The organism is Anabaena sp. CCY 9910, assembly GCF_963920875.1.
GTDB classification, from domain to species: Bacteria; Cyanobacteriota; Cyanobacteriia; order Cyanobacteriales; family Nostocaceae; genus Trichormus; species Trichormus variabilis.
The window spans coordinates 1-53,354 of sequence record NZ_CAWUDJ010000037.1 but is presented as its reverse complement, the minus strand read 5'-3'; the positions used below and the strand labels follow the sequence as shown (position 1 = coordinate 53,354).

Below are 53,354 nucleotides of genomic sequence, written 5' to 3'. Positions count from 1 at the left end.
GGAAATTAGTTTTACTTATGCAGAATTAGAGGAAATTCAGCCCAAAATTACACCTGTATTATCAGTAAATGGGTTGGCGATCGCTCATCAAATGATTTTTATAGAAACCAGATACTGCTTAGTTTCTACGCTACGGCATGAAAGCGGCGAACAGATAGATTCTGTATTTCCATTACCCAATGATTTTAATGATGCCAAGGAGCTTGGTGTACAGATTAGTTACGGTAGAAGATATAATACTTTGTGCCTTTTAGATATTACCGTAGTTGATAGTCAGAATTGGGAAGAAACTAAGCGCAAAATTGGCAAGGAAATTAGAGAAGAAGTTGGGCTTATTAAGAAGCCTAAAGAAAGGGCTGGCTCAATTCTGCATGATATGGCTGGTGTATCTTCGGCTAATACAATTAGTGAAGCTCAAGCCAAGAGATTGTGGGCGATCGCGCGCTCAGAATTGAAGCTTTCAGATAGTGTGTGCGATCAGTTTTGACTGGGTTCGGCTTGGAGAAAACCACCGAAGTTCCAGTAAGTAAATATGATGCGGTGATTCAGTCGATGCGGGATTATGCAAAACCTAATCAGCCAATACCGCCAGCGCCACAATCGCAGACTGATCGTGAATTACTAATGCGAGAGATTGATTCTCTGTGCAAGCGTAAAAATATTACCCCAGAAGTAGGTGCTGGTATTTTGAATGATTTGTATGGAGTAAAGGCGCGATCGCAACTGTCGGACGAGCAATTAGTAGGGTTTAGAGATTATTTGGCAATGCGTCCGTCTGAGGTTATCAAAAATGCCTAAAAAGAAAATCACATTTCAAAGCTTGATTGACCAAGTTCAACAGGATTTCAGTGAGTCTGAGCCAAGTCAAGCCTACTACGACCGTGAAGAACAGTATAGAGAAATTGAAGGTAGCAGCCCAATCTGGAAATTAGTTGAGGCGGCTATAGAATACGCGGTTACTCAAACAGTTGATTGGTTAGATGAACACGAGGTGGAATACTAGATGAATAAGCGTCGCCCCATTTTTAACCCCAAGCGCGCAAGAGCTAAGACGCAACCAGATATTGTAGTTGTAGAAAAGCAATTGCAAATAATGCCGCCAGCCCCGCATTTGTGCCAAGTGTGTGCGGTAGCGCATGAGCCAGATGAGGCGCACAATCCCCAGTCATTTTATTATCAATACACATTTGCAATGCAATATAAGCGATCTGTTACTTGGGCGGATGCGATCGCTCATTGTTCGGAGCAGAAGCAAGAATTATGGATTCAATTTTTAACAAAACTGGGGATTGACATTCATTCTCCCGACATTATGGGCGGAATTGAATCAAAAGAAGAAATGAATAGACGACTATACGGCTCAAATTCAATGGGTTAGAACCTGAAAAATTTTCCATGAACTACAAACTACTGATATTAGACCTAGATGGCACAGTCCGCCGTCCCAAGTCGGGAGCAAAATTCATCAACACGCCCCTCGACCAAGAAATTATTCCAGAAGCAGCAAAAGCGATCGCTTTCTATAAATCCGAAGGCTACATCAAGGAAATTAGCGCGTAGGTAGTTTTTCTTGAGTAAACCTCTCAAATATCTCTAGATGATCGCCTTGTGTAATATGGCGCTGATACTCTCGAAGGTGGACAATTACCGAATGCCCCATCCACTGTGCAGCCACAGCAGTAGGAATTTTATATTTAGTTGCGGCGCGAATCGCCCAAGCGTGTCTTAAATCATAAGTAGGAAAAACCACTCCATAGCGCTTGAGAGCTTTATAAACCCTATTGCCTAAATCTTTATGAGTTACACCTTCCAAATTCACCTTGGAAGGTATTTTTGTTTCCCATAGCTTCCACTTAATCACCCATTCTTGGGGTAGCGGGTAAGCTATCCTGCTGCCAGTTTTACCATCAACAATGGTGCAGGTGTGGGGATAGTCGGCATTCACCTGAGAAAATAGAGCTTCGTGCGGCCTTGTACCAAAGCAGGCAATCACACCAAATACCCACTGCCATTCAGGATGTGTAATAGCATCTCTCGCCGCCACAATTTCATCTTCTGAGGGTAGTTGCCTAATTATCTGCTTACTGCTGGAATACTCACCCTGATATTTTTTGAGGTCAACTTTCACCCCACTAAACTTCGCTAGTTGCTCAAGCTTCTGGCACATCGTCCGCCGCGTCCATGTATTGGCGGGTGTGCTGATGGCTGTGGCAATCAAAATCTCAGGTGTTAAATTTTCTTCAGGTGGAAGCTTATTAAAACAAGCTTCGTAATGTCGCTTCCATGTCTGCTGCTTGGTGGGGTCATCCCCATTGGCGGCAAAGTATTCCTGCTTAAACTTCTCCACCCAATAGCCGCAGGTGAGGACTGGTTCCTTGGTTTCTAGGTATCTGTTCCAGTCAAACTCATCCCGTGCCAATAGTCCCCCGACTATTTTCGCCTCAGCTTCGGCTCGTTGCAGTCCAGCCGGGTTTGCATAGATGCCCAAGGATAAATATTGTTGATGCCAAATTAGCTTTTTGCTCCCTGGTTTGGGTGGGAATGTTGCCCGGAGTGACAAGCGATCGCCCCTCACCTCAACTTTGACACCCACTTTACCCGCTTTTAACCTTTCATTTACAGCTTCAATAGTCCATTTCACTGTGCTAATTCTGAGCTAAATACATTCTGTATTTGAGCATAATTTAGGGTAATTTAGCACAATATTATTATTCTGAATCCCAAGCACTAAAAAGCCGGAACTCAGTCCGGCTCTTGAAAGTATTGTGTTTTTGTTAAAGCCAGCAATCAGATTTGAACTGACGACCTTCCGATTACAAGTCGGAGCAATTTGAAGGCAGACAGTATGTGGCAGAAGGTATAGGGAGATTAAGAAAAATCATGGCGCTAATTTTGAGCTAATTTGAGAAGCTGAAAAATTTTTCATGTTCTCAAAAAAAAAGAAGCGCCCTAAAGCGCCGTGATGGAAGTTGAATTATTATACGCGGATTGATAGCTCTGCTCTACTTTGCGCTTTCTTCGGTGTCAGCGACTTTGCGCTTCATCCTCATTTGTTCGTTGACCAATCGCTTATTTGATTTTTCTGAGTACACAGATAGTCCATCAAGGATGAGCAGGCGATAAAGCTCTGCTACTGTCCATCCATCCGCTTCAGCTATTTGCTCGATTTCTTCTTTGAGTGGGGCTGGTATGTATACATCTACCCGGACTTTTGACTGTGCTTTCGTCTTGGGCATTTTTTCTGCCGGTTCCATAACTTTAATCTTTTATATTGTGGGGTCTAAAGGGCTAATTCGCTACACCTCTTAGACTATATTACCATTTTTAACTGGATTAGTATCCCATAAGTAACTGTGCTGTGCTAGAATTTTTCAAGAAAAGGAGGATATGTGAGCAACGAAGAACTGAAGAAAAAGTTAAGTAGTTTATGTTTTCTGGAATTTGAGTTAGGTAGGAGGTTTGAGGCGGGGATGCCTATGTATTCCTGGGACGCATTTAAGCAAGACAATGAGCAAGAGTTCACCAAAAAGCAAACCTTGATAAATGAAATTTTGGGGATGTGCGATGCGAACAGTGAGGATTGAAATTTCCATGAATGGCGAGATAGTGCAAAGCGAGGAACGTTCCACCCTCGGTACATCTCTTGCCTACCCTGCAAATCGAAACGAAATTCTTTCTGGTAAGGAAGTTGTAATCAGTTGCAAAGAGGGTTCTGCAACTGTCACTCATAAAATTAGTCCTAGTGGTGAATAGGTATGCGTAAAATCAAACTGCTAGACCTGTGCGAGGGATTCACTGTATCCGTCGGGGTGTCCGGCGTTTTGTTGATTTTTCTTGGTGGTGGTAGTTGCTTTTTGGGGTTAAGTGGCAAGGCTATTGATAAGTTAGCTCAGTCCTTGAAGCCACATCAGGCGATCGCCCAGCAGATGGTGAACTACGGTGCGGGAGGCGCATTTCTTGGATTGGCGCTAACCGGGAGTGCGGTGTTTATTGCTAAGACTGCTGGCGAGAAGTTGGCAGATCAAGAATTGCAAAAGCAACTGGATCTAATAGATCAAGAAGGGGAGCAAAGAGTGCGACTGCGGATTGACCAACTGCATAGCACACCCAACCCTTGCAGTGGATGTATCTACTACTCAAGTAACGGATATCTACAATGCGCCGTGAATCCTGATTTGCCTAAGGATTGCCAAGATTTTACTGCTCAATAGTGTTGCGGTATCTGTCGGTGGTGCGTTGTTGTACTATTTCCCTGCACACCATGCAAAGCACCTGCACCATTCATTGTTTCGTTGCCGCTTCTGACTAAATGAGAAAGCACGCGTGTATTTGACAGCGCACAGCAATAAAAATTGCGCTAACTGTTGAAAGCAAAAGCCGAAAATCTACACGTCGCTTACGACATAAACAATTGCATTAAATGTTGGACGCAACTGCATTTTTTAGGACTTGGAGGAGGGTATGCCATTAAAAAAGGAGAGAGCAAGAATAGTTTATGAAACCTGTCTGGGAGTCCCGGTTCGCGCTTGTCAGTGGCAGGCGTTAAAAAAACAGTTACAAGATGCACAGATGCCACTGACTTTTAAAAATTTGCAGTTTGTAGCCAAATGCAAGAAGGTGGCTCCCAGGAAGGCGATCGCCTCTCATGTATTAACCCTTGTGGTGGAATCTGCGACTGATTTGAGTGGCGAGGTGAAGGGGGCAGTTATCAAAGATTACGTCTATAAAAAACAGCCTTCAATTTCCAAACATAAGTTTTATCGAGTTTTCAGAAGTGCAGGGATGAGTTACCGCAATGACGGGACTTACTCTATTTCCGAACTCGGAGAAGTTTTGTACAAATTATTTGCATAAATTATGAAAGAAGCCAAAGTAATTCAATCCCGACTTTCGCGCAAGGGTGTAACCTTGTCCCTCGCCCAAATCAGAGAGCATATTGCAGAAAAATACGATCAAGCCGAGATGGCGGAAGATGTGATCTCAAAAATTGTTGAGGATTTGGCGGGTTCGTCAGAGATGGTTCCGATAGAGAAAAGTGAGCTTAGTCACACCCAAAAGCAAACCCTAATTCAGCAGGTTGCATCTACGTTGGATATCAATTTATCGCTAGAGCAAATCACAGGAATCAGCAAGAAGATGAACTGGGCTTTGAGCGATCGCGCTTCCCTTAAGGAGCGTGTCCGCGATGCGATCATTGCTTGGGTTGATTACCAGATAGAGCAAGACAAGCGACAGACCGATGAAATGATGCGAGAAGTGGAAGGGCATTTAGTTACACGTTTACAAGAAAGTAATCAGCATTTTAATAACAGAGCGCGTGATTTTTCTGAGCGCGTGAGTGATGCTGTAGAAAAATTTCGCACCACAGAAACAGAAATTCTCGACCTCTTCAAAGTTCCTAATTGAGCAAGTAGCGGACTACCGACAGCAACACAAATTCAATTTAATGCTGTTGTTATTCATGCTTCCAATTGTGTTGTTTCTATCTCAAGGAATTTTTTATGAAGCACATCAAAACCCGTATCAATACCAAAACCAGAGCCGCTAAAGCAGCGCAAAGAGTAGCCGGTGTAACCGTAGCAGAATTACAGCAAGCATTGACGGGCGATCAAGTGGCGCTGAAAAAACTTGGCTCAATGTATCGTGAGGGTAAAATGGCGGCGGCGCTGATGCCAGCCATTATTGAAACGATAAAAACCAAAGTCACCAACGAACAGGAATGGAATAAATTTTTGGGTGAATTTGTATCTAGTGGCAGTAAGGCTGAAGTTGAAATTCAAAAAGCGAAGCGCGAGTCCAGCTTTGCCAATGTCAGATATCTAGATGATATGTTCGAGTTGAAAGAGCAGTTCAAAGCCTCACTTGAGATGGAGAGGGGGAGACATAATTGGACGGTTGATTACAACCGCGCCAAGTTGTTCGCTGACATGGTTATTCAGGATGTCGAAGGACAGGTGCGATTACTTGAACAGGGTTCGCGCATTAAATTGAAGCAGATGAATGAAGATCAAGCTTATGAGCTTAAGACTGCTCAACACCTTCTGGAGTATGGAGATAGTGCTGATTTGTCACTCATTCACAAACGCGATTACGCTGAAAAAGTTTCTAGCCCATCTGGAGTAATCCGCCGACTACGCAATGCTTTAGGTATTTAGTTTGCACAATAAAAACCACTGCCTGTCTTGACTTGAAGCAGTGGTTAGAGTTTTTTATGAGAATACAATGTTACCCGATATCGACGAAATTACACACCTAGACCAGCAAAGTGAGCAGTCTATTTCTCAGTTGCCACGAGAATATCAAGACTACCTAAATCGACTAGAGCAAGATTATTTATCAGCTTGTGCATCATTTACGGTAATCCGTAATTTCCTGCTTACACTAACTGCAAATTCTGCCAATATCTCTCTATGCTTCCTAACCATTGACTTTGGATTAGGGGCAATGAGTGCTGGGCTTTTAGGATTTGCCTTAGGCTCAATTCCCGCCATGATTGATATTGGTGAGGCTGGTATTGATTTATCTAGTGAGTACAAAATAAGAGATATTTCAAGAGTGGTATTTGGGTCTACCAAGCTGCTCACTGCTGCTGGTATTTCATGGAATGCAACCAAGGAATATAGGCAACTTATGCAATACGCAAAAGAATCAGTTCAAGCGTTTGAATATGAGGTGAAAACCTATGAGATTAAAGTTCAACCTACTGATGGTTTGACTATTAATTTGCAACTGCAATTTCTACTTTCATTTTCGCTGGGACTAGCTTTGTTACCAGTGCTTCTTAGGATGTTTAGGAGATAGCGATGGATTGGTTAGGCTTGTTTAAGCAGCAAAATCAATCTGCATTAGGATTGGCGATCGCTTTGTCCGTAACCGGCTTGGGACTGTCAGTGTATTCCTTGTCTGGGACAAAATACAACGTGATTGAATTTTGTTTTAGACCAAGAATCATCAACAATCCTGAAGCCAAATACTGCACTCAAGATAAGCGGTATATAGTCCCTGAAGGTTACTGGCGGCAGGAGGACTATGTGCCTATTAATCCTCGATTTCAACCAGAGGAAACATTCATTCTTTCTGATAAAGCTTATAGATTGAGAACGATTTTTGCCACCAATCCCGATGCTAAAAATTGGTCGCTCGGCAGCCTATGTTTGTTGGGTGCTGGCACATTTTTAACATCAAAGCGATTGCAACGCTACAAAAGAGAATTTGTAGCGTATTTTGAACAACTAAAAACCGACTTAAATCAGGAAATTCAAGTCAATGAACAGCAGCGTGAAATCACCAGTTTTAAAGTTTCTACTGAAACTGAATATATAAAAGATAGAATCACTCGTGCTGACCAAATTACACGCACTTTAGACAAATCTCCGAGTGAATTGGAGTTTGAGCGTGAGCAAGCCGAGAAAAATAATGAACTAGCTGAACTGCAACGGCAGATGCAATTGGCTAAATTCAAGGCGGAAATAGCCAAGCTAGAGGCAGAAGCAGCCAAGTACAGGAGTGAGGCTAATAGGCATCTATTAACTGTTGATGATCCAGTGGAATTGGCTGACGAAATCGATTATGAGGCGTTGTGTCCTGGTAAAGTAGGCGAACTGGAATTTTACGACTGGCGGGATTTAGCTGATGATGCTGTGGGGATTATCATTGCTGGTAATTCTGGCAGTGGTAAAACTTCGGTGGCTACCTGGGTGGCCGGGTGGTTAACTAAGGAGGAGCCGGCGCAAGTTTTGGCGCTTGACCCCCACGCCAATGTAAATGTGTTGTGGCGGGAGTTGGGGATTCATGCGATCGCTGACTTTAAATTGATAGAAAAGCAACTGCTCATCTTACTTGAATTACTAGATGAGAGGCGAAGTCTTTCCAAAGAGCAGTTAGATTTAGAGCCATCGGTAATTGTGTTTGCTGATGAAATTAACGCTTGTCTTGAGAATTTTGAAGACAAGGAAAATATGGAACTGGCTATCAAGAGACTAGGTAGTGAGGCCAGAAAATACAAGATTGCGCTCATCGCCCTCAATCAATCATCCAATGCTGATGATTTGGGAATTTCCGCCCAGATGCGGAATAATTACCTGCTGATTGCGTTATGTGCCACAGCTCGCCAGATAGCAGAGAAGTGGAAGAAAGACGATCCACGCCGTAAGTATATTGAAGAAACCGCCTACAGCTGCTTGGTGCGTGGTTCTGTACCTGAGCAGATTGCTGTTCACCCCACACATCACAGCTACAAGCAATTTAAGAAAAAAGGCAATAAACCCAAGGGGCTGCTACCAATCAACCAGCTTCCCCTCACCATCCCCTTGGCTTCCCCACAGGATATCCAAACTGATTGGTATGAAGATTTAATCAAATGGGCAGACGAACTAGGGCGAGTACCAAATCCCGCAGAAATCGCTCGTCAGTGGGAAGAAATGACAGGACACGAGCCAAGCAGCAAACAGGTGGAAACGCTGCACGAACATCTACTAAACCGCAGCTAGATTACTCGGTACGCTATGGCAATAATTACAGTCGGGAGTGTGCGATCGCTCGATTGAAACTGAAAAAACACGATTCAATTTGCTGCTGCTGCTTGAAGCGAAAGTTTGATGAATTTCACCACACTAGTTACGGCGGTAATCACCTGGGTAAGAACTGGTTCCCGGTGTGTGAGCGTTGTCATACCGAAATTTGTCACGCTCCTAAAAACTGGATTATTGACAAGAAAAACCCTGTTTGGCGCAATCGAAATACTGAGGATTTTTTCAAAAGAATGCGACTAGGGTACAGGTTTTTGTACGAATCGTAGAACATGAAAAATTTTTCATGTTCTTGGCATTAGATCGCAAGCCTTCAAATTATGATTAACCCCTAGTTCACCCTTGATTTTCTCCTCCAATAGCCCCAGCCAATTCATGCGATCGCATTGCGACTGCCAGGATGAATCAGGTGTTTTGCTGGAGTGAATTATTTTAAGACACCGCAACGCCACTCCAAGGGTGGCCCTTTGTGCTGGTAATTCGTAACTAGAGAATCCTTGCAAATCACAATCCCAAATACCAACGGGATTGCTAGTGCCATTGCGATAAACGCGCCAAACCGAGAAGCGATGTGTGAGATGAAGAATGCGCGGATTGGGGATGTAACTGAGCTTGAAAGTGGTTCCGCCGAATTGCCCAACCAGTTCCGTTTGTAGTTCTCTGAGGTTATCAAGTAGTAGTAAATAGTCGCAATCGCCGCGCTCTGATGCGATTCTGTAGGTTGCGCGTTCTGCGGGTGTATTGCGCTCCACCTGGAGTACAGCGCAATGTTTGCCATCCCAACGCTTGATAATCCTGGGTGTGCGCCGATGCTTTGTCTTTCCCCTGAATAGCCGCTTAATCCAGCGCCTGAGCCTTGAAATCCATTCCACATTTTAAGGCTCCTTAGATAAGAATTTACCAATAGCTAAAGCGATCGCATCTGTAGGTAATCCCAGGATTGTGGCAATAAGTCCTACTCCGGCCGTGAAGAGTTGGGCATTAAGTTCACGGCTTTCTATTGAAATATTGAATTCTCGTTTGGAATTAGTTTGGAATTTTATCCCTATCGACTGGCTGACAAGGATGGCAGTGAGGGCGATCGCAAATAGATACGAATACCCTTTGCCGATTCGTGAATCTTTTGGTGGTGGGGTGGCGGTCATGGCGGGTAATTTTGGGCTATCAACTGCGAGTCAATAGCCCATTCCTTTTATGAGTATCTGGTAATTGTTGGGCTTCCTTGTCCTTGAATAGTGAAGGAGCAAGTGGCAATCTGAGCAGATTGGAGTGACTTCTGAAAGTTGGTAATTACAGCCGCACCCTTGATTCCGTCTCCTGTTGTCGCGCCGGCTGGTGGTGGATCTTCTTGCCAGATGTAAACTTCTCTACCTGAAACCGCCTCTGATGCGGCGTAGAATACCCTGCGGAAAGCATCGTCATTAGAGAGCAAGTTTGCCGTCCAAGGCATCGACCAAGACTGTGAAGTGATAACGCCATCCTGGTAGCCCAAGGGATCTTCAAATACCAGTGATTCGGTTCTCTCTGCTGATAAATCCACACTCAACTGAGTACCGCCATTCAGTCTTAATTTGGCTGTATAAGTCGCAGTTGCGCTACCCGCCAAAGCCCCACTAGCCGCTTCAATTGGTATAGAGGTTGCGCCTGCTAGTACGTCTGAGGCGACATACACAGTACGAGAGCCATTGCCATTGGTGAATGTGAGGGGCGTGCCTCCAGCGATGGGGCCGGACAATGCGCTGACAGTGACAGAAGTTGCGTTACTTGTAATTCCTGAACCGGCTGTGATATTAACATTTACTGGCTCGGTACGAGAACCCAGGGGAAGTAAGGCGACAAACACTTTTACCTTATTGCCCGAAGCTACCTGAAAATTAGGCATATAAATACACAGAAAGTATTCTGTGTTAGGGTTCCCTTGACTTAATTGATTGCCCCACAACTAACACAATCAACCATCATAAAAGCAATCTTGCCAAGGCACTGCCAGCATATATTTAGCTTGGCTGCTTCAGTTTTGCGATCGCCTATTTTAAGCAAGCTAAGCTTTTTATCTAGCTCCAGCTTTGCCTGGCGTTCTGCCCTAATTTGCATTCTGATTTTTAAAGCAGGTTCCCAAGATTTAGTAGCTGGTTCACGACCAAATAAAACAATTTGTTCCAGGAAATCTATCTTGGCTTCCCACTCCCTACAAAGTTGCCAGCCCCAATCACTATCATATTTTCTTCGCCTTCTGCCATAGCCACCATAGGAATCATCGGGATGTGGACACCAATGAATAAACTGAATCAAGTAATTGTCGAATAATACTTGCCTGTGTAACCTATCTTTTGCATATAGGCTAGGTAAACACTTGCAATCTCTTTTGATTTGATAGGGATAAGCAAATTTGTAAGGACGAGAATTTAGGTATTCACATAGATTACGCCAGCTATAAAGATGGGAGTAAAGCATATCAATTACTCGTAACCGTCCACTCTTTTATAAAAATCTTACACTGTTCAACAGTTAATAATTGATTGTTGGGCGGTATTTTACTTACTCTCTCGATTAAATAAGATGCTGGCAGTTCATTGGTGAGAAGGAAAATTGCTCCTTCTAGTGTTGATCGCGTGTCCCACTGTTTAAGGTGGATTTCCCAAGTATAAGAATGGGTGCGATCGCCTCCCAAGTTGCTCTTTGTTTCTGGATATGGCGATTTAATTACTACTTCCAAACCACTGACTTTTGTACCCTGCGGGGGATAATTCCAGCCACTGTCTGGGTCAGGGAGGGAGGCGATCGCTTTATCGGTTGAGCCACCATCAAAAGTGTAAGTACCTAATAAATCTTCTAATATTGCAAATACATCATTGCGTAAAATAAGAGCATCAATCATGGCTTTTGTTTCAATATTTAAAATAAGTTATGCAGATACAAATTAAGGCAGATAGTCGCCACTCTCAGTTATCTACATTTATTAAATTAGGCGGAAATAGTTTTTATCGTATTTTAACTAGAAAAAATTACAGAATCCCCAAAAATTACCTTCAATGGCATGAATTAGCGTCTTTAGTGGCTCTAATGGCAGAAGAGCATGAAAATCATAAGTTAGATTTAGCGCAAAGGTTTGCGGGACATCGCCACGCCCTGTGGATGGTGCAAGATGCGCCAATTTATTGCTTGGATAAGGATTTACAGCAATTATTTTCTCAAACTGATGTTGGGGATGAAAGTGCGATTTTTAAAGATTTGATTACTCATCTTCCCATTCATTCATTAATGCTATTGCTGCCAAATGGTGGGGTGCGATCGCCTGATGGGAGTTGCGTCGATTATTTAAATATTCATTGTTCGGATGTCAACCATCAAGAGTGGTCAACAGGCGAAAAGTATGGTCTAAAAGTTAAATATCTTGCTCATGAACATGACACCAATATTCACTTTGGAGCTATTGATACTCAAGGGACTGTCTGGTTTTCTGGCTGGGGAATTAATGCTGATGGCAAGCTTGAACAACGAGATGGGAATTTAGGACGAACTAAGATGGTTGATTTAGACAAAAAGTTTTTGCGTGACTTGCGGAATATTGTTATGCAATCACTGATGTTTTTGTCTTTTGAACAGACAGGGATTGAAACTGTGACCTACAAGGAAACCATTGGTCATGGATTTGCGACTCAAGAACCCAAGGAAAGGTGTTTTTACCCAAGATGGTTGAGGCTGCAAGAAAAATCTCAAGTCAGCATTGATAAAGGTGGCTCTCATGCTTCCCCTTCCCCTCACTGGCGGCGTGGTCACTGGCGACGTAGTGCGGTTGGTGAGGGTAGAGTTGATAGAAAATGGAACTGGATTCAACCTGTATTTGTTGGCAATTGAGAACATGAAAAATTTTTCATGTTCTTTCACGAATTAAGTTCTTGATAATCAAAGCCCATCTTTTCCCACATTTCGTGGTATGCGTCTTCGACCTCTTCCACTGATTTAAAGTCTGAGACTGTAACGACAAATAATTTACTATCTTTGGTAAATCTAGCTTCGCACTCAAATAAAGCCTTGTCTTCTATGATGTATTCGTAGGCATTGAGAAAATATTTTGTGCCAATGACATCGTAAATTCGCTTCTGCAAAAGACATTCAGCAGTGCGAAACCCAGTATCTTGAAATTGCCTGTAACCTGCTGTTAAAAAGTCTTGTTTCATAACAATTTATTCAACTGTTTTTGCATAACTTCTGTTGCATCGCAATTCTCGACCCCAACTTTTGTCCAAGCCCTAGCAGGTAATTCAGTTCCGTTTTTAGTAGTCGCGCCATCATGAACAATGGTTGAGTGTGGGGCTTCCCAAGTTAGTTCAGCACCATTGGCGTTTCTACTAATTACAAGGGAATCAATCAATTCTTCTTGGTCAACCGCGTTACGGGGAGAATCTACGACTTCCCCATTTCTTCTCACGGTTTCGCGTGGCCATTCCCAGATATCATCCGCAAGGGCATCTTGGCATGAATCAGTTAGTGCTTCTACTGCTACGTCGAAGGATTTGGCGATCGCATTATTCAGCTTTTTGGTGTCAATTTTGATGTTAGGCATTAATCGTCCAGTATTTTGTAGGCCAATATGAAGACTGCCAAAAATTTCAAAATCGTGAGAATGATTGCTATTGGTTCCACTTGGTTTTAATTCCTCCGAAATATCCCCCGAATTGGCGTGATAATGTCAATCCCCGTTGCAACAACATAGGGGGATTGCACTATTGGCAGTAACTTAAATCTCCCCGTCTCTGGCTTATCAATTGCTGTGGTGATTTCAGCCTCAGCCTCAGCTAAAAATTCCACACCTTGGGGGTAGGTTGTGGGGTTAACCAGATAGCCTTCTAATAAAACTGCATGACCATCTGCACCCGCAAACTGTTGAATTTCTTGAGCGTAGGTGTTGACGCTGCTGTATGAGGCTGGTTTGAGAACGGCTTTGATTATTGCATCAACGGTGTTGGGTTTGCGGTTCCCTGCGGCGTTGATAGTATATGTGCCGTCAGAAACTTTGAAGATGAGGGTAGAGTTTTCAAAGCCAGAGAAAGGGGATGTCATTCGTCGTTATAGGTGATATTAAAGTGACTAACTACCGCTTGAGTTGCTGCAATCCAAGCTTCCTTGATTTTTTCTGGTAAAGCTTCAAACTCAGGCATAGGAAGCCCTTGATAATTTTTAAAATCGGTCGTTTTGCCGTAAGCATGGTATGCGATTTGGGCTAATTTAAGTTCTTGTGATTCCATGTTTTTAACCTCGCTCAACAGTACAATTTTCTTCAAACTTTCTCAAAAATTCCCAAGCTCGTTTGTTCCAGTGTGCGTCAGCCAAAGCGTTATGCTTTCCCTTGCCTTGCTCTGGCAGTCTTGGATCTCCCAATTGCTTGCACCACTGCTTAATATCATTGGTGTACATTGGAAAACCTTTGGGTAGGTCTATCATTGCGCCAAAAAGCCAGCAGAATACCACCCAATCGTAAGCACCATAATATGTCCAAATCTCGACATCAATACCCGTTTCGGGTTCAATCTGTTTAACTGCCTTGTAGTCAAGCTTGGTTAAATCGTTTTTGAAGAAGGGTTGCTTGATAAAGCAAACGATGTCTTTAGCGATCGCTCGTCTTGTCTCCCACAATATATCTTCTTCTGTTACTTGATTAGGTTCAGGTTTGGGTGGAAGCTGCTTTAATACATTCTCCTTCACCCAATCATTCGCTTTTGAAAAATCGCAGTCAACATTGATTGCATAGTATTCTCTAAGGTCGGATGAAACGATGCCAATAGATATAAGGTCAATCGTAGAACCGTCTTCTATAAATTCCGTGTCCAAGAAATATCTAACTGTCATACATGAAAAATTTTTCAGCTTCTCAACAACATCCCGCCGCCACCCATTGAATCTGGGCTTGGTGGTAGTTTCAATTGATAACGCAGTTTTTCTATTAAGTCATCCCTGCTAGCTATCATCCCACTAGTGCGCGATCGCGTGTCCCACTCCAGCACGTCAGCTTTGATTAGTGCCGAGTTCACAGAAGAGCGCTCATCTAGAATTGCAGTTTCAACTGTTTGTAAATTGCTCAATATCTGACTAAATTGAGTTACCAAGTACTCAGATTCAAGCTCAATCGCATCAAGCCTTTGCCAGATATCATCTTTTTGAAATAGTAGTGGTGTTGGCCTATTTTTCTGGTATTCAGTGGGTGTTAACGTGGCATCAAAGCGATAGAATTCTCCTGAATAATCGGAGTATTGCGATCGCGTTTGGTCGGTTCTAAGTAGCGCCTCATTAAGATAGGTTAATGTTTGGTAGCGTTGAGCTTCTGTGAAGGGCATACAGCCTCTCTAATGTTTTGGATGGCGTGTGACAACAAAACAATGTTTCCCCCTCTTGACTGGTTACACACCAGTGGCAAATATGCCCTTCATTGAACTTAAGTTGGTAGCCCATTTGTTTACAAACTGCTGCCAATTGTGCCACTTCTTGAAGTATTTCTGTTGCTGTTTTCATGCCCGTGTAGAGTTTTTTGATTATCATCAGGCATGATTTGAGCGATCGCTCTTGAGCTTTAAATTGTTTTAAAGTTTGCGAAACACTAACCGACACCGACACCGCCCCCCGCATTGACAGTCAACCCCAGGCGGGGTAATTAGCTGAATTAATGTCCAGTTTGGGCGCTGATGAGCAATGCAAGCATCACAATGTTTGGCTTGTGGGTCGAGTAGACGCTTGGCATAAAACCCGACTTTCCCCCGGCTGGTAAATTCTGCCTCATGGAATGAAGTCCGCGCACTAGCTGCATACATACCCGCACGGCGAATTGCCTGTTTTGACGTGAGCTTCCCGTCTGCCAAATCTTTACCGAATTGGTAAAGATATTTGTACTGTTTTTTGAGTTCTGCGCCGACTTTGCCATAATGCGTGGGTGTCAAACTCTTAACACCACCCGCACCTACAGCCGCGTTTCGTAGGTGCGCCTCCTTCAAAGTTTGCGCCATCCGGGCTTGAAATTCAGGGATATTGATTTTTCCTTGAGCGAGTAACCGTGCGTGTCCCTTCAATCGCACTTCGGCTCGGTTAACTTCACGGTCAATTAATTGGGAAATGTCGCCAGCCTTAACGAATCGCCCAGTTTCACTATCTCTATATCTATGGCTATTGGGGTCGAATATCAGCATTGATGAAGGGTTTGGTGGTACGGTGACTTCGCTTTACCATCTCAGCCACATCTGATTTGCGGATGGTTGATAGTTCAATTAATTGAGTTAGAGCTAGGGGTTCGCCCTTGGGGTGAAAGGGTGTATCGTTCATGGTGCAAGTACCTCATCCCCGACAGTCGCTTGTCCTGTCGCCGCTACTTCCTCATCGATATTGAATTGCCTGGGGAGTACTTTCCCTCGTTGCAGTAGCAGCAGTAAGGTACGCTGGCTAATTAATCCGCCCGTAGCAAGGCTTTCAAATTTATCTACCTGTTCTGGGGTGAGGGGCATTGATAGCAGCGATTCATCCATCGCAATACTTCCACCCTCCACTTCCCCGGTGTACTGCACCCAGTAATCAAAAACTTGCTGCATTGCCGATTCCTTGCGTCGGGCGATTCCCTTGAGGTTGGCGCTGGTTTTGGTACTGTCCAGTAAAACTTCGGTGGCAGTTTTTTGATGATCGCCACTGGTCAAAAAATCCAAAGTCATGCGGTCAATAGCGGCTTCAATATCTTTGATATCTTCACGGGATGCCGCGATCGCCACCCCACTCGGTTCAGCAAAAAAGAAGTCCCCCTCTGTGGGAATGTCCAGCACGCTATTGGGGCCAATCACCAAGGGGGGGACTTTTTTGAGGTCATCTACCGTTCTGATTAGACCTTTGCGGACGGGAACTGGTAAGTTGCACTTGCGTAGAACTTCGTTTAACTGACTGCGCTTTTGATAGTGTTCAATATTGAGTTTGGCTAAATTTAGGAATGGTGCTTTCCCCGCAAATAACTGGGATTCCGTGACTGAGTAGTAAACCAGGGGTATAACATCAAGACTCGTTACCCCTTGCTCTACTAGTAGTACTTGCGTTTCACCTTGGCTCTCGATTTCCTGAAACACAAAGTATTCGCCAGGACGCAACACCCGGTAGTATTTAACTAACTTCTCTCCATACTCCCCATCTGGTTCAGTACGAATTTCCTGAATCGTGACTTGCACTAGTATGGACTTACCATTGATCTTAACTGTGCGCCAATTAAGAATATCTCGCCTATCTATCAATACGAGGTAGGGGCGGCGATCTGGTGCTGCAAGTAAATCAGCTTGAGAATTTATATTTGGGTCAAGTGGCGGGTATTCGATCAGCACCCCACACCACCCATCCCTTAAGGCGTACTGGTCAACCTCGTGGAAGAATGTCCAAATGTCGTTTCCTTCCTGGTCGATGTTGTCTTCGTTTTCAGCAATTGATTGAGCAACGTCGTCATTGAGACTAAAAACGCTCAAGAGTCCCGCGTAGTCTTTGATTGCAGGTTCAAAACGGTTGTCAAATGTGGTGCGTTTAACGCGATCGCTCCACGCCTGCGGGGGTTCCTTGGATTCTTTGGGCAGATAAGCTTTTTCTCTATCCTTGAGGGAATTCCAGCAATCCAGAAGTAGCTGCAATTCTTCGTGGTAATTTGCAGCTGCAAGCGATCGCTCTGAGGGGAGGTTCTTGGGGTCTGTCGGTGGCATAGCATCAGAAATGCGTCACCGTACAGTTCCCAAGGGTGTGGGTTCGCTATTCTTCCAGCCAGACTCTTGGCTACTCTTGCTCTAGTTGGCTTTGCTCGTGAGAACCGGCGAATTACCTCTGGCTTGACCCACTACATGAAAAATTTTTCATGTTCTCAATGGTAAAGGTAGGGATTGAACCTACACGCAATCTCAGTCAATTGCACGTCCCTGCTGTAGCGTCCTACAGGTCAACGGGTACTGCGTCTACTTCCGCCACTTTACCAAATGCGGCTAGTGCCTACCGTCCACTAACGTCATCGGCTACACAATCGCGTGAGCCTCGGTCTTAGGATTTCGGCAACACGGAAGAACCCGACGTTCGCCGCAAACCCGTTAACTCGCTATTCTCGGCTTCGGTATGCTAACGGTAAGAACATCAACCGCCTGCCAAGGCATATAAGTTGCCAGCTAAAACGGCATCCCCTGCCAGCCATAAGAGTACACTCCGTACTGGTCGAAGTTCCACCGTCTATTTATACTAATCTTCGGCGGCTGTTGATGCCAAATTTTCCAAGTAATTTTTAGCTCCCTCAACCAACTTGGTTTCTGCTTCCTGAAGGTTGGCTTTGGTGAATTTCTTGTAAGCTGCTAACAATTTCTTGCGGAGATTGATCCCAAATTCGCTTGTCCCCTCAATGAAGGCGCTCACTGCATCAACTTTGGCGGTGTCTTCTAGGCGCACTTTATTGAAGAAATTCTCTAAAGTTTCCGCAATTCCCTTTTGGGTCATGTTGGGGGAGCCGGATGTTTTCCCAGTTTTGATTTTGATGATGTCGGATTCTGTTAATTCAGAAATAAGAACTTTTGGCGCTGCTTTGCGTGGCTTGGTCGGCGCTTCACTGGCTGATTGATCTGCCTTGGGTTGATCGCTGCTTAATTTCAATCCTTTCGCCCAATTCAAAAGCACTTCATCAAAAATAGGTTCTGAAATCGCCTCTGTCCCGTCTACCTGCGGGTAAATGGGAGCATTCGCTTGAGCTAGTAGTAATTTCACATCTTGGATGCTTGTATTGGTCGCCCGCACCAAAGTTTCTATATTAAGTAGTCTATTTTCTGTGGGCGTGTTTGCTTGCGTGGTTCTCTCAGCAACTGCAATCATATTCGATTCCTCTATCGCATTTACGCTTAATTCTAGCTGAACCTCATAACTAAGTAGTGATTCTAGGCGACTGGCGATAAACCCTTGGTAATAGAGTAGAACGGACGCGATCGCCATATTCGGACAGCGCAGAATCAAGCAAGAACGCCCTTTGTAAACATAGATATAGGCTACGGTTTGCAAAATTGAACTTGCAGCCTGTGGACAATCACGCAGGAGAAAGGATAATAAAAGACTATTGTTGATTTTCATAGAAACAGGAGTGTAAGGGTGCAAATACACCCCTGCATCCCTATACCCCTATACCCCTAAAAATATGAACAAAGGTGAATTAATTGAAGCGATCGCCGACAAGGCAAACACCACCAAAAAGCAAGCTGAAGAGGTTTTGAATGCAGCAGTTGAGACGATTATGGAATCTGTCTCATCTGGTGAAAAAGTTACACTGGTAGGCTTTGGGAGTTTTGAGCCACGTCAGCGCAAAGCTCGTGAAGGTCGTAACCCCAAAACCAACGAAAAGATTGAAATTCCCGCCACCACAGTTCCTGCTTTTGCGGCTGGCAAGACGTTTAAAGAAAAAGTGCAGAATCTATAATGAACTGGCAAGCATCAAAACTCAATCCGCCTATTTGGTGGCAAGCTCACCTAGCTGGCGGATTGCTGGAAATCTCTATCCAGTACTACAAGCATGAATACCATGCCTCAATCGGGCGGGGGTTGTCGATGCGGCAAGCAACATTCCCCACTTTAAGTGAAGCCCAACAGTGGGGAACGAGTGAGGCTCGAAAGGTGGTGAAGCAGATATATCTGGAATTGCGCCCTACCAGATACTACTTAATTGAAGTCTGTCTAGCCTTGGCGATTTTGCTGCTTTTGATTTGGCTGTATGCTTTCTAGATCGATTTTGGCAGCGCGAACTAGAAGCGTACTGACTGTTTTATCCATCCCCTCAATAGCTTGCAAAGATACAGTTGATACATTGATTATGCTCTTTGCTTCCTGAATCTTCCGTATATCTTGGAGCAATCTAATCAGGTAAGCAACCTCGCAATCTAAATAAGGGAAGCGATCGCTTAATTCCTTTAGGCGATCATCAGAGATTGGAATCATTTGTATAACTTATTTTCGATGGTTAAGTATTTTGCCCAAGTAGTTTACCGCCAATTCATGGATAAAAAAGAATTTATTTATTCATTTGACAAATGATTGGGCAATCTCTTTATATTCTTCAGGGTAGAAATGTGATTCCTGTGAGTGACAAAACTTTTTGGGTGACTTGGATGCTACAAAATCCAGTCAGCCCTAATCGGGTTTTGTCGTTCACCAAGATTGCTGATGAAATGAAAGTAGTAACAACTTTTGTCGGCTTCAACCTGCAAACAGAGCAAGGACAGCCACCACTATTATTTGAAACCAAGATCGAGGGTGGATGGTTCGACCAATATTTAAAAAGAAGCTCAACTTATGAACAAGCTGAGGCGGAACATGACAGGATTGTGACAAGACTTAGGGGTTATTTTCGGTTGGTGTTGCCAGGTTCATAGTCTTTGCATCCCTCGCATAGTCCGCAGGGGTTGACTGTACAAAGCAGATGGGGTGAATTTGCGTGATATTTGCAATCGGTCTTTTCTTCTGATTTTGGACGCGATGGTTTAAACATACTCCTGAGTGCTTCCCCTGCTTCCTCTGGGGAGAGCGCGGTGCGTCCAAGCAATATACCGTCAACCAAACGAGTTTCTTGTATTAACCTGAAATACTCTGCCTCTATTCGCTCCCGTCTCCGATTCTGCCAATCAAAATAAGCTAACGCCCCCCACACGCTGCACCAAATAATTCCGCACACAACGCCAAAGACTCCCGCCTGAGTGAACATGGCGGCGGCATTGAGGATAATACCAAGCCATCCAATGACGTACCAAAAATCGAACTTGGGCATGAGTGCGACATCTCCGACAAAACCTTGAAAGCACTAGAATACGGGTATTTTATTTTAACCGTATCCTCAATCAAGATCGTATTGTGTCGCAGCAGAAAGATAAGCTCAAAGAAATTGCCAAAGCCAAGTTTATAACCGGCGAATCCATCCAAGCGATCGCCGACAGCATCAAAGTGAATCGCCGCACAATTGAAAGATGGGCAGGTGAAAATGATGGTGAGTGGCGAAAGCTGCGTGACAAGAACGCGACAACCAATGTTATCCAATTGCAGCCAAAGCCAAAGCAAAAGCTTGGCGGGACACAATTGAGAGAAAATTTTAGGGAGAGCAAACCTGTAGGTTCACCAATTGATGATATCGTAGCCATTGAAAGCGCTATTTCCGAATTGCACGATAGTTTGCCAATTGCAGAAGATAGGGCAAAGGGTGGAATAGCAGGGGCGATCGCTAGATTAATTGAACTCAAAAGGAAACTAAAGCCTGAGACTGTGGCTGATTTGGTAGAACGGGCAATTGAATTAGAGATTGGGCCAGACGAATTCTTAGCTGAGTTAAAAAATGCGTGGCAAAGAAGAGCGTAGGTGTCAGGCAGCAGTGGCAACTAGCTGTTCTTGTGGCGACAAAGCAGGAAGTCAAGGTAACTATCTCTTTATCTGATTTTGTTCGTGAAAGTTGGCAGGTAATAGAACCCAGCACTGAACTGCTTTGGAATTGGCATATTGACGCAATGTGCTGGCATATTCAAGAAACCTTGGTTGATTGGTATAAACACAAACTTGACCCCAACCATGCCCAAAGGATTCAGAACTTAGTCATCAACGTCCCCCCAGGCAGTTTAAAAAGTCGGGTGTTTTCCGTTTGTTCGCCTGCCTGGATGTGGACAATAGAACCTTCTTGGCGCTCAATTTTCCTCTCCGCTAACCCGCGTGTAGCTTTGCGGGATAGTGTTTACTGTCGGGATGTAATCGAAAGTGAGTGGTATCAGGAAAAATTTAATCCAGGCTGGGAGTTAAGAGATGACAATAATTCCAAGTCCAGCTTTTGGAATACCAGAGGGGGGATTAGATCGGCTTTTGGTTTTAACAGTCGAATTACAGGCGATCGCGCCGATTGCATAGGTTGGGATGATCCGCACGATGCCAAGGAAGTTGAATCAGAAGCAATTAGGCAAGGTGTTATTGACCGTTGGGACAGTGCGATCAGAAACCGCGTCAATGATCTTAAGTCTTCAGTTCGCATCGGTATTATGCAGAGATTACATACCGATGATTTGGCGGGACACGTATTGAAGCAGTCGGGATGGTCACATTTGTGCATCCCACAAGAATTTGAGAAAGCATCACCACCTACCCCACTAGGTTGGGTTGACCCCAGAACCGAGCCTGGGGAGTTGATGTTTCCTGAGCGATTCCCCCCTGAAGTGTTAGCGCAGGAGAAAGAAGCGCTTGGTTCCTATGGCTACGCGGGTCAACACCAACAACGTCCTTCTCCACTCGACGGCGGAATGTTTAACCGTTCATGGTGGAAGTATTACAAGGTTGCACCAGATGAATTTGACCTTGTTATTCAGTCGTGGGATTGCACATTCAAAGACACCAAAAATTCCGACTATGTTGTCGGTCAGGTGTGGGGGAAAAAGGGAGGGCAATTTTATTTACTTGACCAAGTGCGAGACAGGATGGATATTACTGCTACTCTTGCCGCAATTCGCGCCATGTCCGCCAAATACCCCAACTCAACCGCCAAATTAATTGAAGATAAAGCCAATGGCCCCGCCGTGATTAGTTTGCTAGAGCGAGAAATACCTGGGATTATTGCTATTGAGCCGGAGGGTGGTAAAGTTGCTCGTGCGGTTGCTGTTGCTCCTTTTGTTGAAGCTGGCAATGTTTACTTACCTGACCCTAGTATTGCGTCTTGGGTGGGTGACTATGTTCAGGAATTTAGTTTGTTTCCCAATGGTAGTCATGATGACCAGTGTGACAGCACATCGCAAAGTTTAAACTGGCTGGCCAGCAAGGTAAATTATTGGGCAATATCCCATGATAACGTTTGGGGTTCATGAAAAATTTTTCAGGTAGTAGGCGATCGCTTCTCTCGCTTTGTCAAAACACCCTGAATTTATGAGGCAATACGCCGAATCCCTCCCTAGACAAGTCCTAGCACAAGCTGTTTAACGCAACATTTTAGACAATAGGGCGGGGTCAAACCCGCTTTTTTGTTGTAGTGGCAATTCATAGAACATGAAAAATTTTTCATGTTCTCAAATGAGTTTTAATTCCATACTCCAAACCGTCGCTGAAGCTGTCTATGCTTTTTCCAAGCCGTACTCATATTTAAATTTATTCTTACTGCTGTCTGCGTGGGATTCAGTCCGGCTATCAAGCAAAAATATACCTTGATATCTGCGGACATAGACTGTGATTTATTCATTTTTTTCATAAAGAAAATCTTAATTCTCCGTACTCATCCCCATGCGATCGCCTCCTCTTCCTCATTACGGTAATGAGAGGCGAATAGGGTACTAATAATGCTATTGACTAAAATACACCGCCGCAATAATTTGGCGACAGAGAATGAGAAATTAGTTCATAAAGTAGTCCACCGTATGAGCGCTACTTGCAGGGAGCCTTACGAGGATTTATACCAAATTGGTTATCTGGGATTGTTGAAGGCTGCTGCTAGATTTGATCATGAATCTGGTAATGCTTTTAGTAGTTTTGCTATCCCCTACATTCAAGGTGAAATTCAACACTTTCTGCGTGACCAATGGCAAAGTATTAAAATCCCTAGAACTGCATTGGAATTAAAAGCAAAAGTTAGGCGAGTGCAGCGTTCTCTTTCTAACTTAGGTAGAGAAGTGAGTGCGGTTGATGTTGCTGCTGGACTAGGAATTGATGCGGCTCAATGGCAACAAATTGAAGCAATGGATAGTAATATCGCTGTTAGCTTAGATGAATTATTGTTTGAGCCAATGCAAGAAGAAAATGAAGATATCGCGGCTGACGTGGTATTGCGATCGCTTTCACACCTCCAAGATAAGCAGCGTGTATTAGTAGTTGAAAAATTTTTCAACAACTTATCGGAGAAAGATATTGCTAAAAAACAAAATACTTCTCCTCAAGCAGTAAAAGCGACTATTAGAATTGCTTTATCAAAATTACGAATATCCCTCATAGAGGCTGCATGAATTTAATAGAAACTGCTAGCAATATTAATGATTTAATCCAGAAATCTCACCAACTTTATCGAGAAGGTATATCAGCAATTGAAGGCGCGATCGCTACTGATAAAGAAGCAGGATTATTATTAATTAAAGTTAAGGAATCTTTGCCTCATGGTGAATTTACGAAATGGGTGGAAACTAATTGTAAATTTACTGTTCGCCATGCCCAATTCTTAATGAAGATAGCTAAAGAATGGGATAGAATTATTGCGGCTTGGGAGAAGATGAAAAACGAAACGCGTTTCGTTTTTGATAGTCCGTTACCTAGTCTAAGAATGGCTCTAGCACTCGCAGCCACCGAGCCAAAACAAGAAGCGCCACCACCGCCACCAATCACCACATATAAAATTGCTAACCCCCAGCATCCCCAATACGGCGAACAGGTTGAGGAGGTTAAGCAGATAAATAACGGTGACATCATTGTGTGTAAAACACCTACAGGAGAATTCCCTTTTCTTAAGCATGAATTAGCTGCGGCAGTAGAACCACTAAAGGTGGTAGAAACAGAAGTAATTGACGTGGAGATTGAAGATAATAGCGAGAAATTGCGGGAGGCGATCGCGCTTATTATTGAATATCTCCCAGAGACACAATTACAAAATTTACTCGCTCAGGCTGTAACCATTGGCAGAGAGTTCTTACCTGATGAAGCCAAGCAATTAATAGGTCAAGAAATGCTGATTCTAGAGGGTGCGTCAAGTTAAATAATAGTTTTCTGCACAATCCACCCAGCTTCTCTACCTACTTTCTTACTGCGAATGAATATAAAATCGCCACGCTCGTAATTACTCCCCTTTGGTGTAATCCCGGTAATTGAGCGCACAACAGATGTAGGTAGTATCCATCCATTGGTAGCAGCTTTTTCTAATTCCTCGAATTGGTGAAGGGGTGGCAATGAAGGTTGATGCAGCACTATCTTTTCAATCAACATCAACAGCATCTCAACTGTTGGTGTTTGAATTGGTTCTTCCCATTTGTCCAACTTGTCAACTGGCAATACTTCAGGCGATCTAGCAAAGTTTTCAATCGTGCCTCCTGAATTTATATGCTTGTCCAGTTCGTCAAGTACCAGTAAATCGTCTTCGGTTATCTTACCTCGCCTCACGGGTTTGATACTTAAGTCCTTAAGCCTGTCATACACGGCTTGCCGGGATTTCAGTCCATAGCGTTCCAAAAGAGTATGGATTTCAATTAGGTTGTCCATTTTGTCAATTTGAGTGCTAGACAAATTCTCTCATAGTGCGAGAATTGATAGTAGTGCCTGATTGAAATTATGAAACTGCGGCGCAAAAGTAATCGAGATGATAGTATTTGGCGCTTAAGATATGGGAGTCCAACAAAGTACAAGAATCTATGCAAAACCGCACATGAAAAGACTTATAATCTTTGCTGTTGCTGTGTAAAGAGAAAAAGCGTTCACATCCATCATGCTTACTACGGTAACGATGTAATTGGAGAATCCATTTTTCCTGTGTGCATGGATTGCCATTACTTCGCTTGTCATCATAAAGACAATTGGATTAGGAGTTTAGAAAATCCGATTTGGGAGAACAGAAATACAGAGGAATTTACCGAATGTTTACGATTGGGCTACAAAGCGCTAGTCAATAAAACAGCTCCTATCTTTGAGCTATGGAAGCAGGATGAACTTCTTCTTCAGCAGAAAAAACTCCTTTGCGAAAGAGCAGTCAACCTCTTAGGAGAGATAGCGAAATCTACCAAGGCTGTCTATGACATAAAGGCGATCGTATCTAAGCAAGTTATTAACCTAGAGGAGGCATCCACAATTTCTGGGCTATCAAAAAACTTTTTATCTATCAACCTGAAATCAGGTAAATTGCACGGCGAAAAAATAAACAAAGACTGGAAAATTCGCCCAGATGATTTACAAACCTTTGTAGACAAATGCTTTAATTGAGACTGATAGATGCTTCATGCACCATGATAAAAGCAGGCGACTCCGCCTGCTTTTTTATTTTGTGGGTAATTGACTATTGACTATTGGCCACAAAAAGCAAATGCTAAAACTTCCATTTAAAACCCTTCCCCAAGAATTTGAGAAAGTTACTGTTGGTAACGCTCGGATTGGTGAATTATCCATTCCTAAGTACGGCGACCTTAGCCCAAACGAGCGTATCTACATCAAAAACTCTGGACTCGTTGACCTCCGTAAAGCAGCTGTGGATCTCGCCAAGGATATTGCTGCTAAATCGGGATTGAGCGCGATCGCAGTTTACAACGCGCTCACGGCAGGCGACAGTAATACCCTCAAAGAATTTTTGAGTGAGTTTATCGAGTTCCAAGATTTGATGGAGGAGAACGCCGCAAAGCGCAATATTGTACTCGCCACCACCATCATCAAGTTCCGCGTACTTCCTGAGTGGGAGATTGAAAATACTCAAGATGCGGCTCAAATTCCACCTTTATTAGTAGATGCTGTAGCTGAATTTGCTAAATCAGAAGAATCTGGCTGGGTGGAAGAAACTGAAGTAACCGAAACCAGTGAGGAAGGCTTGGGAAACTCAGTGAACCCAGAGAGCCAGACTGGGGAGAAATCTACTGGCGGTGTCGAAGATACTGGCCACAAGAAGAAAGGTTTTGCTCCGTAAGCTTCGGAAACCAGCCAACCTGGATAATTCTGCAAGCTTTACACTACGGCGCAAAACTCCATCGTGAGGATCTACACCTTCAGGAACTAGGAATTGCCACCCTCACCAGTTGTTTTGTCAACTCCAACCGCGACCCCAGGAAAGGCGAACCCGCCAAAGCCAATGACTTCTTCTACTTCGCACCTACCGAAGAAGATGATGTGCGGATTCCCTCAGATGCGGCTAATGCGTTCTTTGCCCTGGCTGACAGTGGTAAACTTCCTGGGTGGTGTGTAGCGATCGCACCTGTGGATAAATTAGTGAAAGCCCGTAATGGTGAACCTAGCAACCCAGTGGTGTGGATTGGTGAAGGTGTGGTGTTGATCAACCCAATGGTAAATGGTAGTGTAGTGCGGTTTCCTTTGGGGTTTGTGGAAGTGAGCGGGGAGATAACCACTACGGGGGGTGTGGTACAAGTGCCGCAGATGGGTGAGGCGTGGCTGCTAGATGGGGAGTTTATACTTGGTTAGAATTGAAAAATATTGTTATGACTAAAAGCCTTGACGAACTCAGACTGGAGTATCACACCTTAGCTCATGCCATGCAATCTGGTGTGGGGATGAAGATGAATTACGAGCCTAGAGAAACAGAGCCTAAGCATTTGCGAGCGGGCGTGAACAGCGCAATGGTGGAAACAAGCGCGATTGCTATCCTGTTAATGGCTAAAGGTATCTTCACAGAAGAAGAGTATTATCAAACATTAGTTCAAGCAATGCAGAACGAGGTTGATCTGTACAAGCAATGGCTGAGTGAACGATTGGGCGGTGTACCAATTCAGCTAGGTTAGAGAACCTGAAAATTTTTTCATGTTCTCCCCTGCTCAATTTTGGGAACGGAAGATTGATGTTATGCGATCGCCCTTCCTCCCATGTCCACAACAGGTTCTGTCACCCTTGAACTAAAACTCAATCGCACTAAGTTTGACCAGGACTTGGGGAAGTTGCAACAGGAGAAAGTCGCACCAATCCCGGTCAAACTGAGGCTGGACACCAAGGATTTTGAACGTCAGATTAAGGGATTGACGGGGTTTCTGCCAGAGTTGGTAATTCCCGTTAAATTAGATACCAATCAACTCAAATCCCAACTCGCTTCAGTTAAGGGATTAGAGGTTAAGGTATCAGTCACGGTTGACAAAAACCTTGTATCTGCACAGTTTGAGGAGATTGGCAAACAGGCTGCTGCTGGCTTCAATAAAGGGTTTGGCGGCGATCCAGGTAAGGCTGCGGCTGATACTCTGATTAAGTCCGTTAAACAGAAATTAGAAATCCAGTCCCCTTCACGGGTATTTTGGGAGATTGGAAAGTACGCCGCCGAGGGGTTAGTTCAGGGATTAGATTCTGTCAGTGAATCGCAGATAAAGAAGGTCACTACAAGAATTGAGGGTTACTTTAAAAGCACCAAGATTAAAGTGGGGCTAGAGTTTGAAACCCCTGTACCACCGAAGTTAGATAAATTCAAATCCTCAATTTCATTTGATGGCGATATCACCAAAAATATCACCTCTTCTATTGAACAGGGATTTAAGTCTGTTAAGCCCCAGAAAAATATCTTTGGTTCACTGACTGGGTTGATTCTCTCCCCAGTGCAGCAGGCATTGCAAGGTGTGCTTCTGGGAATTGGTACACCCATTGGTACGCAGTTAGGGCAAGGGATTGCTAAGGGTGTGCAATCATCGCTTGGCAGCAGTATTGGCTCACTTGAACTCATCGCTCAACGCGCCACAGAAAAGTCAATCGCCGGGATACCCAAGGCACAGCAGGCACTAGTTGAAACCATTAAAGCCAACCCAATTGGCAGTGTGGTTGTTAAGCAACTGGAAAGTCTGCAACGAGTTCTTGAAAGATTTTCCATAAACCTTTCGCCACAGGCTGCTGTTAAAAGTTTGGTGAGTGAACAGGATGTGGCGATCGCCTCTTCTGCTGCTTCCCTAGAATCCCAGCAAGGTGAATTCAAGACCCGCAAAAAAGCTAAAGCAGGTGCTATTGCTGATTTTGTCAACATCGTTGGTCAACGAGATGCGGTTGATCAAGTTTCAAAGCAGTTGGGTGACGCTCAAGCTAGGGCATCCGCATCACTCAAGAAAATTAATGAACTACAAGCCAAGATTGCATCGGGTAAAGGAACACGCGAGGACACCCAAAAACTAGCGCAAGCATCGGCAGCATTAGAGCAAACAAGTTCAGAAATCACCAGTCTCAGGGATACCAAGAAGGCTTACGAGGAAAAGCTCAAGAATCAAATTCGGCTACTGGCTTCCCTTGGCATTGAAGGCGATTTAACTGCTGATGCTGTTAAAAATCTTGATTTAACATCAACACTAGAGTCTTTACTGGAATCTCAAAAGGCGATCCAGCAAGCGAGGGGAGGCATTAAAACCAAAGCTAAAACCCCAGAAAGTATTCGAGGGAAAAAGCTAGAGAGACTTCAAACTAATGCCGACACTGCGACTAAAAATTTACAAGCAGAACTTGCCAAACCTGATGCCAGTGTTGAGAATATTCAAAAATTACAAAAGACGGCGACGGCGACGGCTAAGGCTCTAGACCTCTACAAAATAGAGATCGCCAATCCAGAAAAGGATATTGAAAAAACCACCAAACGACTCAAAGCGCTCAACGACGATTTGGCGGCGACTTTGGAGCAATTGCAGACAAAGCTATCAAGTGGCTTGGTGGCTGCGATTGAGAGCGCTACTAGAGAGATAGTTAATGTCGGCAACCTCAGCCAAATACCTCAGCCAAAACCAACTAAAGGACAGTTGGCTATTGAAAGGCAGGCATTGGCATCTGAAGCTGAAGCTAAAAAAGCAGCGCAATTGCAGCAGGTAAAACAGTTAAAGGCGCAACAAGCAAATAACCTGCCTAAACTATACGTTGATGCAGTACAGTCGGTTTCACAGTTAGTAACAGGACAGAAATTAGCGCCTGAACTTATCCCCAACATCGTGCCATCCAATGAAGTTGAAGGCAGGGGAGACTACAACGCTCAAAGAAATACTTATAGAATCCGCCCTGATTTGTACCAGCAAATCCAGACAGGGGACATCGACCAAGTAAGCGATGAAGTTATTGGCAATATTGTTCACGAGATATTTCACGCTTTTCAGCATGGATTTGGTAGAGCGATCGCTGACCAAACCGGGCAACTAGCGGCTGACATCACCCCCACACCAGAAGAACTTTTAAAACTGGGGGACAAGATCGAATCATCCGTGGCAGTGCAACCAGATGATCGCAAACCCCTAAGCCGGAAGTTGGAAACGGGGGCAAATGTATTTCAATTGCGAAATACAGAGAAAGTGCGCGAAGAATTGAAGCGCGCTCAACTCAAAGATAAAGCATTGTCCTTGGGCGGTGTTGCTGGTTCCAAAATCGGACTAACCGATGTCAATTTACTCATTGACAATATTGCTGCATTTATCAAAGAAGCTGGCAACTTAGGTGTTGATATCACCAAGCAAAGAACCAAATATATTGGACTGGTTAAAGATATTCGCGCTCAAGCCGATGCGGTAGGCGCTAAATCAGCCAATCTCGATAATTTGCCGACTATTGAAATAGAAGAGATAGTCAAGCAATACCAAGAAATTTTACAAACTATTGAAGATGCCAAGACTGAGGTTGCAAGCCTTACTGGGTCACTACCAGAAACCAAATCCTTCCAAGAAGAACTGGTAATTCAAAACCAAAAGCCCCAGTTAGTTAGAGCGGCCAAAGAGTTGGGTGTTAAGGGGGTGGGTGGTAAAAATAAAGAAGAAATTGCTTCCGCTATCGTCGCCTCCGGTGCTTCACCGCAAGCGATTAAGTCTAAGCTTCCACTACCTACAGTCCCTACCGAGAAAATTCTTGCCGAGGCTCAGAAATTACTCCAGCTACCATCTCAAGAACTAGAGAAATCAACTAAGTACGCTGTCAATAATTTTGGGTTGAAGTTGAAGGCGATCGCCAAAAACCCAGACGATAAAAGCAAGCTTCAAGAATTGCAAAATCTACTTGCACAGATTGATGAGCTAGAAAAAACCTACATCGCGGTCAAGGTTAAATCCCTGGATGAATCTGTACGCAATACCCTACAAGGTAGGATTCTGGGGCTACAAAAACAGCGAGTGGCGGCAACATATCAGTTAAAGCCACTGGTAGGGCAAAACTCTACTCAGGTAACGGCAACCAAAACCACTCAAAGCATCAGAGACGCAGAAGTATCCAGTGAGAGGAAAAATCTTTTTGATTTATTTAGGGCTGGGCGCAATGACCCATCCGCACAAGCTAAGCGGATTCAGGAAGAATCTAAACGAGCTACAGAAAATTTTCAGAAAATCTTTGCAGAGGTGGCGAGGCTTTCAGGGATAGATCCTCAATCAGTGAAAGCACCTAGTGTTGCCTTCCTTGATATGCCTGGCGCTGCTGGCAATTACGATTCTAGACGTAACCGTGTCGCTCTTTCCAAGAAAACTGGTAAGAGATTAGCGGCAGGCAATCCCACGCTGGATGATATAGATACAATCGCTCACGAAATTCGCCACGCAGTTCAATCTAATTTTGGTGAATTTAGCCTTGCAGATGGAGGTGGCGCGGTTGCCATTCCTTTGATGTCTGCGAAGAATAAAAAAACTCAGCAAGCTGCGATGGATTCTGTGCAATTGTACAGAAAGCAATACAGGCAAGCCACAGGACAAGAGCCTTCGTCTCAAAATTTAAAAGCTGTCCGTGATCTAGAGGTTGACGCGGTTGCATTTGCGGCTGAAGTTGCCAAAGCAATTCAGAAAAATATCAAGGCTATCCTCAAAGGTGCAGCTACACCAAAGCCGGAAATAGCAATTCCATCTCCTCAAGCTAGGCGATCTGAGATAGTCCCACCACCCCTGCCGCCATATAAACCCAATGCTGGCAAGAAGCCATTACCAGTCCCGCCAGTCCCGCCACCCCTGCCGCCATATAAACCCAATGCGGCTAAGAAGGCGCTATCACTCTACAAAGTAGATGAATCTGAAATAGTCCCACCACCCCTGCCGCCATATAAACCCAATGCTGGCAAAGGCGAAAAATCCACGGCTCTTGTTCCTTATGAACCCAAGCTGCCAGTCCCTCTACCATTGGCAACCAACCCACAAGAGGTAAGAGCGCTCGTCCCTTACGAATCCAAGTTACCAGCGATATTATCTACACCCAAGAATGGAATAATCCCACCACCGCTACCACCCTACAAACCCAATGCTGGCAAGAAACCATTGCCAGTCCCACCACCGCTACCACCCTACAAACCAGGTGCAGCCAGCAAAATCAAAGAGCTTGCTGATAAAGTTTTTGATGCTGGTGAACTACTGAAGATTGTTGCAGATATCCAAAACGACCAGACTAAATCCTTAGAGCAGAAGCTCAGGGAGTATGACCAAATCATCCAGATATATGATGATTTACGAGCAGAACAGGAGAAGCAAAACCAGCAATTAGATGATAAATTCTCCCCTGACAAAGTAGATCAGCAGCGCGAAACCGTAAAACAAAGGGCTAAACTTTCCGCCACGCTTGAGCGCAAGTATGGAATGGAAGGACTTGCACCGGAACTTGTGCCGGGCGCTATCCCAGAATTGCAGCAAAATCAATCGGGTGAGGGGATAATTGCTGGCATTAAAAATATCTTCAAATCCTTTGACCAAAGTATCAACAAACGCATCAAAAAACGTGCAGCTACTTTGGCGTTGGAGGTGGAAAGCGCGATCGCCCCCAGCTTGGAGACTGCGGCTATTGGTGCGAAGGCGGAAGGTAGAACGGCAGACGAGAAGCAATTTAATAAATTAGCGAGGCAGGCACGGGCAGCTACCAAGGGGATTGGTAATTTACTGGGCAAAAACGGCGAACTTACCGATAAGGAAGCGAAACGATTATTTGCTCTCACCGAACAACTTGAGAAGATTTACGAGGCAATTGGCAGGCCCTTACCCAGCGAGGGGTTTGTAGAATCTTTTGGGGTGGAGATATCCCGCCTAACTAAGAATTTGGGCGGACTCCTCAAGGGTGCGATCGCCTTCACCGCTACTTCCTTTCTGCAAAACTTTTTCCGTGATTTAGCAAAGCAATCATTCCTCGCATTTGTAGAACTAAATCGTCTCAAAACGACTCTTAATTTTGCCTCTGGGGGTTCGATTGGTGGCGCTCAGAATCTGGCTTTTGTCAGGAAGACAGTTGAGGATTTAAAAATTCCCCTCAAGGCTTCAGTCGAAGGGTTTACAAAATTACAGAGTGCAGCACGCGGATCAAATCTGTCAGGAAAAAATATTCGTGAATTATTTTTAGGATTGTCTCAAGCCAGTACAGTTTTAAGTTTATCCGCAGATCAAACAGAAGGGATTACAACAGCTTTAAGTCAGTCAATTTCCAAAGGCAAATTGCTTGCGGAAGAGCAAAATCAGTTAGCAGAGCGCATCCCAGGTATTTTTGGGATTATGGCTAGGGCTGCGGGTGTAACTGAGGCAGAATTTACAAGGCTCAGGGATACTGGGCAGATAATTACTCAAGATTTCTTACCCAAATTCGCCAAGCAATTGCAAGCTGAATTTGGGGATGCGGCTAAAGATGCGGCGGGTAACGCCCAATCTGCGATATTCGACCTAGAAAACTCTTTCACCAGCCTGCAACAAGGGATTGGTGAGGGCATTTCTCCGGCGGCTGTAGTTGGGCTGAATGGTTTATCGGCAATTCTCAAAGGTGTAGCGGCGGTATCTAAAGAATTGGGATTTATTTTGTTGGGTGTGACTGCGGCTTTGTCAGTCAAGATGGTCGTAGCGTTGCAAGCGGTCATTGCTCAACTCATTGCCACCAAGTTGGCAACAGGGACATTGAGTGGTGGTTTTGCATCCTTGGCTCAGACTGTTAATAACTCCTTCTCGGCTAAGTTGGCGGTTGGCATTTTTGCAGTGCTGGAAGTTGTCAATTTACTAAATCAAGCTGTTAACACTGAACTGGTAGGCAGTTTCGAGAAAGCCTCAAAAGCTGCCCAACGTGCGGCTGAGGAATCAAGGAAGGCATTTGAGGGAGTCCCAAAAAGTACCAATGCAGGAGGAGCGCCGGAATCTTCTAGCGGTGTGGGCAGGTTCTTAGATAAATATCTAATTGGTTTCCTAAATACTGATGTTGGCCCTATCAAGGGCGGTATTAATCCTTTTAGTGATGAGAAATTAAAAACTTACGGGGAGTTAGAGCGCGATCGCATCGCTCAAAATACCAGTAGCATCAGCCAGTCAAATGATGCTTTTCTCAGTAGTGCTAGATTAAGACTCGCGCAAGTCAGGAGCCGCACCGGAGAAGTAGGGCAATTACCAGCCATAGATTCAGCCTTGAGAGACGCAGAACAGCAGCGCCAAATCTTGCAGGCTGATATCAAGCGCAACTTTACTGATAAAGGTTTGGCTATTCCAGCAGATGCTAGAAATAGGCTGGAGGCGCAAAATTTACGGATAAATGATTTCAATAATCAACGCGCTGAAATATCTAAACCCTTCACCCTTGATATCTCTCGCGCCGATCGCCAAATCAATGATCTTAGATCCCAGATTGAAGCTCTCAATTCGCCTGAAGGTATTGCCGCCGTTGGTGGAGATGTTGCCGCCGCCAAGTTAACTGAGGAATTAAAAGCATCCCTGGAAAGGCTGAAAAACTTTAAAAATGAAGCTGAAACTACTCTTGCCTCACTGCGGATTGACCCTGTACTAGCCTTTACCCAGGCTTTGCGGGGATTAAATTTGGCTTTGGCTGAATCGACCGAGAAAAATGACCAGGCTTTCAACAGTGAACGGGAAGCGATCGCCACCAGTCAAATTACAGGATTTTCCACCAACAAACTCAACACCCGTAATGCTGCACTGCAAAACGCCATAGCAGAACGGGATAGAAATAGAAATAACGTTATTGCCCAAGAAAAAGCAGTTGCCCAGCAAGATGCAGCAATTAACTCTCCTGAGTTTCAAACTACCTTAAGAAGATTGGGTGTAGCTCCTGATTCTTCAGTGGCTAAGATTGATGACGTATTGAAGAATACTCAAGATGAAGCAGATAAGGGGATACTTGAAAGGCTCAAAACAGCTAGGGAACAGCGCAACAGGTTAGCTGAATCCCGCACTGGGTTGGCTGATTCTCAAGTCAAAGTACGGCAGCAAGTCCAAGATAATGCACTATTCGACATTGAAGATAGAGCAGCTAATGTCCGCGCTAAAATTCAGTCTTCAGAAAACCAGAAAATTGCAGCCGCGCGAAACGCCCAAAACACGCGCATCATTACTGAAGAGATGGCGGCCGAAAAGATTGCTGGCATTCAGCTACTATCGGCCGAGCGTCAGAAAAAGACGGTTGATGCTCAGTTATTGGTGTTGCGTGAATATTACGCTCAAGGCAAGATTAGTGCTGAAGAATTTGCCAAGCGTGAGCGGGAGTTAGGAGTTGAGCAAACCAACTTTGAGAAGCAGCAAGCAGAGGCGAGGTTAGCAGCAAGACAAGCCACTGTACAGCGCAGGCTTAGAGATATTGAGTTTGCTAATCGCAAGGCAGAGAATGCGATCGCCATCACTCAAACTGATTCCACCCGCCAAGCCAAAGAAAGCTTACTGACTGGGGGATTGACTCAACAGGGTCAGGATAATTTCGCTATTGAGCAGAACAAGGCTGAAGTCAAAGCCGCAAGCGATCGCGTTAAACTCTTGCGAAACCAACTCACCCAAACCAAGAAACTGCGTGAAGATGGTTTACTCAATGCGCGTGAAGCTTCTGAGAAGGAAGGACAACTACAACAGCAACTAGCTCAAGCGAATTTGCAGTTAGTGGATTTGAAGATTTCTGCTGAGGAGAAATACCGCGAAATCGTTGAGCGCGGACTACAAAGGATATTGCGACTTGAGGATACCAGGACTCGGAACCTCGTTTCACAACTAGAATCCCAAAAAGCTGGGCTTGACCTTTACAATCAAAGCCTTGACCGCACCAACAGACTAGAAGAATCCCGCTTTAATTTAACCAAAGCGCAATCAAACCTTAGTATCACTCGCCTAGAAAACCAGCGAGGTGAAGCGAACGACGCTCTGGGACTTGTTGACAAACTCAAAGACAAAAACCTCAACCCCAGAACTAGGGCAGCTATCAAGGCTCAGTTGGGTGAATTAGGTTTTGCTTCCACTGGGCTTACTGTTACACCCGCCACTGTTACTAGGGCAAGTGGTGGCACAAGCCCGGCAGAACTTGAACTGAAAATCAAGCAACAAATAGCCCGAATTGAAGAAGATATTGCCGCCAAGAAGCAAAAAGCTTTGGAACTTGAGCAGGAATTTGCTCGTAAATCCTTAGAGAGTGACCTTAAGCGCCAGAAGATTGCGGCGGAAACTGCTGTATTTGATGCTCAAAGCGCCCAACTTACAGCCGCTAAATCCAAACTTGAGGCTGAAGCAGCATTACGCCTAGCGGTTATCAAAAAAGACCCAGAAGCGATCGCCATTGCTAAAACTGGTATTGATATTGCTAACCGTGAAGTGGAACTGAGCGATAGAAGGCTTGACAATGCCCTCAAGAATTTGGGCATCCAAGATGAACTTACTCAAAATGCCACCCAAGCGCAACTTGCCTCCCAACAAGCAGCAACCGAACAACTACGGGGGGAAAGCAATCAACGCCGTCGCCAAACTGGGATTAGCTTAATTGAAAGTGGGGGCAATCCTCGCAATCTGCCTCCTACTCAAAGTAGCCAATCCCCAGACCTTCAATTACCCAAACGCATTGACATTAACCAACTCCCAGAACTCAATCTCAAGAAGGGTGAAAATTTATTTGATGGTTACATGAGGTATAGGGACACCACGGCACAGCAAGCAGAAGCCGCCAAAGTTAAGCCCACGGATACCACTAACCAATTTGCTAGCGCGCTTAAGGTGGCGAATCAAGAGGTAGTGCAACGACTAGATAAACTCATTGACTCGCTGTCCCGCCCAAACCTGACAGTCCAGACACCCAACCCTGTAGACGATGCGGCTAAAATCTTGAGCGATATGCAGCGCGGTCAGATGATGTCAGCCGGAATCTGAGAACATGAAAAATTTTTCAGGAGGTTTAAAAAAGTCACTTTTGACTTGTCTTGAGTCAACTGAATCGTTAATAGACTAGAGTCATAGTGCCATTACACTAGCTCCATCGCCGTACCACAGTGGCACTATGGTTGGCATACTATGGTGACATAGTAGAACTATAATAGTGATATTATTCGATATAGCTGGCGATAAAATTCGGCTTCATGCCGTGTGATTGAAGAGTTTCAGCTTAAACATCCTATATCCCCTGCAATTTTAATAAGGTCGAAAGATTTCCCTATGATCGAGCTTTATGGAGGAACAGATCCAAGAGATATTCCCACATACTCTATCAGGGATGCTGCTCGTTACTTACGAATTCCAGTAGCCACGATTAGAGCTTGGACGGTCGGAAGACGTTACCCAATATCGAATGGTTCTAATTTTTCTAAACCACTGATTCCAATCCATAACCGCAAACCACGGCTTCTTTCATTTACCAATTTAGTAGAAGTTCACGTTTTAAGAGCTATTCGCAAGCATCACAAAATCGATTTACGTAAGGTGCGAGATGCTCTGGATTTCATTGACGAGGAGTTCCAAACTTCTCATCCCTTAGCTCGTGAGCGTTTTCTTACCGATGGTGTTGACTTGTTCATTGAGAAATACGGCTCTTTGATCAATGCCTCGAAGAATGAACAGACAGAACTCAAGGACGCTTTTAATGCTCACCTCGAAAGAATTGAGCCAGATGATACTGGACTAGCAATCAAGCTTTATCCGTTTACTCGTTCCCAGGAAGAAGATAATCCTCGCTTCGTCGTTGTAGATCCGCGAATTGCCTTTGGTCGGCTTGCTATTGTTGGGACAGGAATTTCTACCCGTGTATTGGCAGAGCGTTATCAGGCTGGTGAATCAATTGAGTCCCTTGCTTACGATTATGACTGCGATCGCCTTATGATTGAAGAAGCTATCCGGTGTGAACTGCCTGCTGTTGCATGACCCAACCTCAATCCATCACTTTTTTCATAGATAGATGTCTAGGCAATAAATGTATTGTAGAAAAGCTCAGGAGTGCAGGACTTACTATCGAGATTCATGACGAACACTTTGCTAAAGATGCTCAAGATGTAGACTGGCTCCCAGAGGTTGGCAAGAGGGGATGGGTTGTTCTCACTAAAGACGGTAAGATTAGCAATAACTGTTTGGAAAGAATTGCTGTTGCACGCGCCGAAATCAAGATGTTTACCTTTGCTTCTCAAAGCTTATCAGGTGAGGAAATGGCGGAAATTTTACTAAAAGTGATTGTCAAAATGCAAGGCTTTGTTCGCAAACATCCCGCTCCATTTATTGCCAAAATCTACCGTGATGGAAAAATTTCCATGTGGAAAGACAGCGAGACATTAACAAAAGAATTAGAGCAGTAGTTCATCACTATGCGGGAATGCCATCTGAGAAGTTACGCGCGATCGCCCCATGACCAGCCGCTATCTACAACTCAGTATTTCCGGCACAACTGTACAACTCAGGAAGTTCGCGGAATACAACCGCGCCATAGCCGACACCGGACAAACAGAATACTCAATTGCTGGCACTCCCCTTGATTCTGGCCCAGCCTACGAACCCAAGCGGATATGGACGGTGAGTGCAATGGCGACTATGGCACAGTGGCAAGACTTGATGCGGATATTTGCCGAGTGCGATCGCCTCCGTCGTGACAATGGCAACTACCGGATTGCTTTGGAAGATAGGATTGAGCAGGTTGTCAGCAATACTGGGGTTGCATCGTGGGGAAGTTTTTATGTCAGGATGTTTGAGCCGCGATCGCAGCATCAAAGGAATCAGTTGTATCCGTATATCATTAGTTTTGTCTTAAGGGAGTTAGATAGCCCATGAAAATTAATTGTACTGATTTGTCTTCTGATAGCGGAACACCTTGGTTCGTGTGCCATTTGAACTCTACACACTTCCGCAAAGAGGCAAGCAAAGGTAGGTACACAGTGACGCGTAGATATGTTGTTACATACACTGCTTACGGAACATCTTTGTTAAAAGCCAAGGCAGGGGTTATCATTAAAGCCTTTTTTGGTAAGCCAGATAAAAATGATTAATCGGAACTTACGCTCACGCGATCGCAGTTCCAGCGAAATGTTTTGTACCCATACATCATTAACTTTGTCCTGAGAGAATTAGATAATCCTTAATTATGTTCACCATGCACGAAGAAATCGAACTGGTATCCCGACTGTCTGGCTTAGTCTTTTCGATGTTCCTTGATAGAATTGTTTTCATTAATTCTCAAATACCAGAAGAAATTAGAGATCCAAGAATATCGTATTTTCCTCAGCTTACCGGATGGGTAGTCAGGTTATCTTGGCTGGGAACAAGTAAAATTCTTTCTCATCAAAGAGAGTTCAATGTGTCTGAGTTAAAGGCTTTGAACAATATCCTGGATACCGTGGCCGGATCAATCGTAGTGCAGGCACTTTCTGAATATCCAAGTCCTAAGTACACACAAACCACCTCACGGTAAATATTGGGTATTGGGGATTAGACAGACCCCACTACACCCATGACCGCTAACCAATCAGCCAGACTAACTACTATTACCATCGGCGGCAAGAACTTTACACCTTGCCTCAAATCATTTCAAGGCAGTGACAACCACCTTGACCAGTCTGGCTTGATTAGCTTTACAGGTGAAGTGTTGCTGGGTAAGGCGCTGGGTTTCACCACCTCCCTAGACGATCGCGCCAACATCACCGACTTTTGTAGAGGTAATGCCGTAATTATCACGGTGGGCGGGGAGAGACACCCAAGGGGAGCGCTCAGGGTGATGGGGTCTAGATATGATAGCGATCGCCAAGAGTTATCCGTACAGGTAGGCGATTTGATAGCCTTGCTCAATTTCAAGGAACCGACAAATCCTGATGATACAGGGATTGAGGCGGGAGTTGATAAAGCGATCGCTGACATCATCACCAACTTACTAGCGAAAGCTGGGATTGATGCAGTGGCAGGGGATTTGCCTGATGGCAGTATTAATTACCCCATAAATCTTTCAGGCTCCTACCTGCAATCAGTGGGGAAAATTCTCTATTCTTATGGCTGCTTTGCCTGGATTGACAAAAATGAAAGTTTCCGTGTGGAAAAGATTAATTTTAGTGCTAGTGGCGGGGTGAGTATCAAAGTTGGTAGGGATGAAATCTGGTATCGGCGATTAACCGGGAGTGAGCAGCCGTGTAGCATCATCAAAGCTGTGGGGAGTGGTAAAATTCTGCGTCCTTACCCAAAAACACGGCAGGATTATTCAGAGACTTACGGTATTGCGTCAACGGTTGACCCAACGCTTGACAATTTTCGGATATTAACTGAGACAAGCGAAAGATATGAAACCTGGGACGAAGATAAAAATATCCTCACTATCACCACTTACACCAAAAAGCCGATGGGTTTGGTTGTTCCAAGTGATGTAATAGAAGCGGTTTTTAGCTTCACCTCCAACAAAACCGCGCTAATTGACTATGAATATAAAATTGAATATTTTTACTACGAGCAAGACTCGGAATGTAAGCTCAAGCGCAAGCAAGAACAGATTTACAGGAACCTGGGCAATCTCTACCGTGAGGTGATTTTGAGTGCAAGTAGCCCTAGTAGCTACAACGGCGTAGTTTTGAAATTAGGGCCAGAACAAGAGATATTTACAGATTACGAATACAACCCCAAGGGCGTGATTACCAAAGTCACCACCACAACCAATGAACATATTTTGTCAGTCCTCAACGACTCTGGTGAGGACTGGGGGGAGTGGGGGAGTTTAGATTTCTTTGTCACTTCTGCAATAAAAACTGAGGAGTGGGAGCAAATTAAAAAGGGGACTCCAGGGACTTGGAGTTACAAAATTTCCAGTCAGCAAGCGTTGGTGAGGGTCAAGGCTGATACCGCCTCCCCTGGCCCCAACGGGAATAAAACTGCGCTTGTAGATGACGGGACAGGGAAGTATCAAACCTCAAACTCTGGGCAATTAACACCGCCTGCGCCGGAACGCTGTCCAGTGAAATTTACAATTGATGAAATAAATATTGAAGATAGTACTAAATTCACCGACCCTTGTGAAAGCGACTTCAAGCCCAGGGAACGGACTTACAGCGTGGAAGTGTGCGCCCAAGCTAGGATTGATGCGGATGATGGCAATACTTTCGTTGTGGGTGATGAGCCAGGAACGGCATTACTCAAAGCAGTAGCGTCCCGTGAAGGCAAGCTATTGTTTGGCAGATACAAAGGACAGGAGATAGCCACACCTTTATATAGTGGCTGGTTCAACTACAAGCCACTCATGGGGATTAGTGCAGCCGAGCCGGATGGAGGGGTGCAGAGTTATTTAGTAGATGGCGCATCCTGGGTAATTGGCACAACCAAAGCGCTCGTATCCTGTGATGGGATTTGGACTGGTAACAATTCTGGTGCTTCAGTTGCCGTGAACCCAAGTACAGGAGAAACCATCATCACCGGTGGCACATTGATTTTCCCCTACCAAGAAATTGCAGAATTTTCCCTTGGTTTAGGTGTGGGAATTGGTTGTACTGGATACCCGTATTTATTGGAAGTGGTGGAGGCGATCGCACCTCTGGCATTAGGTTTGGGCATCACTTGCACTGGTGGATTTTCTGCACCTTTGGGATTGGGTATGGGGTTAGAGGCGAATGGGACTGAAATCACTAGTTCCGGCTGGGACAATGTTGACTGGGATAGCGTTGACTGGGATACACTGTGATAGTGTTTTAAATTGACCTACACCCGCTCATGCCCTAGAGAGTGGGTTTTTCATAGGGAAGAAAGAAGGAAGAGGGAAGAGGGAAGAAGGAAAGATTCTTCACTTCTTCCCTCTTCCCTCTTCCTCCTTCCTCCGCATATATGCCTACTGGAATCTTCACAAACACATGGGTAGAGACGAGCGCCAAAATCCTATTTCGTGGCGCGACTGCCCCAGATCCGACCAAATTTAGGGTATGCCTAGCGAACACGGCAACCCTGGGGCGAAGCAGTTCAATTGCTGATTTTGTTGCTGCTGAACTACTCCCCATCAATGGATACTCTAGGGTTAGCGGCAGCTTCTCAGGGGATGGCAGCTATGATGCGACAGATCAAAGGTATGAGAATATTATCGCTGCCGCCTTCTCTGCTTCTGGTGGTGCGCTACAATTCCAGACAGTCTTTTTAATAGCTAATTCCACTGCGATATCTTCTCGCAGCTTCTCTAATACGGATGTCAACGCTACAAGCGACACCATTACTATCAATAGTCACGGATTTGCTAACGGTGATAAATTAGTATTCACACCTGATGCACTCGCCACCCTTCCCGGTGGCATCAATACTGGAACTATTTACACTGTTGCAAGTGCCACCACCAACACTTTTCAAATTGGGGTGGATATCACAAATACTGGTAGTGGGACATTTAGAGCGCGTAGTGCCAATGGGATTGTGGTTGCTTACGCCGTAGAATCCTCGCCAATTACCGTGCCGGACGGACAAGGCTATAGTTACCAGTTTCCTTTGGTAGTATTGAATACGGGGTACGTCGGTGGAATCTGAAGAAAAATTACTGATGAGGCGATCGCACCTCAACCGCCAACTCTACAACTCCAAAGCAATCAACAATGCCGAAACCCCAGAAAATCAACCCACCCAATATCTAGGCTACGATTCGGCAACTGGTAGGGGGAAGTTGAAAAATTTTTCAGGTTCTCGGATTTACGGACAGACAATTACTAATGGGGCGATCGCTCGTGGGGATATGGTACGGATGCGAGGAGATAGGTATGATACCATGCCCACCGTACAAGAGCAGTCCGCAACACCCAAGCAGAGGAAGCAGCTACAGGGATTCATCGTCTGGAATATAGGATTAACAAAAACTGGACACGCAGACAGGGCGGTTGACTTCTTTTCAGGGATACTTGATCGAGACGATCCGCAATGGAAAAAATCAGTTAGCTATGATGACACAGAGATGCCGGACATTAGCAAGCTAAAGCTAATTTATATCCCTATGCCAAATAGAAGCCTATCTACCCAGGAAGTTAGGAAATTAAAATCCTTTCAAAAATCGGGCGGCTGGACTTTTACGACTGGCGAACACGCCAGCTTTTCCACAGAAAGGCGAAAAGCCAATGAAATCATGGCGATTCTCAATTCACCATTAAGATGCGTTGACAACACATCCACTTACGCTGGGGCTGCCGGAGGGGCAAACTACCCTGCTACATTCAAAAGCATTACTTCTCTTTATGGCAATGCTGCCTGCGAGATTGATGGTGGATCAAGTATTTCCAAGATACCTAGTTCGGTATTCACCCCAGGTGTAAATATCACATGGATCGCTTATCACGGAGGGAGTAAAACAATACTTAGCGGGGATGTTGATTGGGCTTCCGCATCAACTCCTTTTGATCCCAATAATCCATTGAATCAAAATCCTAAATTTGCAAAATTATTATTAAAACTATGACCGAGGTAGCGATTTTAGCCGCAATTCGCCTAAATAACAGAAGCATTTACCAGATTAAACAAGTGGAGGCGCAACGCTCAAGCGATCGCACCCAAGAACAAACTGCCACAATCCTGGGATACGACACAATCACCGGGCAATTCAGGGTTAAGGATGGCTTAGGGAAGATATTCTACACCAAGGCAATTACCAACTCTGGTGAACTGAGCATGGGTACAAGTGTGAGTTTGGTGACTCCATCGGGCGGTGGAATTCCAGCTATTGATGCAATGCCAAGGTAGGGTGCAGGGGTGCAAATGACCAATGACTATTAACTATTAACTATTGACTGTTGACCATTGACTAATGACAACTGACTATTGACCAATGACTATTTCTACAACCTACACAATCACCTCCATAAATTCGCTTAAAGCACTTACTCCTTCACAGCGAACTGAGGGCTATGCAAGGCTAGTAAAAGCCGTGCCGGCGTGGTATATTTTCGATTCAAATGCAGATACGGCAGCAGATAATAATCAAATCTTGATGCCCGATGACAATCCTGCTACTGGGCGGTGGATTAGGATTGGGGGGACTGGCGGTGGCACATCTCCTTTACAAGTAATCACTAGCAACTACACCGCCAGCAATGGCGATCGCTTATTGATAAATTCCACAGCCACAGATTCTGAGAATTTTAGTGATGCCCCAACTATTACTTTGCCGGCATCTCCAGATATAGGATCTGAAATCGAGATTATTTCTCTCGGTAGGTTAGCAAAAATTGATTTAAATGGGGCCAACTTTCAGGGGGGAGAAGTCGGAAACGATCTTTTGTATGTGGGAATTAGAATAGCCTCCCTTTTTAAGGGAGCAAGATTAGTTTTTGGGGTAGATTTCTACGGAGTCCCAACATGGGAAACAGATGTCACCAATAATAATCAATTTTATTTTTAATAATCCGGGGAATTATGCGATCGCACAATACGCGTGATGCGATATGCCTCCTGAATTAGAAGATTCTCAACCTAAAACTTATTCTGAAGAAGAGATAACTAAAATTCTCAACACAGCCAAAGCCACTCGTGCTGAGAGGGATGAGGCTGCTAAAAAAGCTAAAGATTTAGAAAATCAGCTTACTGAAACAACCAAGCAGCTTGAGCAATTCAAGGCGATTGACCCCAAAAAATACCAAGAACTGGAAACCCTAGCTAAAACTTACGAAGAACGCAAGCTTGAAGAACAGCGTGAATTTGGCGAACTAAAAGAACGGTGGCAAGGTGAACGAACCACCCTTCAGCAACAAATTCAGCAGCTAAACAACGAACTTAAAAGCACTCGTGTGGTGAATGCCCTAGAAAAAGCTTTTTACGCAGTAGGCGGTAAAGCTGGCTCTGAAGGGGATTTGAGCTATTTTGATTTGCTACGCGATCGCGCCACGCAATACATAGAAGTTGATGATTCCGGGAAGCTGGTGATAATTGACCCCCGTGACAAAACCAAGATGGTGACGGATAAGGGGACACCCTACACAGTGGAAGATTTGATGGGCAAATTTAGAACTGCTGGCCCGACAACTTCCTTATTTGAACCCGTGGGCAATGGTGCGGGTGGAGGGATGCAGCGAAATAGCCAGCAAAATGGGACAGCTGCAACCAGAGAGCAATTAATGAAGATAACCAACCGCGCCGAACGATTAGCACGGGCGAGGGAACTAGGAATTTAACCGCCACAGGCGGAATTCAAAATTCAAAATTATGAATTCAAAAGTGATTTTTGATGAGGATTTTGAGTTTTGAGAATCACGAAAGTCCAAGAGTGATTTTTGGGTTTTTCATTTTGAATTTTGAATTTTGAATTTAATTGAATTATGCCAATGACCTTATTGGAGGCGGCGAAGCTTGCCCCCTCCGTAGAACAAGCAACAATCATTGAAGAATATGCGGCTCAATCCGATATTCTCAGAGCAATTCCCTTTGAAGATATCGATGGCACAGGTATTCACTACAACCGCGAAGACACCCTTCCTGGTGTAGGATTTCGGGGAATCAATGAAGGCTATTCAGAATCGGTTGGTGTGTTGAACCCCCAATCTGAAGCCTTGAAAATCGCCGGCGGGGATTTGGATGTTGATAAAGCCATTATCGATATGCAGGGGGATAGAGTCCGCACTGTTCACGAGATGGCAAAAATCAAATCCTTGTCTCTGGCTTGGACTCGCAACTTTATCAAAGGCGATTCCACAAATAACGCACGGGTTTTTGATGGCTTGCAAGTGCGGGTTACTGGTTCGCAGTTAATCAGTAATGCTGCGGCTGGGGCTGGAATGTCGCTACTGAAATTGGATGAAGCTATAGATGCAGTTGATGACCCGACTCACATCATTCTTTCCAAGGCAATGAGACGCAGAATTACAAAAGCGGCTCGTGCGGGGATTGGTGGGGATATTGAGTGGCGGCAAGATGAGCTTGGTCGCCAACAGGGTTACTACAATGATCTGCCTTTACTCATTTGCGACTATGACAACAACGGCGATCAAATCTTGGATTTTACTGAAACCTCCCCAGATGGTAGTTCCAGCACAGCTTGTACCAGTCTTTATGTAGTTTCCTTTGCACCCATGAAGCTTGTAGGCATCCAGGGCAAGGCAGGTAACACCTACGGCATCAGCAGCCGTGATTTGGGAGAGCTTGAAACCAAGCCTGTGTATAGAACACGGGTGGAATGGTATAACGCGATCGCCTGTTACCACGGACGTAGTGTAGCTCGTCTTTACGGAGTTACAAACGCGGACGCTACTGCGTAGGGCTAATAAATCAAAGGGGCGGGCAAACCCGCCCGTACATGAAAAATTTTTCAGGTTCTCACCATGCCAAGATCAACTATTGCTAATCGTCGTTCGCACCAGTTCGACAAAAACCTAGAACTGCGGGACTACACTGCTGCCGCCATCTCTGCAACTACTGCCGGAAGCGCGATCGCTCTTGATGCCACCAAGCTTGTGAACTACAAGTGTGTGGTTGACGTTGCTGCATATTCTAGCTATTCGGCAGGAACAGCACAGTGGACAATCAGTGTTGAGGCTAGTGCCGATAACTCAACATTTGCGCCGGTTGGCAGTATCACACCTGCTGGGACGGCGGGTAAATTCGACATCCCCTTGTCTGGGGAATGGGTGCAAGACTTGGTTGCCAGCGCGGCTTACATTCGAGTCCGCGCCGTGAAAACAGGTTCACCCGGAAACCTAACCTATGGAGCATTCTTGCAGCCATGCTAGATCCAGTCACTCTTTATAAAGATGGACGACAATCCCGGCGTATTCCAGTAGTGGATGCGCCGGGATGGATTGCTGCGGGGTGGAGCCTAGAGCCACCCGCAGCAACATCCCCAGACCCCATACCAGAATTAAAATCAACAAGACGGAAGGTGAGAAATGCCGGAGACACCATACCAGAAGACTAATATTGTTGATTCGGCTGGCAATGTTATTGAGAACTTTGGGGGTGATACTAGCGACAGTAGTACACCTATCACAGGGCAAACTTTAGAAACTGGTGGTAGTGGTAATTTAGGGTGGCTTTCTTCTATCAGGAAAGCTCTGACTTCTGGACTAAAATTACTAGATGCAAGTGGAAGTATTCAAGCCACAATAAAAGCGGCAAGTGCGATCGCTCAAGCTGTTGATACGGCTTTAGTGGTTGCGCTTCGGTTGCGTGAAGTTAGCTATTTGAGTGGCACAATTAATACATCAGGAGACAACACAATTATCGCCGCCCCTGGTGCGGGACAGAGGATTATTATTACTTCATTAATAATGCAGTTAGAAGTTTCAACAGCGACTACTGCATTAATAAAAAGCGGTTCAAGTACTATCAGAAAAAGAAGTCTGTGCCAAGCGCAAGGTGATGGTTTATTTCTGTACTATCCGCCCGGAGATGCTTTGAGACTAGAAACAAATCAAGCGCTTGTAATTAATTTAAGTGGTGCTAATTCTGTAGGCTACTCCGTTGAATGGCTTGTGATTTAGTATGCTTTTAATTAGCAATAAATTCACAAGAAAAGGTGTTTGGTCGCCCATTAGATTACCTGAATCTAGATTATGGCTTGATGCTAGAGATGTTTCCACTTTCACATTTAATAGCAGTAATATTTCCCAGTGGATAGATAAAACGGCAGGGAGAAGATTTCAGCAAGCAACATCAGGAAATCAGCCAGTTTACGATACAACAGGGTTTAACGGATTGCCTTGTTTGAGCTTTAATGGAAGCTCTCAATTATTAAGAACTCCTGCTGGTGGTCCTGGAGCTATAGATAATGCCAATATCTTAAGAAATACTGCTCAGGCAATGGCTTATATAGTCATTGAAACCGGGGCAAGCTTTTCCTCTGGAAGGGCTTTATTCATTAGCACACCAACGTCTGCTATACCAAAATTAGCTTTATACTCTTCTGCCAGTGGATTGCATAGCATGATAGGAAGAAGATTAAATTCTGATACTAATCAGGTTATTAATACTGGAGCAAACACTAGATCACTAAGCACAAAATATATTCAAGGAGCATTAGTTGATTACTCTGGAGCTAATGCAAAAATTCGCATAAATGGGTCTGAATTAGTATCTGCTACTTTTCAAACTGCGGGTTTGGCTGCTGATGGCAATCCAAGTGCTACTTCCGTGGGAGCAGAATCAAATGGAGCTAATTATTTTCTAGGAAAAATAGCAGAAGTCGTTGTTGCTCATACATCAGATTTATCAGAATCACAAAAACTGGAAGGCTATCTAGCCCACAAGTGGGGCATGGCTTCGACACTGCCAAATGATCACCCTTATAAAAACTTGCCACCGTTATGAATAAAATTGAAATCATCGCTCAAGAGCTTACCAATTCACAATATTCTGAACTGGTAACAGCACAAAATTATCCAGCGATCGCTAACTTATTAAATGCCAAACCTTTGATTGATAACCCCACACCACAAAGCAATATTCCAAAACCTTTAAGTTTAGATGCTTTATATTCTTGCATTACCAGAGAAGAAGGATTGCAAATATCCCAGCATAATCTACTCGACAGAACTGAACGTGTAGCTAATGAAAATAATCGACCAGGATTATTATTATTAGTTGATATGCTTGATTCAATTTTATCGACTCAATCAAAAACTAATATTCAGAATTTGATTGATGAAGAAATTCTCGATCCCGAATATCAACCGCAAATACCAGGAACGTCAAAAGCTGAAGAATTGAGCATACATTCTGTGCGTGATTGGGAAGTGCAATTAGCATTACATCAGGTGTTTGAAGATGGTATTACTGAATAGCAAAGAAGGCTTGATTAAAGCTAAAAGAAGTGCATTAACACCTATTTTGGATTTGCCTTTTAACGGGGCAAATAATAGCACTTCTTTTACAGATATTGCCAAAGGCAAGGCAATATCTAGGCAAAATACTATTATCTCTACCGCCCAAAGTGTAAGTGGTGGAAGTAGCGCTTTTTTTGATGGTGTTTCTTGGCTTTCCACGCCAGATCACCCAGATTTTAATTTTGGTACTGGGAGCTTTTCTATTAATTTAGATTGCTGGATAGGTAATAGCTACACAAACTCTACACGCACATTAATTGGTAAATCTAACGGCGGTTCTGGGGAGAGATATATTTTATCTATAGGATCAAACAATAAATTTATATTTTCGAGAAGGAATGCGGCGGGAACTAGTTTGATTTACCTTGAATCTCAAACAACAATCTCGCTGAGTACTTGGTACAACGTAAAAGCATCAAGAAGTGGAGATGTATCCTTCCTAGCCATAAATAACACAATAGAAGCAACAGCCAATGCTGCCGGAGTTTCCGTTTTCGGTGACGGTCTTTTCACTATTGGATATTTAGGATTTGCAGGATTTTATTTTAATGGATATTTAGATAATTTAAGAATAGAAAAAGCTTAATTGATGCCCAACCTAAGCGGTTAATCATATTCATCTGCCTGGATATGATTAACCGATCGCTACCGAATTGATAGCGATTCAAGGGTTGAGCGCCAAAACCGCATCAGAGTGACTCATCCCCCGTTGCCGCAACTGCCTATAAGCAAAGCGCAAATTATCCGGCACTTCAGATTCTAGTTTGCGTTCTAGCATCGGTTTAATTGCTGTCAAGATATCAGTTATTTCTGCTGGAATAATGCCATTTCCTAGCATCTTAATTCTTTGGGTTTGACTGATAGTAATCTCATCTCCTTCCTTGTTTATCCCTGTTGCTGTTGAGCAAGCTTCCCACCCCATTAATTGTTCTGCTTCAGTGGCATTTATGGGGCGCTCAAGGTAAGTTTCGCCATTGTACTCGCGGATTTTGTAAGCGCCTATTCCCGCTTGATGTCCATCTTTACTGGTAAGAGATCGCAATGTAGGCGCTTCTTGGGTGTACAAGCGATCGCCCCCAGCAGCGCGATAAATAATGGTGTTTCCCTCACCAATGATTTCAGCTAAACACTTCCTCCCTTGCTTGGGCTGTGTTGCTCTCACTTCCCCCGTAATAGCCCACGATGAAAAGCCGTTCTCGGTTTTGAGGGACGTGGCGTTTTCCATTCCTAAGTTGCCAGGTGCAGCGATACCCCAGACCTGTAAACGCTTGGAGGATTTGAGGGAGGGCAGTTCCTCCATCTGCGCTAAGGATTCCGTTAACTTGTTCAAACAAGAATGCGCTTGGACGTTGGAGGCGAATGAATCTGAGTCCTTCAAAAAACAATTGTCCGCGAACTCCAGCAAGTCCATCTCGCTTGCCAGCCAAGGAAAAGTCTGGACAAGGGGAAGTAATGATTGTGATATCTGGTATTGGGAGGCTGAGAATAAATTCGTCTGTAAGGGTTCTGATGTCTTGCTCGATGAGTCTTGTTGTGGGGAATCGCTTTCTGTAGACGGCGGCGGCGTAGGGGTCGTTTTCGACTGCCCAGAGAGGTTTGTATCCTGCGGCAACAGCGCCTTCGGTGTCTCCAGATGCTCCTGCGAAAAGGTGTCCTGATGTGAGCATTGTTTTATCCTATTTAATTTCAGATTTATAATCGCGCTGCGAAACGCCTCTTGGTTGATAGTTCTTTGCTTGGCTCCCCACTGGAGGCGGTAAGAGTGTGGGTTGATTTTGAGTACGGTGATTTCGTCACCCCAGGAAGAATTGAAGCGATCGCCTACTTTAATTTCTTGTTCAGCATCCCAACGCCGATAAGCATCCTCGAATTCTTCTAATGTTTCAAAATCGTCGGGTTCCGGTGGTTCGTTGAAGACAGTCATCTGCCCAGTTTCAAAATCATCGGGGTTCCATCTGTCGCCTTCTGAGAAGTTGGAAAGTTTTTCATGTTCTCCAAGTCCATTCTCAATTTGAGCTATCAATTGCTCAAACTCTTTGTTGTTTTTAGAAGGCTTTACGGGTTCTAGGTTGGGGACTTCTTTAATCACCAAATCCGACAAAGGCAGTCGGGGGCGCTCAAGCGGATCGCCTGCCACGACAACATCAGCCTTTTTGACAGAGGGGTAAATCTTGGTGATTTTGATTCGTTTACCAAGGAAGGTTGACCAATATTCCTTGCCAACTTCGTGCTGCGGACTATGGACTATGGGCTGTTGACTAAACTGAGCCAGTCGCGTGGGCGGCTCTGCCGACTTGAGCGAACTGACGTGGGCTTCCAACTTCGCCATAAATTCGCCGTATGAGGCGCGATAGTTGGCAATGATTTCAGGAGGTGCGATCGCTAGTTTGTTTAATTCTTCGTCTTTATAGCTTGCCACTAACTGCGAATCGATAAATTCAATCATGATACTAGAGCGCAGTTTTACGATAATCATGGCGAGAGATTCGCCCTCGACTACATACATCCCTTTTTGGGCTTGGTCTTTGGTCAGGGAATTAGCTGCTTCCAAATACTCATAACTCCACTGACTAGGCTGCTTGCACCCATCCCACAACACTACTGCCCATCTTTCGTGAAGCTCTACAATCTCGCCAGTTCTTTGATTAACGCCAAAGGTGTCACGAACGCGGCTTCCTACTATAAAGCCAGGGTTTTCTACGTTGTGACTAAATGCCCAACAAAACTTTGTCGCTTTCCCATCAACTACACTACAAACCTGCAATACGGAGCGGGGAATTAAAAATTCTTTCCCTTCCCAAACCCCGATGCACATATCACCATCCCATCGCTTGAAATGGTAACACCAGGGACTTTCCCTCTCTGATATCCAATCACCAGGGGTAAGAATTTGGAGGTCTTCATCTGTAGCGGGACGAGCTACGCCGTTGTGTACTTTGCCAAGGTTGGGTGCAGTGGTGGTCATGATGCGATTGCCTCCCATACTTGATTTTTGTAAGCCCTGTAACTAGGAGCAAGGATAGAAACTTGCAAACTGGAGCGCTCGTATAAAATTCTCATCCACCAGTAGCCTTTGGGCGCAACTGGTTCTTCCAAGTCAGGGAAAGCCTCCCAATCTCCCATTCTGTTGAGGAAGAAAACTTGATAACCACAAAGTAAGGCATCATGAACAATTCCATCCATGATTGGCTTGATTTTGACACGGAAATCTTCACCGTTCATACCAAAAGAACTGTAGTGAATAACTGCCGCAGGGCCGCACTTCCATTGATTAATAGTGTCCGCCACTAGCTTTGCATCACCCCTGCACATACGAAAGTCGAAAGCAATATCAAATTCATTTACTTGTTTAGTGGTCATGCGACTTCCTCTAAATCATCAAGAGCCAAATCAATATCAAGTTTAAAAAGCCCTTGCTTACCCGTAATTTTGATAGGGAGAATAATTTTTCCGATTTGTTCTAACTTCCAAGCAAATCTTCCCGCGCTCCACTCACCACAATCAATTTCAAGCTGGGATTGTTGTCCGATAAATTCATCCGTCATCTTGATGCAGTCAGTTAGATTGGCGATCGCCACTGCATATCCCCTGGGTAATTCATCCCACTCAAACCAGTTATCAGTATTGGAAAAAAGTACTTGGTGTTTATGAAAAATTTTGCTGTAAGCCTGGGCTTGTTCGGGGTAGTTTCTTTGAGCAGAACAGATGACTAATCGACCCCTGTAATTAGTTGACCAAGAGCGCGTCTCATACTTCTTTAATCCCATCGCAACAAGCGATGCCCAAGGTTGCCAGAGAGATATTGCTTTATAAGAACCTGAAAAATTTTTCATCTTTCTATCACTCCCGCATAAGTCAATTCATGTTTTCTCAGGTCATCATCCAACTGAAGCCAATAGGCAATATCTCTGGCTCTAAGCCTTTGCTCTAGCAGTTGCTGCTGGGCTTCATTGCGAAGCTTTTCTAGTGCTATAGCTACATCCCAATCCCTATTGATTAATGCTTCTGTAAGCGCCTCTTGAACTGGGTCGATTAGTGCCTCTAGCTGAGAAAAGTAGCGCCAATCCGCTTGGAGATGCAGGTATTTGTATTCGGTGAGTTCGTTATCCATTTAAAAATCTGGCTCAGAAATACGCATTGGGTTCCCGGTTTCGTCTAACTCGATTTGGTATCCACGTAATTTAGCGATTCGCACAGCTTCTTTACGCAAAACCTCCGTAGGATCTTGCAGCCAAGAATTAAGTTGCTCTAGGTCGTTCGTAGCGCACTTCATCTTCTCTTTTGGCATCGACATAGATGAGGCGATTTTCGCAATTACATCTTTTACCGGACTTGAAGCAAATACCTCTACACTTTTTTCTACATCTTGTGATCTAGCTGCGTATACCCTCGCCCAGTACTCTTTGTCAGAGGATGATGCCGATCGCAATGTATAAGCTTGTGGATTGTCTGCATCCTCTGGTGCTTGAATTTGCTCTTGCTCCCAGTCCTGAGTTTGCTGCTCCAAAGCATCCCAGTCGATATCTTTCTCGGCAGCAATCATATGTACCTCTGTTGCTGAGAACATGGAAAATTTTTCATGTTCTACACAAGGTATATACTGCTTAACTTCTTCATACTGCGATCGCACTACCGACTTGTCTGAGGGACGCAAGGCCGCTTGATGCTTGGCGATCGCTTCCTTTTCCTGGCTGGGGACATTTATCCCATTTGATTGGCGAACGGCGATATTTGTAGCCTTGTGCAACGTAGCTTCATGGTATTCCTGCCAGTCATCAGCAAGCCTGCGGGGGTCGTTTCGATGATAAGCCCGCACATTTTTACGAGCCTCGTGGATGTCTAAAGCTCCATACTTCTGCATCCAGCGCCTAGCGTGCCAGTCTACAAAATTCGCGTCCAACTTACCGTCTACTTTCCATTCGCCTTCAGGAACCCAGTCCCATTCAATTTCTTGAGGTTTGGGACGACGATTAAAAAATGGGTCAAGCAGCACGACGGAACTCTTTTCCACATGAGCGATTTGATTGGCTTGACCAGAAGACTCTGGCTTATCTAACAACGCAGTGCATGAATTTTGAATCAGTTCCTGGCTTTTTTCATTTCCACCCTTATCTGAAAAAATATTAGGGTCTGAATTAGTCTGAATAGTCTGTGAGCCGCCGTTGCTGAAACTATTACTTGATAAAGGTTCTAGCTCGTCTAAATTCCCACTATGGGGAGTCTCACTCCCACTATGGGGAGTCTCACTCCCACTATGGGGAGTC

General features: G+C 44.5%; 70 protein-coding genes (1 of these 70 running past the window's edge). 44 read left to right on the top strand and 26 right to left on the bottom strand.

What is annotated here, in order from left to right:
* The 5 genes in view from ACM5QX_RS22585 to ACM5QX_RS22565 are tightly spaced (at most 17 nt apart) and all read left to right on the top strand, a layout consistent with a single transcriptional unit that may run on beyond the window.
* On the top strand, positions 1 to 487 hold the 3' portion of the coding sequence (locus ACM5QX_RS22585; RefSeq protein ID WP_414755597.1) for an ERF family protein. Its footprint begins 98 nt before the window's first position; the window shows 487 of its 585 coding nt (coding positions 99–585); its start codon lies beyond the left edge, outside the window; the stop codon is at positions 485 to 487.
* The gene (locus ACM5QX_RS22580; RefSeq protein ID WP_414755596.1) at positions 472 to 798 is read left to right on the top strand and encodes a hypothetical protein; all 327 of its coding nucleotides are present in this window, start codon (positions 472 to 474) and stop codon (positions 796 to 798) included. Before ACM5QX_RS22585 ends, ACM5QX_RS22580 begins: the two co-directional genes overlap by 16 nt.
* Positions 791 to 1,003, top strand: coding sequence for a hypothetical protein (locus ACM5QX_RS22575; RefSeq protein WP_414755595.1), 213 nt, complete (start codon positions 791 to 793; stop codon positions 1,001 to 1,003). Before ACM5QX_RS22580 ends, ACM5QX_RS22575 begins: the two co-directional genes overlap by 8 nt.
* On the top strand, positions 1,004 to 1,378 hold the full coding sequence (locus ACM5QX_RS22570; protein WP_414755594.1) for a hypothetical protein: 375 nt from the start codon (positions 1,004 to 1,006) through the stop codon (positions 1,376 to 1,378). It abuts the gene before it with no gap.
* A 17-nt stretch (positions 1,379 to 1,395) separates the two neighbouring features.
* Positions 1,396 to 1,560 carry a hypothetical protein gene (locus ACM5QX_RS22565; RefSeq protein ID WP_414755593.1) on the top strand — a complete coding sequence of 55 codons (165 nt, stop codon included), beginning with the start codon at positions 1,396 to 1,398 and terminating at the stop codon, positions 1,558 to 1,560.
* On the opposite strand, the gene ACM5QX_RS22560 is transcribed toward ACM5QX_RS22565, so the two are convergent.
* Both ACM5QX_RS22560 and ACM5QX_RS22555 read right to left on the bottom strand, forming a co-directional pair.
* Positions 1,550 to 2,641: an integrase gene (locus ACM5QX_RS22560; RefSeq protein WP_414755592.1), complete on the bottom strand. Its 1,092-nt coding sequence runs from the start codon at positions 2,639 to 2,641 to the stop codon at positions 1,550 to 1,552. The genes ACM5QX_RS22565 and ACM5QX_RS22560 overlap by 11 nt on opposite strands.
* A gap of 361 nt (positions 2,642 to 3,002) precedes the next feature.
* Positions 3,003 to 3,254, bottom strand: a complete 252-nt coding sequence (locus ACM5QX_RS22555; protein WP_414755591.1) for a ribbon-helix-helix domain-containing protein — start codon at positions 3,252 to 3,254, stop codon at positions 3,003 to 3,005.
* 135 nt (positions 3,255 to 3,389) lie between these two features.
* Between ACM5QX_RS22555 and ACM5QX_RS22550 the strand changes: the two genes are divergently transcribed.
* From ACM5QX_RS22550 to ACM5QX_RS22515, 8 genes are all read left to right on the top strand, one after another.
* Positions 3,390 to 3,584: a hypothetical protein gene (locus ACM5QX_RS22550; RefSeq protein WP_414755590.1), complete on the top strand. Its 195-nt coding sequence runs from the start codon at positions 3,390 to 3,392 to the stop codon at positions 3,582 to 3,584.
* Between the two features lie 7 nt (positions 3,585 to 3,591).
* The gene (locus ACM5QX_RS22545) at positions 3,592 to 3,753 is read left to right on the top strand and encodes a hypothetical protein (protein ID WP_414755589.1); all 162 of its coding nucleotides are present in this window, start codon (positions 3,592 to 3,594) and stop codon (positions 3,751 to 3,753) included.
* 2 nt (positions 3,754 to 3,755) lie between these two features.
* The gene (locus ACM5QX_RS22540) at positions 3,756 to 4,211 is read left to right on the top strand and encodes a hypothetical protein (RefSeq protein ID WP_414755588.1); all 456 of its coding nucleotides are present in this window, start codon (positions 3,756 to 3,758) and stop codon (positions 4,209 to 4,211) included.
* Between the two features lie 250 nt (positions 4,212 to 4,461).
* The gene (locus ACM5QX_RS22535) at positions 4,462 to 4,854 is read left to right on the top strand and encodes a hypothetical protein (RefSeq protein WP_414755587.1); all 393 of its coding nucleotides are present in this window, start codon (positions 4,462 to 4,464) and stop codon (positions 4,852 to 4,854) included.
* 3 nt (positions 4,855 to 4,857) lie between these two features.
* A complete protein-coding gene (locus ACM5QX_RS22530) occupies positions 4,858 to 5,406 on the top strand; it encodes a hypothetical protein (RefSeq protein ID WP_414755586.1) in 549 nt (182 codons plus the stop codon).
* A gap of 95 nt (positions 5,407 to 5,501) precedes the next feature.
* Positions 5,502 to 6,155: a hypothetical protein gene (locus tag ACM5QX_RS22525; RefSeq protein WP_414755585.1), complete on the top strand. Its 654-nt coding sequence runs from the start codon at positions 5,502 to 5,504 to the stop codon at positions 6,153 to 6,155.
* A 67-nt stretch (positions 6,156 to 6,222) separates the two neighbouring features.
* Positions 6,223 to 6,801: a hypothetical protein gene (locus tag ACM5QX_RS22520; protein ID WP_414755584.1), complete on the top strand. Its 579-nt coding sequence runs from the start codon at positions 6,223 to 6,225 to the stop codon at positions 6,799 to 6,801.
* Positions 6,802 to 6,803: 2 nt separating this feature from the next.
* Positions 6,804 to 8,489: an ATP-binding protein gene (locus ACM5QX_RS22515; RefSeq protein ID WP_414755583.1), complete on the top strand. Its 1,686-nt coding sequence runs from the start codon at positions 6,804 to 6,806 to the stop codon at positions 8,487 to 8,489.
* A 323-nt stretch (positions 8,490 to 8,812) separates the two neighbouring features.
* On the opposite strand, the gene ACM5QX_RS22510 is transcribed toward ACM5QX_RS22515, so the two are convergent.
* The 5 genes from ACM5QX_RS22510 to ACM5QX_RS22490 are packed head-to-tail and all read right to left on the bottom strand — an operon-like array spanning position 8,813 to position 11,406.
* Positions 8,813 to 9,400, bottom strand: coding sequence for a hypothetical protein (locus ACM5QX_RS22510; RefSeq protein WP_414755582.1), 588 nt, complete (start codon positions 9,398 to 9,400; stop codon positions 8,813 to 8,815).
* A gap of 3 nt (positions 9,401 to 9,403) precedes the next feature.
* Positions 9,404 to 9,673 carry a hypothetical protein gene (locus ACM5QX_RS22505; protein ID WP_414755581.1) on the bottom strand — a complete coding sequence of 90 codons (270 nt, stop codon included), beginning with the start codon at positions 9,671 to 9,673 and terminating at the stop codon, positions 9,404 to 9,406.
* 47 nt (positions 9,674 to 9,720) lie between these two features.
* Positions 9,721 to 10,410, bottom strand: a complete 690-nt coding sequence (locus tag ACM5QX_RS22500; RefSeq protein ID WP_414755580.1) for a hypothetical protein — start codon at positions 10,408 to 10,410, stop codon at positions 9,721 to 9,723.
* Between the two features lie 41 nt (positions 10,411 to 10,451).
* Positions 10,452 to 10,982, bottom strand: coding sequence for a hypothetical protein (locus tag ACM5QX_RS22495; protein WP_414755579.1), 531 nt, complete (start codon positions 10,980 to 10,982; stop codon positions 10,452 to 10,454).
* A gap of 1 nt (position 10,983) precedes the next feature.
* Positions 10,984 to 11,406, bottom strand: a complete 423-nt coding sequence (locus ACM5QX_RS22490) for a hypothetical protein (RefSeq protein ID WP_414755578.1) — start codon at positions 11,404 to 11,406, stop codon at positions 10,984 to 10,986.
* Positions 11,407 to 11,435: 29 nt separating this feature from the next.
* On the opposite strand from ACM5QX_RS22490, the gene ACM5QX_RS22485 reads away from it, so the two are divergent.
* Positions 11,436 to 12,386, top strand: a complete 951-nt coding sequence (locus ACM5QX_RS22485) for a hypothetical protein (protein ID WP_414755577.1) — start codon at positions 11,436 to 11,438, stop codon at positions 12,384 to 12,386.
* Between the two features lie 26 nt (positions 12,387 to 12,412).
* On the opposite strand, the gene ACM5QX_RS22480 is transcribed toward ACM5QX_RS22485, so the two are convergent.
* The 9 genes from ACM5QX_RS22480 to ACM5QX_RS22440 all read right to left on the bottom strand — a co-directional run bounded on the left by ACM5QX_RS22480 (position 12,413) and on the right by ACM5QX_RS22440 (position 17,236).
* Positions 12,413 to 12,709 carry a hypothetical protein gene (locus ACM5QX_RS22480; protein WP_414755576.1) on the bottom strand — a complete coding sequence of 99 codons (297 nt, stop codon included), beginning with the start codon at positions 12,707 to 12,709 and terminating at the stop codon, positions 12,413 to 12,415.
* On the bottom strand, positions 12,706 to 13,095 hold the full coding sequence (locus tag ACM5QX_RS22475) for a hypothetical protein (RefSeq protein WP_414755575.1): 390 nt from the start codon (positions 13,093 to 13,095) through the stop codon (positions 12,706 to 12,708). Before ACM5QX_RS22475 ends, ACM5QX_RS22480 begins: the two co-directional genes overlap by 4 nt.
* Before the next feature lie 86 nt (positions 13,096 to 13,181).
* The gene (locus tag ACM5QX_RS22470) at positions 13,182 to 13,592 is read right to left on the bottom strand and encodes a hypothetical protein (RefSeq protein ID WP_414755574.1); all 411 of its coding nucleotides are present in this window, start codon (positions 13,590 to 13,592) and stop codon (positions 13,182 to 13,184) included.
* A complete protein-coding gene (locus tag ACM5QX_RS22465) occupies positions 13,589 to 13,777 on the bottom strand; it encodes a hypothetical protein (protein WP_414755573.1) in 189 nt (62 codons plus the stop codon). Before ACM5QX_RS22465 ends, ACM5QX_RS22470 begins: the two co-directional genes overlap by 4 nt.
* A 4-nt stretch (positions 13,778 to 13,781) precedes the next feature.
* Positions 13,782 to 14,378, bottom strand: coding sequence for a 3'-5' exoribonuclease domain-containing protein (locus ACM5QX_RS22460; protein WP_414755572.1), 597 nt, complete (start codon positions 14,376 to 14,378; stop codon positions 13,782 to 13,784).
* Between the two features lie 14 nt (positions 14,379 to 14,392).
* Positions 14,393 to 14,863 (bottom strand): hypothetical protein, encoded by a 471-nt coding sequence (locus tag ACM5QX_RS22455; RefSeq protein ID WP_414755571.1) that lies wholly within the window; start codon positions 14,861 to 14,863, stop codon positions 14,393 to 14,395.
* Positions 14,864 to 15,106: 243 nt separating this feature from the next.
* A complete protein-coding gene (locus tag ACM5QX_RS22450) occupies positions 15,107 to 15,706 on the bottom strand; it encodes a hypothetical protein (protein ID WP_414755570.1) in 600 nt (199 codons plus the stop codon).
* Positions 15,684 to 15,839: a hypothetical protein gene (locus ACM5QX_RS22445; protein WP_414755569.1), complete on the bottom strand. Its 156-nt coding sequence runs from the start codon at positions 15,837 to 15,839 to the stop codon at positions 15,684 to 15,686. Before ACM5QX_RS22445 ends, ACM5QX_RS22450 begins: the two co-directional genes overlap by 23 nt.
* Positions 15,836 to 17,236, bottom strand: coding sequence for a DUF4055 domain-containing protein (locus ACM5QX_RS22440; protein WP_414755568.1), 1,401 nt, complete (start codon positions 17,234 to 17,236; stop codon positions 15,836 to 15,838). The genes ACM5QX_RS22445 and ACM5QX_RS22440 overlap by 4 nt, the downstream gene beginning before the upstream one ends.
* 149 nt (positions 17,237 to 17,385) lie before the next feature.
* On the opposite strand from ACM5QX_RS22440, the gene ACM5QX_RS22435 reads away from it, so the two are divergent.
* The gene (locus ACM5QX_RS22435) at positions 17,386 to 17,568 is read left to right on the top strand and encodes a hypothetical protein (RefSeq protein WP_414755567.1); all 183 of its coding nucleotides are present in this window, start codon (positions 17,386 to 17,388) and stop codon (positions 17,566 to 17,568) included.
* A gap of 188 nt (positions 17,569 to 17,756) precedes the next feature.
* Here the strand turns inward: ACM5QX_RS22435 and ACM5QX_RS22430 are convergent, their stop codons facing one another.
* The gene (locus ACM5QX_RS22430) at positions 17,757 to 18,629 is read right to left on the bottom strand and encodes a hypothetical protein (RefSeq protein WP_414755566.1); all 873 of its coding nucleotides are present in this window, start codon (positions 18,627 to 18,629) and stop codon (positions 17,757 to 17,759) included.
* Positions 18,630 to 18,693: 64 nt separating this feature from the next.
* Between ACM5QX_RS22430 and ACM5QX_RS22425 the strand changes: the two genes are divergently transcribed.
* The gene (locus tag ACM5QX_RS22425) at positions 18,694 to 18,972 is read left to right on the top strand and encodes an HU family DNA-binding protein (RefSeq protein ID WP_414755565.1); all 279 of its coding nucleotides are present in this window, start codon (positions 18,694 to 18,696) and stop codon (positions 18,970 to 18,972) included.
* Positions 18,972 to 19,274 carry a hypothetical protein gene (locus ACM5QX_RS22420; RefSeq protein ID WP_414755564.1) on the top strand — a complete coding sequence of 101 codons (303 nt, stop codon included), beginning with the start codon at positions 18,972 to 18,974 and terminating at the stop codon, positions 19,272 to 19,274. Before ACM5QX_RS22425 ends, ACM5QX_RS22420 begins: the two co-directional genes overlap by 1 nt.
* On the opposite strand, the gene ACM5QX_RS22415 is transcribed toward ACM5QX_RS22420, so the two are convergent.
* Positions 19,227 to 19,487, bottom strand: a complete 261-nt coding sequence (locus tag ACM5QX_RS22415; protein WP_414755563.1) for a hypothetical protein — start codon at positions 19,485 to 19,487, stop codon at positions 19,227 to 19,229. The two genes, ACM5QX_RS22420 and ACM5QX_RS22415, sit on opposite strands and share 48 nt — an antisense overlap.
* A 92-nt stretch (positions 19,488 to 19,579) precedes the next feature.
* Here ACM5QX_RS22415 and ACM5QX_RS22410 point away from each other — a divergent pair, with 92 nt between their 5' ends.
* Positions 19,580 to 19,921: a hypothetical protein gene (locus ACM5QX_RS22410; RefSeq protein WP_414755562.1), complete on the top strand. Its 342-nt coding sequence runs from the start codon at positions 19,580 to 19,582 to the stop codon at positions 19,919 to 19,921.
* Here the strand turns inward: ACM5QX_RS22410 and ACM5QX_RS22405 are convergent.
* Positions 19,891 to 20,313: a DUF6464 family protein gene (locus tag ACM5QX_RS22405; protein ID WP_414755561.1), complete on the bottom strand. Its 423-nt coding sequence runs from the start codon at positions 20,311 to 20,313 to the stop codon at positions 19,891 to 19,893. The two genes, ACM5QX_RS22410 and ACM5QX_RS22405, sit on opposite strands and share 31 nt — an antisense overlap.
* A gap of 83 nt (positions 20,314 to 20,396) precedes the next feature.
* Between ACM5QX_RS22405 and ACM5QX_RS22400 the strand changes: the two genes are divergently transcribed.
* The 4 genes from ACM5QX_RS22400 (at position 20,397) to ACM5QX_RS22385 (ending at position 24,240) form a co-directional block, all read left to right on the top strand.
* Positions 20,397 to 20,894, top strand: a complete 498-nt coding sequence (locus ACM5QX_RS22400; protein ID WP_414755560.1) for a hypothetical protein — start codon at positions 20,397 to 20,399, stop codon at positions 20,892 to 20,894.
* Positions 20,876 to 22,375: a phage terminase large subunit gene (terL, locus tag ACM5QX_RS22395; protein ID WP_414755559.1), complete on the top strand. Its 1,500-nt coding sequence runs from the start codon at positions 20,876 to 20,878 to the stop codon at positions 22,373 to 22,375. Before ACM5QX_RS22400 ends, terL begins: the two co-directional genes overlap by 19 nt.
* 465 nt (positions 22,376 to 22,840) lie before the next feature.
* Positions 22,841 to 23,500, top strand: a complete 660-nt coding sequence (locus ACM5QX_RS22390) for a sigma-70 family RNA polymerase sigma factor (RefSeq protein ID WP_414755558.1) — start codon at positions 22,841 to 22,843, stop codon at positions 23,498 to 23,500.
* The gene (locus ACM5QX_RS22385) at positions 23,497 to 24,240 is read left to right on the top strand and encodes a DUF3102 domain-containing protein (protein ID WP_414755557.1); all 744 of its coding nucleotides are present in this window, start codon (positions 23,497 to 23,499) and stop codon (positions 24,238 to 24,240) included. Before ACM5QX_RS22390 ends, ACM5QX_RS22385 begins: the two co-directional genes overlap by 4 nt.
* Here ACM5QX_RS22385 and ACM5QX_RS22380 read toward each other — a convergent pair.
* Positions 24,237 to 24,740, bottom strand: coding sequence for a hypothetical protein (locus ACM5QX_RS22380; protein ID WP_414755556.1), 504 nt, complete (start codon positions 24,738 to 24,740; stop codon positions 24,237 to 24,239). The two genes, ACM5QX_RS22385 and ACM5QX_RS22380, sit on opposite strands and share 4 nt — an antisense overlap.
* Positions 24,741 to 24,809: 69 nt before the next feature.
* Between ACM5QX_RS22380 and ACM5QX_RS22375 the strand changes: the two genes are divergently transcribed.
* From ACM5QX_RS22375 to ACM5QX_RS22270, 22 genes are all read left to right on the top strand, one after another.
* Positions 24,810 to 25,454, top strand: coding sequence for a hypothetical protein (locus ACM5QX_RS22375; protein ID WP_414755555.1), 645 nt, complete (start codon positions 24,810 to 24,812; stop codon positions 25,452 to 25,454).
* Positions 25,455 to 25,554: 100 nt separating this feature from the next.
* Positions 25,555 to 26,145, top strand: coding sequence for a hypothetical protein (locus tag ACM5QX_RS22370; protein ID WP_414755554.1), 591 nt, complete (start codon positions 25,555 to 25,557; stop codon positions 26,143 to 26,145).
* Positions 26,146 to 26,345: 200 nt separating this feature from the next.
* Positions 26,346 to 26,654: a hypothetical protein gene (locus ACM5QX_RS22365; RefSeq protein ID WP_414755553.1), complete on the top strand. Its 309-nt coding sequence runs from the start codon at positions 26,346 to 26,348 to the stop codon at positions 26,652 to 26,654.
* Positions 26,621 to 26,971 (top strand): hypothetical protein, encoded by a 351-nt coding sequence (locus ACM5QX_RS22360; RefSeq protein WP_414755552.1) that lies wholly within the window; start codon positions 26,621 to 26,623, stop codon positions 26,969 to 26,971. The genes ACM5QX_RS22365 and ACM5QX_RS22360 overlap by 34 nt, the downstream gene beginning before the upstream one ends.
* 81 nt (positions 26,972 to 27,052) lie before the next feature.
* Complete coding sequence (locus ACM5QX_RS22355; protein WP_414755551.1) at positions 27,053 to 36,244, top strand: tape measure protein; 9,192 nt, start codon at positions 27,053 to 27,055, stop codon at positions 36,242 to 36,244.
* A gap of 282 nt (positions 36,245 to 36,526) precedes the next feature.
* Entirely contained in the window at positions 36,527 to 37,228 is a 702-nt protein-coding gene (locus ACM5QX_RS22350) for a DUF433 domain-containing protein (protein ID WP_414755550.1), read from the top strand.
* The gene (locus tag ACM5QX_RS22345; protein WP_414755549.1) at positions 37,225 to 37,653 is read left to right on the top strand and encodes a hypothetical protein; all 429 of its coding nucleotides are present in this window, start codon (positions 37,225 to 37,227) and stop codon (positions 37,651 to 37,653) included. Before ACM5QX_RS22350 ends, ACM5QX_RS22345 begins: the two co-directional genes overlap by 4 nt.
* Positions 37,654 to 37,702: 49 nt before the next feature.
* Positions 37,703 to 38,122, top strand: a complete 420-nt coding sequence (locus ACM5QX_RS22340; protein WP_414755548.1) for a hypothetical protein — start codon at positions 37,703 to 37,705, stop codon at positions 38,120 to 38,122.
* Entirely contained in the window at positions 38,119 to 38,337 is a 219-nt protein-coding gene (locus ACM5QX_RS22335; RefSeq protein WP_414755547.1) for a hypothetical protein, read from the top strand. Before ACM5QX_RS22340 ends, ACM5QX_RS22335 begins: the two co-directional genes overlap by 4 nt.
* Before the next feature lie 461 nt (positions 38,338 to 38,798).
* On the top strand, positions 38,799 to 41,000 hold the full coding sequence (locus ACM5QX_RS22330) for a hypothetical protein (RefSeq protein ID WP_414755546.1): 2,202 nt from the start codon (positions 38,799 to 38,801) through the stop codon (positions 40,998 to 41,000).
* A 140-nt stretch (positions 41,001 to 41,140) separates the two neighbouring features.
* Positions 41,141 to 41,824, top strand: coding sequence for a hypothetical protein (locus tag ACM5QX_RS22325; protein ID WP_414755545.1), 684 nt, complete (start codon positions 41,141 to 41,143; stop codon positions 41,822 to 41,824).
* The gene (locus tag ACM5QX_RS22320; protein WP_414755544.1) at positions 41,814 to 42,740 is read left to right on the top strand and encodes a hypothetical protein; all 927 of its coding nucleotides are present in this window, start codon (positions 41,814 to 41,816) and stop codon (positions 42,738 to 42,740) included. Before ACM5QX_RS22325 ends, ACM5QX_RS22320 begins: the two co-directional genes overlap by 11 nt.
* Positions 42,737 to 43,021 (top strand): hypothetical protein, encoded by a 285-nt coding sequence (locus tag ACM5QX_RS22315; protein WP_414755543.1) that lies wholly within the window; start codon positions 42,737 to 42,739, stop codon positions 43,019 to 43,021. The genes ACM5QX_RS22320 and ACM5QX_RS22315 overlap by 4 nt, the downstream gene beginning before the upstream one ends.
* A gap of 85 nt (positions 43,022 to 43,106) precedes the next feature.
* On the top strand, positions 43,107 to 43,679 hold the full coding sequence (locus ACM5QX_RS22310; protein ID WP_414755542.1) for a hypothetical protein: 573 nt from the start codon (positions 43,107 to 43,109) through the stop codon (positions 43,677 to 43,679).
* A 43-nt stretch (positions 43,680 to 43,722) separates the two neighbouring features.
* On the top strand, positions 43,723 to 44,448 hold the full coding sequence (locus ACM5QX_RS22305; protein ID WP_414755541.1) for a hypothetical protein: 726 nt from the start codon (positions 43,723 to 43,725) through the stop codon (positions 44,446 to 44,448).
* A 144-nt stretch (positions 44,449 to 44,592) separates the two neighbouring features.
* A complete protein-coding gene (locus ACM5QX_RS22300; protein WP_414755540.1) occupies positions 44,593 to 45,528 on the top strand; it encodes a major capsid protein in 936 nt (311 codons plus the stop codon).
* A gap of 63 nt (positions 45,529 to 45,591) precedes the next feature.
* Complete coding sequence (locus ACM5QX_RS22295) at positions 45,592 to 45,999, top strand: hypothetical protein (RefSeq protein ID WP_414755539.1); 408 nt, start codon at positions 45,592 to 45,594, stop codon at positions 45,997 to 45,999.
* Positions 45,993 to 46,184 (top strand): hypothetical protein, encoded by a 192-nt coding sequence (locus tag ACM5QX_RS22290; protein ID WP_414755538.1) that lies wholly within the window; start codon positions 45,993 to 45,995, stop codon positions 46,182 to 46,184. Before ACM5QX_RS22295 ends, ACM5QX_RS22290 begins: the two co-directional genes overlap by 7 nt.
* A complete protein-coding gene (locus tag ACM5QX_RS22285; protein WP_414755537.1) occupies positions 46,156 to 46,749 on the top strand; it encodes a hypothetical protein in 594 nt (197 codons plus the stop codon). Before ACM5QX_RS22290 ends, ACM5QX_RS22285 begins: the two co-directional genes overlap by 29 nt.
* A 1-nt stretch (position 46,750) precedes the next feature.
* Entirely contained in the window at positions 46,751 to 47,575 is an 825-nt protein-coding gene (locus tag ACM5QX_RS22280) for a hypothetical protein (RefSeq protein WP_414755536.1), read from the top strand.
* Positions 47,572 to 48,048 carry a hypothetical protein gene (locus ACM5QX_RS22275; RefSeq protein ID WP_414755535.1) on the top strand — a complete coding sequence of 159 codons (477 nt, stop codon included), beginning with the start codon at positions 47,572 to 47,574 and terminating at the stop codon, positions 48,046 to 48,048. The genes ACM5QX_RS22280 and ACM5QX_RS22275 overlap by 4 nt, the downstream gene beginning before the upstream one ends.
* Positions 48,032 to 48,676: a LamG-like jellyroll fold domain-containing protein gene (locus ACM5QX_RS22270; RefSeq protein WP_414755534.1), complete on the top strand. Its 645-nt coding sequence runs from the start codon at positions 48,032 to 48,034 to the stop codon at positions 48,674 to 48,676. Before ACM5QX_RS22275 ends, ACM5QX_RS22270 begins: the two co-directional genes overlap by 17 nt.
* A 78-nt stretch (positions 48,677 to 48,754) precedes the next feature.
* Here the strand turns inward: ACM5QX_RS22270 and ACM5QX_RS22265 are convergent, their stop codons facing one another.
* The 6 genes from ACM5QX_RS22265 to ACM5QX_RS22240 form a co-directional block, all read right to left on the bottom strand.
* Positions 48,755 to 49,315, bottom strand: coding sequence for a hypothetical protein (locus ACM5QX_RS22265; protein WP_414755533.1), 561 nt, complete (start codon positions 49,313 to 49,315; stop codon positions 48,755 to 48,757).
* On the bottom strand, positions 49,209 to 49,757 hold the full coding sequence (locus tag ACM5QX_RS22260; protein WP_414755532.1) for a DNA cytosine methyltransferase: 549 nt from the start codon (positions 49,755 to 49,757) through the stop codon (positions 49,209 to 49,211). The genes ACM5QX_RS22265 and ACM5QX_RS22260 overlap by 107 nt, the downstream gene beginning before the upstream one ends.
* A gap of 1,294 nt (positions 49,758 to 51,051) precedes the next feature.
* A complete protein-coding gene (locus ACM5QX_RS22255) occupies positions 51,052 to 51,450 on the bottom strand; it encodes a hypothetical protein (RefSeq protein ID WP_414755531.1) in 399 nt (132 codons plus the stop codon).
* Positions 51,447 to 51,923 (bottom strand): ASCH domain-containing protein, encoded by a 477-nt coding sequence (locus ACM5QX_RS22250; protein ID WP_414755530.1) that lies wholly within the window; start codon positions 51,921 to 51,923, stop codon positions 51,447 to 51,449. The genes ACM5QX_RS22255 and ACM5QX_RS22250 overlap by 4 nt, the downstream gene beginning before the upstream one ends.
* The gene (locus ACM5QX_RS22245; RefSeq protein ID WP_414755529.1) at positions 51,920 to 52,201 is read right to left on the bottom strand and encodes a hypothetical protein; all 282 of its coding nucleotides are present in this window, start codon (positions 52,199 to 52,201) and stop codon (positions 51,920 to 51,922) included. The genes ACM5QX_RS22250 and ACM5QX_RS22245 overlap by 4 nt, the downstream gene beginning before the upstream one ends.
* The coding region (locus ACM5QX_RS22240) for a hypothetical protein (RefSeq protein WP_414755528.1) at positions 52,202 to 53,354 on the bottom strand (1,153 nt) is incomplete at its 5' end.

Excerpts from the sequence above, each read along its gene's own strand:
- ACM5QX_RS22540 (WP_414755588.1), top strand. The coding sequence starts at position 3,756 with ATGCGTAAAATCAAACTGCTAGACCTGTGCGAGGGATTCACTGTATCC.
- ACM5QX_RS22555 (WP_414755591.1), bottom strand. The coding sequence starts at position 3,254 with ATGGAACCGGCAGAAAAAATGCCCAAGACGAAAGCACAGTCAAAAGTC.
- ACM5QX_RS22415 (WP_414755563.1), bottom strand. The coding sequence starts at position 19,487 with ATGATTCCAATCTCTGATGATCGCCTAAAGGAATTAAGCGATCGCTTC.
- ACM5QX_RS22435 (WP_414755567.1), top strand. The coding sequence starts at position 17,386 with ATGTTCTCAATGGTAAAGGTAGGGATTGAACCTACACGCAATCTCAGT.
- ACM5QX_RS22280 (WP_414755536.1), top strand. The coding sequence starts at position 46,751 with ATGCTTTTAATTAGCAATAAATTCACAAGAAAAGGTGTTTGGTCGCCC.
- ACM5QX_RS22490 (WP_414755578.1), bottom strand. The coding sequence starts at position 11,406 with ATGATTGATGCTCTTATTTTACGCAATGATGTATTTGCAATATTAGAA.
- ACM5QX_RS22290 (WP_414755538.1), top strand. The coding sequence starts at position 45,993 with ATGCTAGATCCAGTCACTCTTTATAAAGATGGACGACAATCCCGGCGT.
- ACM5QX_RS22515 (WP_414755583.1), top strand. The coding sequence starts at position 6,804 with ATGGATTGGTTAGGCTTGTTTAAGCAGCAAAATCAATCTGCATTAGGA.
- ACM5QX_RS22530 (WP_414755586.1), top strand. The coding sequence starts at position 4,858 with ATGAAAGAAGCCAAAGTAATTCAATCCCGACTTTCGCGCAAGGGTGTA.
- ACM5QX_RS22495 (WP_414755579.1), bottom strand. The coding sequence starts at position 10,982 with ATGCTTTACTCCCATCTTTATAGCTGGCGTAATCTATGTGAATACCTA.
- ACM5QX_RS22385 (WP_414755557.1), top strand. The coding sequence starts at position 23,497 with ATGAATTTAATAGAAACTGCTAGCAATATTAATGATTTAATCCAGAAA.
- ACM5QX_RS22405 (WP_414755561.1), bottom strand. The coding sequence starts at position 20,313 with ATGCCCAAGTTCGATTTTTGGTACGTCATTGGATGGCTTGGTATTATC.
- ACM5QX_RS22275 (WP_414755535.1), top strand. The coding sequence starts at position 47,572 with ATGAATAAAATTGAAATCATCGCTCAAGAGCTTACCAATTCACAATAT.
- ACM5QX_RS22270 (WP_414755534.1), top strand. The coding sequence starts at position 48,032 with ATGGTATTACTGAATAGCAAAGAAGGCTTGATTAAAGCTAAAAGAAGT.
- ACM5QX_RS22295 (WP_414755539.1), top strand. The coding sequence starts at position 45,592 with ATGCCAAGATCAACTATTGCTAATCGTCGTTCGCACCAGTTCGACAAA.
- ACM5QX_RS22265 (WP_414755533.1), bottom strand. The coding sequence starts at position 49,315 with ATGGAAAACGCCACGTCCCTCAAAACCGAGAACGGCTTTTCATCGTGG.
- ACM5QX_RS22325 (WP_414755545.1), top strand. The coding sequence starts at position 41,141 with ATGCCTACTGGAATCTTCACAAACACATGGGTAGAGACGAGCGCCAAA.
- ACM5QX_RS22315 (WP_414755543.1), top strand. The coding sequence starts at position 42,737 with ATGACCGAGGTAGCGATTTTAGCCGCAATTCGCCTAAATAACAGAAGC.
- ACM5QX_RS22440 (WP_414755568.1), bottom strand. The coding sequence starts at position 17,236 with ATGCCACCGACAGACCCCAAGAACCTCCCCTCAGAGCGATCGCTTGCA.
- ACM5QX_RS22305 (WP_414755541.1), top strand. The coding sequence starts at position 43,723 with ATGCCTCCTGAATTAGAAGATTCTCAACCTAAAACTTATTCTGAAGAA.
- ACM5QX_RS22335 (WP_414755547.1), top strand. The coding sequence starts at position 38,119 with ATGAAAATTAATTGTACTGATTTGTCTTCTGATAGCGGAACACCTTGG.
- ACM5QX_RS22430 (WP_414755566.1), bottom strand. The coding sequence starts at position 18,629 with ATGAAAATCAACAATAGTCTTTTATTATCCTTTCTCCTGCGTGATTGT.
- ACM5QX_RS22470 (WP_414755574.1), bottom strand. The coding sequence starts at position 13,592 with ATGACATCCCCTTTCTCTGGCTTTGAAAACTCTACCCTCATCTTCAAA.
- ACM5QX_RS22545 (WP_414755589.1), top strand. The coding sequence starts at position 3,592 with ATGAATGGCGAGATAGTGCAAAGCGAGGAACGTTCCACCCTCGGTACA.
- ACM5QX_RS22285 (WP_414755537.1), top strand. The coding sequence starts at position 46,156 with ATGCCGGAGACACCATACCAGAAGACTAATATTGTTGATTCGGCTGGC.
- ACM5QX_RS22465 (WP_414755573.1), bottom strand. The coding sequence starts at position 13,777 with ATGGAATCACAAGAACTTAAATTAGCCCAAATCGCATACCATGCTTAC.
- ACM5QX_RS22455 (WP_414755571.1), bottom strand. The coding sequence starts at position 14,863 with ATGCCCTTCACAGAAGCTCAACGCTACCAAACATTAACCTATCTTAAT.
- ACM5QX_RS22525 (WP_414755585.1), top strand. The coding sequence starts at position 5,502 with ATGAAGCACATCAAAACCCGTATCAATACCAAAACCAGAGCCGCTAAA.
- ACM5QX_RS22345 (WP_414755549.1), top strand. The coding sequence starts at position 37,225 with ATGACCCAACCTCAATCCATCACTTTTTTCATAGATAGATGTCTAGGC.
- ACM5QX_RS22460 (WP_414755572.1), bottom strand. The coding sequence starts at position 14,378 with ATGACAGTTAGATATTTCTTGGACACGGAATTTATAGAAGACGGTTCT.
- ACM5QX_RS22355 (WP_414755551.1), top strand. The coding sequence starts at position 27,053 with ATGTCCACAACAGGTTCTGTCACCCTTGAACTAAAACTCAATCGCACT.
- ACM5QX_RS22575 (WP_414755595.1), top strand. The coding sequence starts at position 791 with ATGCCTAAAAAGAAAATCACATTTCAAAGCTTGATTGACCAAGTTCAA.
- ACM5QX_RS22500 (WP_414755580.1), bottom strand. The coding sequence starts at position 10,410 with ATGCCTAATTTTCAGGTAGCTTCGGGCAATAAGGTAAAAGTGTTTGTC.
- ACM5QX_RS22350 (WP_414755550.1), top strand. The coding sequence starts at position 36,527 with ATGATCGAGCTTTATGGAGGAACAGATCCAAGAGATATTCCCACATAC.
- ACM5QX_RS22330 (WP_414755546.1), top strand. The coding sequence starts at position 38,799 with ATGACCGCTAACCAATCAGCCAGACTAACTACTATTACCATCGGCGGC.
- ACM5QX_RS22390 (WP_414755558.1), top strand. The coding sequence starts at position 22,841 with ATGCTATTGACTAAAATACACCGCCGCAATAATTTGGCGACAGAGAAT.
- ACM5QX_RS22520 (WP_414755584.1), top strand. The coding sequence starts at position 6,223 with ATGTTACCCGATATCGACGAAATTACACACCTAGACCAGCAAAGTGAG.
- ACM5QX_RS22475 (WP_414755575.1), bottom strand. The coding sequence starts at position 13,095 with ATGCCTAACATCAAAATTGACACCAAAAAGCTGAATAATGCGATCGCC.
- ACM5QX_RS22260 (WP_414755532.1), bottom strand. The coding sequence starts at position 49,757 with ATGCTCACATCAGGACACCTTTTCGCAGGAGCATCTGGAGACACCGAA.
- ACM5QX_RS22250 (WP_414755530.1), bottom strand. The coding sequence starts at position 51,923 with ATGAAAAATTTTTCAGGTTCTTATAAAGCAATATCTCTCTGGCAACCT.
- ACM5QX_RS22310 (WP_414755542.1), top strand. The coding sequence starts at position 43,107 with ATGACTATTTCTACAACCTACACAATCACCTCCATAAATTCGCTTAAA.
- ACM5QX_RS22445 (WP_414755569.1), bottom strand. The coding sequence starts at position 15,839 with ATGAACGATACACCCTTTCACCCCAAGGGCGAACCCCTAGCTCTAACT.
- ACM5QX_RS22245 (WP_414755529.1), bottom strand. The coding sequence starts at position 52,201 with ATGGATAACGAACTCACCGAATACAAATACCTGCATCTCCAAGCGGAT.
- ACM5QX_RS22570 (WP_414755594.1), top strand. The coding sequence starts at position 1,004 with ATGAATAAGCGTCGCCCCATTTTTAACCCCAAGCGCGCAAGAGCTAAG.
- ACM5QX_RS22380 (WP_414755556.1), bottom strand. The coding sequence starts at position 24,740 with ATGGACAACCTAATTGAAATCCATACTCTTTTGGAACGCTATGGACTG.
- ACM5QX_RS22480 (WP_414755576.1), bottom strand. The coding sequence starts at position 12,709 with ATGAAACAAGACTTTTTAACAGCAGGTTACAGGCAATTTCAAGATACT.
- ACM5QX_RS22450 (WP_414755570.1), bottom strand. The coding sequence starts at position 15,706 with ATGCTGATATTCGACCCCAATAGCCATAGATATAGAGATAGTGAAACT.
- ACM5QX_RS22425 (WP_414755565.1), top strand. The coding sequence starts at position 18,694 with ATGAACAAAGGTGAATTAATTGAAGCGATCGCCGACAAGGCAAACACC.
- ACM5QX_RS22340 (WP_414755548.1), top strand. The coding sequence starts at position 37,703 with ATGACCAGCCGCTATCTACAACTCAGTATTTCCGGCACAACTGTACAA.
- ACM5QX_RS22420 (WP_414755564.1), top strand. The coding sequence starts at position 18,972 with ATGAACTGGCAAGCATCAAAACTCAATCCGCCTATTTGGTGGCAAGCT.
- ACM5QX_RS22410 (WP_414755562.1), top strand. The coding sequence starts at position 19,580 with ATGATTGGGCAATCTCTTTATATTCTTCAGGGTAGAAATGTGATTCCT.
- ACM5QX_RS22300 (WP_414755540.1), top strand. The coding sequence starts at position 44,593 with ATGCCAATGACCTTATTGGAGGCGGCGAAGCTTGCCCCCTCCGTAGAA.
- ACM5QX_RS22370 (WP_414755554.1), top strand. The coding sequence starts at position 25,555 with ATGCTAAAACTTCCATTTAAAACCCTTCCCCAAGAATTTGAGAAAGTT.
- ACM5QX_RS22485 (WP_414755577.1), top strand. The coding sequence starts at position 11,436 with ATGCAGATACAAATTAAGGCAGATAGTCGCCACTCTCAGTTATCTACA.
- ACM5QX_RS22255 (WP_414755531.1), bottom strand. The coding sequence starts at position 51,450 with ATGACCACTAAACAAGTAAATGAATTTGATATTGCTTTCGACTTTCGT.
- ACM5QX_RS22375 (WP_414755555.1), top strand. The coding sequence starts at position 24,810 with ATGAAACTGCGGCGCAAAAGTAATCGAGATGATAGTATTTGGCGCTTA.
- ACM5QX_RS22535 (WP_414755587.1), top strand. The coding sequence starts at position 4,462 with ATGCCATTAAAAAAGGAGAGAGCAAGAATAGTTTATGAAACCTGTCTG.
- ACM5QX_RS22565 (WP_414755593.1), top strand. The coding sequence starts at position 1,396 with ATGAACTACAAACTACTGATATTAGACCTAGATGGCACAGTCCGCCGT.
- ACM5QX_RS22505 (WP_414755581.1), bottom strand. The coding sequence starts at position 9,673 with ATGACCGCCACCCCACCACCAAAAGATTCACGAATCGGCAAAGGGTAT.